The organism is Sphingopyxis sp. CCNWLW2 (assembly GCF_037095755.1).
GTDB lineage: Bacteria > Pseudomonadota > Alphaproteobacteria > Sphingomonadales > Sphingomonadaceae > Sphingopyxis.
In genome coordinates this window covers 1531332-1586457 of the sequence record NZ_JBAWKJ010000001.1, presented here as the reverse complement: position 1 = coordinate 1586457, position 55126 = coordinate 1531332, and the positions used below count along the sequence as shown (strand labels likewise).

At 66.1% G+C, this 55126-nt stretch carries 59 protein-coding genes and 1 tRNA gene (2 of these 60 only partly in view); 32 read left to right on the top strand and 28 right to left on the bottom strand.

Annotation, left to right across the window (positions count from 1 at the left end; translation table 11 throughout):
• The 3 genes in view from V8J55_RS07490 to V8J55_RS07480 are tightly spaced (at most 34 nt apart) and all read left to right on the top strand, a layout consistent with a single transcriptional unit that may run on beyond the window.
• A protein-coding gene (locus V8J55_RS07490; protein WP_336445028.1) for a phosphonate ABC transporter ATP-binding protein crosses the window boundary here: on the top strand, nt 1-703 show its 3' portion. 23 nt of this gene lie to the left of the window's left edge; 703 of the gene's 726 nt are visible here — the last part of the coding sequence; its start codon lies beyond the left edge, outside the window; it ends in the stop codon at nt 701-703.
• Nucleotides 700-1695 (top strand): phosphonate ABC transporter, permease protein PhnE, encoded by a 996-nt coding sequence (phnE, locus tag V8J55_RS07485; RefSeq protein ID WP_336445027.1) that lies wholly within the window; start codon nt 700-702, stop codon nt 1693-1695. Before V8J55_RS07490 ends, phnE begins: the two co-directional genes overlap by 4 nt.
• A gap of 34 nt (nt 1696-1729) precedes the next feature.
• Nucleotides 1730-3838 (top strand): phosphocholine-specific phospholipase C, encoded by a 2109-nt coding sequence (locus V8J55_RS07480; RefSeq protein WP_336445026.1) that lies wholly within the window; start codon nt 1730-1732, stop codon nt 3836-3838.
• A gap of 79 nt (nt 3839-3917) precedes the next feature.
• On the opposite strand, the gene V8J55_RS07475 is transcribed toward V8J55_RS07480, so the two are convergent.
• Nucleotides 3918-3991, bottom strand: a tRNA-Gln gene (locus V8J55_RS07475).
• A gap of 156 nt (nt 3992-4147) precedes the next feature.
• On the opposite strand from V8J55_RS07475, the gene V8J55_RS07470 reads away from it, so the two are divergent.
• Nucleotides 4148-5440, top strand: a complete 1293-nt coding sequence (locus tag V8J55_RS07470; protein ID WP_336445025.1) for an FAD-dependent oxidoreductase — start codon at nt 4148-4150, stop codon at nt 5438-5440.
• Nucleotides 5441-5448: 8 nt separating this feature from the next.
• On the opposite strand, the gene V8J55_RS07465 is transcribed toward V8J55_RS07470, so the two are convergent.
• Nucleotides 5449-5928 (bottom strand): TlpA family protein disulfide reductase, encoded by a 480-nt coding sequence (locus V8J55_RS07465; RefSeq protein WP_336445024.1) that lies wholly within the window; start codon nt 5926-5928, stop codon nt 5449-5451.
• Nucleotides 5929-5980: 52 nt separating this feature from the next.
• On the opposite strand from V8J55_RS07465, the gene V8J55_RS07460 reads away from it, so the two are divergent.
• Nucleotides 5981-6400, top strand: coding sequence for a DoxX family protein (locus V8J55_RS07460; protein ID WP_336445023.1), 420 nt, complete (start codon nt 5981-5983; stop codon nt 6398-6400).
• Between the two features lie 4 nt (nt 6401-6404).
• Here the strand turns inward: V8J55_RS07460 and V8J55_RS07455 are convergent, their stop codons facing one another.
• On the bottom strand, nt 6405-7676 hold the full coding sequence (locus V8J55_RS07455) for a dipeptidase (RefSeq protein WP_336445022.1): 1272 nt from the start codon (nt 7674-7676) through the stop codon (nt 6405-6407).
• A gap of 78 nt (nt 7677-7754) precedes the next feature.
• Between V8J55_RS07455 and V8J55_RS07450 the strand changes: the two genes are divergently transcribed.
• Nucleotides 7755-8930, top strand: a complete 1176-nt coding sequence (locus V8J55_RS07450) for an acyl-CoA dehydrogenase family protein (RefSeq protein WP_336445021.1) — start codon at nt 7755-7757, stop codon at nt 8928-8930.
• Here the strand turns inward: V8J55_RS07450 and V8J55_RS07445 are convergent.
• Nucleotides 8927-9271, bottom strand: a complete 345-nt coding sequence (locus V8J55_RS07445; protein WP_336445020.1) for a metalloregulator ArsR/SmtB family transcription factor — start codon at nt 9269-9271, stop codon at nt 8927-8929. The two genes, V8J55_RS07450 and V8J55_RS07445, sit on opposite strands and share 4 nt — an antisense overlap.
• A 72-nt stretch (nt 9272-9343) precedes the next feature.
• Between V8J55_RS07445 and V8J55_RS07440 the strand changes: the two genes are divergently transcribed.
• The 3 genes from V8J55_RS07440 to V8J55_RS07430 are packed head-to-tail and all read left to right on the top strand — an operon-like array spanning nt 9344 to nt 11731.
• Nucleotides 9344-10303, top strand: a complete 960-nt coding sequence (locus tag V8J55_RS07440) for an acyl-CoA desaturase (RefSeq protein ID WP_336445019.1) — start codon at nt 9344-9346, stop codon at nt 10301-10303.
• The gene (locus V8J55_RS07435; protein WP_336445018.1) at nt 10284-11489 is read left to right on the top strand and encodes a M20 metallopeptidase family protein; all 1206 of its coding nucleotides are present in this window, start codon (nt 10284-10286) and stop codon (nt 11487-11489) included. Before V8J55_RS07440 ends, V8J55_RS07435 begins: the two co-directional genes overlap by 20 nt.
• Complete coding sequence (locus V8J55_RS07430) at nt 11486-11731, top strand: GlsB/YeaQ/YmgE family stress response membrane protein (RefSeq protein WP_336445017.1); 246 nt, start codon at nt 11486-11488, stop codon at nt 11729-11731. The genes V8J55_RS07435 and V8J55_RS07430 overlap by 4 nt, the downstream gene beginning before the upstream one ends.
• Before the next feature lie 3 nt (nt 11732-11734).
• On the opposite strand, the gene V8J55_RS07425 is transcribed toward V8J55_RS07430, so the two are convergent.
• Both V8J55_RS07425 and nadB read right to left on the bottom strand, forming a co-directional pair.
• Entirely contained in the window at nt 11735-12517 is a 783-nt protein-coding gene (locus V8J55_RS07425) for an AAA family ATPase (RefSeq protein ID WP_336445016.1), read from the bottom strand.
• 3 nt (nt 12518-12520) lie between these two features.
• Entirely contained in the window at nt 12521-14098 is a 1578-nt protein-coding gene (gene nadB / locus V8J55_RS07420; RefSeq protein ID WP_336445015.1) for an L-aspartate oxidase, read from the bottom strand.
• A gap of 72 nt (nt 14099-14170) precedes the next feature.
• On the opposite strand from nadB, the gene V8J55_RS07415 reads away from it, so the two are divergent.
• Nucleotides 14171-14995 (top strand): endonuclease/exonuclease/phosphatase family protein, encoded by an 825-nt coding sequence (locus tag V8J55_RS07415; RefSeq protein WP_336445014.1) that lies wholly within the window; start codon nt 14171-14173, stop codon nt 14993-14995.
• 3 nt (nt 14996-14998) lie between these two features.
• On the opposite strand, the gene V8J55_RS07410 is transcribed toward V8J55_RS07415, so the two are convergent.
• Complete coding sequence (locus tag V8J55_RS07410) at nt 14999-15919, bottom strand: ABC transporter ATP-binding protein (RefSeq protein WP_336445013.1); 921 nt, start codon at nt 15917-15919, stop codon at nt 14999-15001.
• Nucleotides 15920-16021: 102 nt separating this feature from the next.
• On the opposite strand from V8J55_RS07410, the gene V8J55_RS07405 reads away from it, so the two are divergent.
• The 13 genes from V8J55_RS07405 (at nt 16022) to V8J55_RS07345 (ending at nt 28428) form a co-directional block, all read left to right on the top strand.
• On the top strand, nt 16022-16585 hold the full coding sequence (locus tag V8J55_RS07405; RefSeq protein ID WP_336445012.1) for a DUF4402 domain-containing protein: 564 nt from the start codon (nt 16022-16024) through the stop codon (nt 16583-16585).
• A 135-nt stretch (nt 16586-16720) separates the two neighbouring features.
• On the top strand, nt 16721-16918 hold the full coding sequence (locus V8J55_RS07400; RefSeq protein ID WP_336445011.1) for a zinc-finger domain-containing protein: 198 nt from the start codon (nt 16721-16723) through the stop codon (nt 16916-16918).
• Between the two features lie 96 nt (nt 16919-17014).
• Nucleotides 17015-17569, top strand: a complete 555-nt coding sequence (locus V8J55_RS07395) for a DUF4402 domain-containing protein (RefSeq protein WP_336445010.1) — start codon at nt 17015-17017, stop codon at nt 17567-17569.
• A gap of 481 nt (nt 17570-18050) precedes the next feature.
• On the top strand, nt 18051-19493 hold the full coding sequence (tldD, locus tag V8J55_RS07390; protein WP_336445009.1) for a metalloprotease TldD: 1443 nt from the start codon (nt 18051-18053) through the stop codon (nt 19491-19493).
• Nucleotides 19494-19710: 217 nt separating this feature from the next.
• Nucleotides 19711-20931 carry a hypothetical protein gene (locus V8J55_RS07385; protein WP_336445008.1) on the top strand — a complete coding sequence of 407 codons (1221 nt, stop codon included), beginning with the start codon at nt 19711-19713 and terminating at the stop codon, nt 20929-20931.
• Between the two features lie 83 nt (nt 20932-21014).
• Nucleotides 21015-21410 carry a hypothetical protein gene (locus V8J55_RS07380; protein WP_336445007.1) on the top strand — a complete coding sequence of 132 codons (396 nt, stop codon included), beginning with the start codon at nt 21015-21017 and terminating at the stop codon, nt 21408-21410.
• 72 nt (nt 21411-21482) lie between these two features.
• Nucleotides 21483-22067: a DUF924 family protein gene (locus V8J55_RS07375; protein ID WP_336445006.1), complete on the top strand. Its 585-nt coding sequence runs from the start codon at nt 21483-21485 to the stop codon at nt 22065-22067.
• 34 nt (nt 22068-22101) lie between these two features.
• A complete protein-coding gene (locus V8J55_RS07370; RefSeq protein WP_336445005.1) occupies nt 22102-22665 on the top strand; it encodes a pyridoxamine 5'-phosphate oxidase family protein in 564 nt (187 codons plus the stop codon).
• The gene (locus V8J55_RS07365) at nt 22665-22895 is read left to right on the top strand and encodes a putative signal transducing protein (protein ID WP_336445004.1); all 231 of its coding nucleotides are present in this window, start codon (nt 22665-22667) and stop codon (nt 22893-22895) included. The genes V8J55_RS07370 and V8J55_RS07365 overlap by 1 nt, the downstream gene beginning before the upstream one ends.
• 15 nt (nt 22896-22910) lie before the next feature.
• The gene (locus V8J55_RS07360; protein ID WP_336445003.1) at nt 22911-23609 is read left to right on the top strand and encodes an endonuclease/exonuclease/phosphatase family protein; all 699 of its coding nucleotides are present in this window, start codon (nt 22911-22913) and stop codon (nt 23607-23609) included.
• Nucleotides 23610-23805: 196 nt separating this feature from the next.
• A complete protein-coding gene (locus V8J55_RS07355) occupies nt 23806-24144 on the top strand; it encodes a P-II family nitrogen regulator (protein ID WP_037513494.1) in 339 nt (112 codons plus the stop codon).
• A 17-nt stretch (nt 24145-24161) separates the two neighbouring features.
• Entirely contained in the window at nt 24162-25631 is a 1470-nt protein-coding gene (locus tag V8J55_RS07350) for an ammonium transporter (protein WP_336445002.1), read from the top strand.
• Between the two features lie 376 nt (nt 25632-26007).
• Nucleotides 26008-28428, top strand: coding sequence for a TonB-dependent receptor (locus tag V8J55_RS07345; RefSeq protein ID WP_336445719.1), 2421 nt, complete (start codon nt 26008-26010; stop codon nt 28426-28428).
• Between the two features lie 232 nt (nt 28429-28660).
• On the opposite strand, the gene V8J55_RS07340 is transcribed toward V8J55_RS07345, so the two are convergent.
• Nucleotides 28661-29140: a hypothetical protein gene (locus tag V8J55_RS07340; protein WP_336445001.1), complete on the bottom strand. Its 480-nt coding sequence runs from the start codon at nt 29138-29140 to the stop codon at nt 28661-28663.
• Nucleotides 29137-29511, bottom strand: a complete 375-nt coding sequence (locus tag V8J55_RS07335) for a VOC family protein (RefSeq protein WP_336445000.1) — start codon at nt 29509-29511, stop codon at nt 29137-29139. Before V8J55_RS07335 ends, V8J55_RS07340 begins: the two co-directional genes overlap by 4 nt.
• Before the next feature lie 119 nt (nt 29512-29630).
• Here V8J55_RS07335 and V8J55_RS07330 point away from each other — a divergent pair, with 119 nt between their 5' ends.
• Nucleotides 29631-30146, top strand: a complete 516-nt coding sequence (locus tag V8J55_RS07330) for a winged helix-turn-helix transcriptional regulator (RefSeq protein WP_336444999.1) — start codon at nt 29631-29633, stop codon at nt 30144-30146.
• 78 nt (nt 30147-30224) lie between these two features.
• Here V8J55_RS07330 and V8J55_RS07325 read toward each other — a convergent pair whose 3' ends face one another.
• The 4 genes from V8J55_RS07325 to V8J55_RS07310 form a co-directional block, all read right to left on the bottom strand.
• Complete coding sequence (locus V8J55_RS07325) at nt 30225-31811, bottom strand: GMC family oxidoreductase (protein WP_336444998.1); 1587 nt, start codon at nt 31809-31811, stop codon at nt 30225-30227.
• 367 nt (nt 31812-32178) lie between these two features.
• Nucleotides 32179-33078, bottom strand: coding sequence for a sterol desaturase family protein (locus tag V8J55_RS07320; RefSeq protein ID WP_336444997.1), 900 nt, complete (start codon nt 33076-33078; stop codon nt 32179-32181).
• Nucleotides 33071-33478 carry a hypothetical protein gene (locus tag V8J55_RS07315; RefSeq protein WP_336444996.1) on the bottom strand — a complete coding sequence of 136 codons (408 nt, stop codon included), beginning with the start codon at nt 33476-33478 and terminating at the stop codon, nt 33071-33073. The genes V8J55_RS07320 and V8J55_RS07315 overlap by 8 nt, the downstream gene beginning before the upstream one ends.
• Nucleotides 33475-33909 carry a TIGR01244 family sulfur transferase gene (locus V8J55_RS07310; RefSeq protein WP_336444995.1) on the bottom strand — a complete coding sequence of 145 codons (435 nt, stop codon included), beginning with the start codon at nt 33907-33909 and terminating at the stop codon, nt 33475-33477. Before V8J55_RS07310 ends, V8J55_RS07315 begins: the two co-directional genes overlap by 4 nt.
• 104 nt (nt 33910-34013) lie before the next feature.
• Here V8J55_RS07310 and V8J55_RS07305 point away from each other — a divergent pair, with 104 nt between their 5' ends.
• Entirely contained in the window at nt 34014-34643 is a 630-nt protein-coding gene (locus tag V8J55_RS07305) for a GNAT family N-acetyltransferase (protein WP_336444994.1), read from the top strand.
• Here V8J55_RS07305 and V8J55_RS07300 read toward each other — a convergent pair.
• The 11 genes from V8J55_RS07300 to V8J55_RS07250 form a co-directional block, all read right to left on the bottom strand.
• Entirely contained in the window at nt 34580-35452 is an 873-nt protein-coding gene (locus V8J55_RS07300) for a sterol desaturase family protein (protein ID WP_336444993.1), read from the bottom strand. The genes V8J55_RS07305 and V8J55_RS07300 overlap by 64 nt on opposite strands.
• A gap of 74 nt (nt 35453-35526) precedes the next feature.
• Nucleotides 35527-36585, bottom strand: coding sequence for an AraC family transcriptional regulator (locus V8J55_RS07295; RefSeq protein ID WP_336444992.1), 1059 nt, complete (start codon nt 36583-36585; stop codon nt 35527-35529).
• A gap of 59 nt (nt 36586-36644) precedes the next feature.
• On the bottom strand, nt 36645-36950 hold the full coding sequence (locus V8J55_RS07290; protein ID WP_336444990.1) for a UrcA family protein: 306 nt from the start codon (nt 36948-36950) through the stop codon (nt 36645-36647).
• A 148-nt stretch (nt 36951-37098) separates the two neighbouring features.
• Nucleotides 37099-38877 (bottom strand): DNA helicase RecQ, encoded by a 1779-nt coding sequence (recQ, locus tag V8J55_RS07285; protein WP_336444989.1) that lies wholly within the window; start codon nt 38875-38877, stop codon nt 37099-37101.
• 122 nt (nt 38878-38999) lie between these two features.
• Nucleotides 39000-40643: a YbaL family putative K(+) efflux transporter gene (ybaL, locus tag V8J55_RS07280; protein WP_336444988.1), complete on the bottom strand. Its 1644-nt coding sequence runs from the start codon at nt 40641-40643 to the stop codon at nt 39000-39002.
• Between the two features lie 68 nt (nt 40644-40711).
• Nucleotides 40712-42754, bottom strand: coding sequence for a putative bifunctional diguanylate cyclase/phosphodiesterase (locus tag V8J55_RS07275; RefSeq protein ID WP_336444987.1), 2043 nt, complete (start codon nt 42752-42754; stop codon nt 40712-40714).
• 103 nt (nt 42755-42857) lie between these two features.
• A complete protein-coding gene (locus V8J55_RS07270) occupies nt 42858-44678 on the bottom strand; it encodes an ABCB family ABC transporter ATP-binding protein/permease (RefSeq protein WP_336444986.1) in 1821 nt (606 codons plus the stop codon).
• 67 nt (nt 44679-44745) lie between these two features.
• A complete protein-coding gene (locus V8J55_RS07265) occupies nt 44746-44895 on the bottom strand; it encodes a hypothetical protein (RefSeq protein ID WP_156419591.1) in 150 nt (49 codons plus the stop codon).
• Between the two features lie 104 nt (nt 44896-44999).
• A complete protein-coding gene (locus tag V8J55_RS07260; protein WP_443030814.1) occupies nt 45000-45560 on the bottom strand; it encodes an LptA/OstA family protein in 561 nt (186 codons plus the stop codon).
• A 14-nt stretch (nt 45561-45574) separates the two neighbouring features.
• Nucleotides 45575-46213, bottom strand: a complete 639-nt coding sequence (gene lptC, locus V8J55_RS07255) for an LPS export ABC transporter periplasmic protein LptC (protein ID WP_336444984.1) — start codon at nt 46211-46213, stop codon at nt 45575-45577.
• An 18-nt stretch (nt 46214-46231) separates the two neighbouring features.
• Nucleotides 46232-46849, bottom strand: a complete 618-nt coding sequence (locus V8J55_RS07250) for a ribonuclease D (RefSeq protein WP_336444983.1) — start codon at nt 46847-46849, stop codon at nt 46232-46234.
• 263 nt (nt 46850-47112) lie between these two features.
• On the opposite strand from V8J55_RS07250, the gene V8J55_RS07245 reads away from it, so the two are divergent.
• On the top strand, nt 47113-47901 hold the full coding sequence (locus V8J55_RS07245) for a cold-shock protein (protein ID WP_336444982.1): 789 nt from the start codon (nt 47113-47115) through the stop codon (nt 47899-47901).
• Between the two features lie 97 nt (nt 47902-47998).
• Here V8J55_RS07245 and V8J55_RS07240 read toward each other — a convergent pair whose 3' ends face one another.
• The 4 genes from V8J55_RS07240 to V8J55_RS07225 form a co-directional block, all read right to left on the bottom strand.
• Entirely contained in the window at nt 47999-48460 is a 462-nt protein-coding gene (locus V8J55_RS07240; RefSeq protein ID WP_336444981.1) for a Dps family protein, read from the bottom strand.
• Nucleotides 48461-48574: 114 nt separating this feature from the next.
• Entirely contained in the window at nt 48575-49129 is a 555-nt protein-coding gene (locus V8J55_RS07235; RefSeq protein ID WP_336444980.1) for a hypothetical protein, read from the bottom strand.
• A gap of 44 nt (nt 49130-49173) precedes the next feature.
• Entirely contained in the window at nt 49174-49503 is a 330-nt protein-coding gene (locus V8J55_RS07230) for a hypothetical protein (protein ID WP_336444979.1), read from the bottom strand.
• A 51-nt stretch (nt 49504-49554) separates the two neighbouring features.
• The gene (locus tag V8J55_RS07225; protein WP_336444978.1) at nt 49555-50199 is read right to left on the bottom strand and encodes a GGDEF domain-containing protein; all 645 of its coding nucleotides are present in this window, start codon (nt 50197-50199) and stop codon (nt 49555-49557) included.
• Between the two features lie 194 nt (nt 50200-50393).
• Here V8J55_RS07225 and purE point away from each other — a divergent pair, with 194 nt between their 5' ends.
• The 6 genes in view from purE to V8J55_RS07195 are tightly spaced (at most 40 nt apart) and all read left to right on the top strand, a layout consistent with a single transcriptional unit that may run on beyond the window.
• Entirely contained in the window at nt 50394-50891 is a 498-nt protein-coding gene (purE, locus tag V8J55_RS07220; RefSeq protein ID WP_336444977.1) for a 5-(carboxyamino)imidazole ribonucleotide mutase, read from the top strand.
• 6 nt (nt 50892-50897) lie between these two features.
• Entirely contained in the window at nt 50898-51971 is a 1074-nt protein-coding gene (locus tag V8J55_RS07215; RefSeq protein ID WP_336444976.1) for a 5-(carboxyamino)imidazole ribonucleotide synthase, read from the top strand.
• Nucleotides 51968-52459 (top strand): dihydrofolate reductase, encoded by a 492-nt coding sequence (locus V8J55_RS07210; RefSeq protein ID WP_336444975.1) that lies wholly within the window; start codon nt 51968-51970, stop codon nt 52457-52459. Before V8J55_RS07215 ends, V8J55_RS07210 begins: the two co-directional genes overlap by 4 nt.
• 4 nt (nt 52460-52463) lie before the next feature.
• Nucleotides 52464-53696: a dipeptidase gene (locus V8J55_RS07205; protein WP_336444974.1), complete on the top strand. Its 1233-nt coding sequence runs from the start codon at nt 52464-52466 to the stop codon at nt 53694-53696.
• A complete protein-coding gene (locus tag V8J55_RS07200; RefSeq protein WP_336444973.1) occupies nt 53693-54622 on the top strand; it encodes a bifunctional riboflavin kinase/FAD synthetase in 930 nt (309 codons plus the stop codon). The genes V8J55_RS07205 and V8J55_RS07200 overlap by 4 nt, the downstream gene beginning before the upstream one ends.
• A 40-nt stretch (nt 54623-54662) precedes the next feature.
• Nucleotides 54663-55126: the start of a glycerophosphodiester phosphodiesterase family protein gene (locus tag V8J55_RS07195; protein WP_336444972.1), read on the top strand. Its footprint extends 577 nt past the window's final position; 464 of the gene's 1041 nt are visible here — the first part of the coding sequence; it begins with the start codon at nt 54663-54665; its stop codon lies off the right edge, out of view.

Sequence of the window (55126 nt, the reverse complement as noted above, 5' to 3'; positions counted from 1 at the left end):
CCTGTGCGTCCGCCACGCGGGCGGCGCCGACGCGCTCGCGGACGTCACACTCTTCATTCCCGCAGGCCAGGTCTGCGCCGTGCTGGGCGCATCGGGCGCGGGCAAATCGACGCTGCTCCGCGCGATCGCCGGACTGGTGGCAACGAGTGACGGGCGCATCCTCTACGACGGCGCGCCCGCCAGCCGCGCGAAGCGCCGCCGCATCGGCCTGATCCCGCAGGATTTCGCGCTGAGCGGCCGCGCCAGCGTCGCGCGCAATGTGATGGCGGTCGCCGATATCGGCATCGCGCGGTCGCTCGCCGGCCTTTACCCACCCGCCGACCGCGCGCGCGCCGCCCATTTGCTCGCCGGCCTTGGACTCGACGAAACCCAGCTCGCGCGCCGCGCCGACAGTCTTTCGGGCGGACAGCAACAGCGCGTCGCGATTGCGCGCGCGCTGCTCCATCGTCCCGCGATCATTGTCGCCGACGAGCCGATTGCCAGCCTCGACCCGGCGACGGGCGAGGCAACATTGGCGCTGCTCCGCGACGAAGCCCGCAACCTCGGCGCCACTTTGCTCTGCAGCCTGCATCAGCCCGCCCTCGCGCGCCGTTTCGCCGATCGCATCATCATGCTCGACGCCGGGCGCGTGATCTTCGACGGCCCGCCCGCGATGCTCGACGGCGAGCGCACCGCGCCGCGAATCCGGGCGGTGGCACGGTGAGCACGGCCGTGCCCTGGCGCTTTCCGTCGTTGCTCAACGCGCGCGCCGTCGCGCTGCTCGCCGCGACGCTGCTGTTGCTCTGGTACACCGGGCAGCGCGTCGAGATCGGCCGGATGCTTACGCTCAGCGGCGAGGCGGTGCTGGCACAGGCAGGGATGGCCGAGCGGTCGCAGGTTGCCGACGGGCTCGGCTCGACGCTGGCGCAATTGGTGCCGATCCAATTGTCGTCGCGGCGCGAGGTCAGCCGTATCGAAGGGTTCGACCCCGATCGCCTGCCGCCCTTTGCGCGCGTCGAAACCGTCGAAACTCGCGTGACTGAACTCAATCCCGAAACGCTGCGCCGCGAAGAGCGGACCGTGCGTACCGCGTGGCTGGTCGAACCGTTCGGCTATGCCGTTCATGTCGCGGCCAAGATGCTCGAAACGCTCGAGATCGCGCTGTGGGGTAGCGTGATCGCGGTGCTGATCGGGCTGCCGCTCGCGATGCTCGGCGCGCGCAATATCACCCCGCACCCCGCGTTGCGCGCGGGTTCGCGCGCCGTCTCGGCTTTTCTTCGCGCCATCCCCGAACTGATCGCGGCGCTCTTCCTCGTCATCGCCTTCGGCTTCGGACCGATCGCCGGGGTGCTCGCGCTTGGTCTGCATTCGGCGGGTTTTCTCGGCAAATTCTATGCCGACGATATCGAGGATGCCGACGCGCGGCCGCAGCAAGCGCTCGCCGCAATGGGCGCCGGGCGCCTGACGATCTGGGGCAATGCGATCCTGCCGCAAGTGCTGCCGCAGCATATCGCCTGCACGCTTTACACTTTCGACCGCAACGTCCGCATGGGGTCGGTGATCGGCCTCGTCGGCGCGGGCGGCATCGGGCAGGAGCTCAAGGGCCGCTTCGACATGTACGAATATGGCCATGTCGGCACGATCCTGATCGCCATCTTCCTCGTCATCCTGACGCTCGACCTCGTCGCCTCGCGCGCGCGGCGCGCATGGCGATGACACCCCTTTTCCCCTTGAACCCGGAGTAGTTTGGATGAGCAATTCGAGACGCGATTTCCTGAAGGCCGCAGGCGTTGCAGGCTCCGCCGCCGCCTTTCACGCCAGCATCGGCCGCGCGCTCGCGATCCCGGCAAAGCGCACGACGGGCACGATCAAGGATGTGCGCCACATCGTCATCCTGATGCAGGAAAACCGCTCGTTCGACCATTATTTCGGCACGATGAAGGGGGTTCGCGGGTTCGGCGACCGCCATCCAATCCCGCTCGCCGGCGACAAGAATGTCTGGTTCCAGAGCAATGGCGCGCGCGACCTGCCGCCCTTCCACCTCGACACCGCGCGCACCAACGGCCTGAAAGTGCCCGGCACCCCGCACAGCTTCTCCGACGCGCAGGCTGCGTGGAACCAGGGCAAGTTCGGCCTGTGGCCCAAGTATAAGACCGATTATTCGATGGGCTATTACAAGCGCGAGGACATCCCCTTCCAGTTCGCGCTCGCCGAGGCTTTCACGATCTGCGACGCCTATCATTGCTCGATCACCACCGGCACCGACCCCAACCGCATCGTCTTCTGGTCAGGGTCCAACTTCGACCCCGATGTCGCCGCGACGGGCACCAATTGCCGCGACGACAAGTCCGAGCCCAACAACCTCCGCTGCTGGATCAAGGGCGCGCTGCCCGAACCCGGCTATACCTATGCCGGCAATGCGCTCGAATGGGCGACGATCCCCGAAGTGCTCGAAGCCGCCGGCATCGACTGGCGCATCTATCAGGACCCCAACGACAACTGGACCGGCGCGATGCACGGCGGCCTCGCGTTCAAGGGTTTTCGCGACGCCAAGCCGGGCTCGCCGATCTACGAACGCGGCATGTCGCATCATTCGCTCGAAAAGCTCGCCGAAGATGCGAAGAACGGCACGCTGCCCGCGGTGTCGTGGGTGTTGCCGCCCAAGCAATGGTCCGAACATCCCTCGGCCTCGACGCCGATCGAGGGCGCCGAATTCACCGCGTCGGTGCTCGACGCGCTGACCGCCAATCCCGACACATGGGCGGGCACGGTCTTCTTCCAGACCTTCGACGAGAATGACGGGCTGTTCGATCATTTCCCGCCCGCCGCGCCGCCGTCGTACAATTCCGACGGCACGCTCGCGGGCAAGGCGACGCTCGCGCTGCCCGGCCATTATTTCGACGACCATGAGGATAAATATCTCTCGCGCGACGACAATATCTCGGGAACGACGCGCCCATTCGGCCTCGGCCCGCGCGTGCCGATGTATGTCGTCTCGCCGTGGAGCAAGGGCGGCTGGGTCAGCAGCGAGGTCTTCGACCACACCTCGGTCGGCCAGTTCCTCGAACAGCGCTTCGGCGTCACCATCCCCGCGATCAGCCCCTGGCATCGCTCGGTCTGCGGCGACCTGACCTCTTGCTTCGATTTCGCGAAGGGCGCCGACGCGGCGTTCCCCGCGCTGCCCGACGTCAGCGGCTCGGCGACGATTCTCGGTGCGCATCTCCAGCGCCCCAAGGCACTGCCGCCGCGCGTGCCGCAGGATCTGTTCCAGGAAAAGGGCATCCGCCGCTCGCGCGCGCTGCCCTATGTGCTCCACGTCGACGCGCGAATCGATGCCGGCGGCAAGGCGGTCGTGCTCGACTTCATCAACGAGGGCGCGGCGGGTGCGGTGTTCCACGTCTATGACAAGCGCGACCTCGACCGCATCCCGCGCCGCTATACGGTCGAGGCGGGCAAACGAATCGACGATCGCTGGACGGTCAGCGCCGATGGGACATTCGACCTGTGGATTATAGGCCCCAACGGCTTCCACCGCGCCTTCAGCGGCACGCTCGCCGACGCCGCGCGCGCGCCGACAATGACCGCGCGCTACAACGTCAAACAGCGCGCCCTCACCCTCGCCTTCGTCAACGACGGCAGCGATACGCAGGAAGCGAAAATCCTCCGCGACGCCTATGTCGCGGCGGCCGGAAAGACGGTCACGGTCGCTAGCCGCGGCAAAGCGGTCGAGGCATGGCCGACGTCGAAGGAGCATGACTGGTATGACGTCACCGTAGCGCTGCCGGGCATCGAAGTCCGCCTCGCGGGGCGCATCGAACGCGGCGCGCATGGAATCAGCGACCCGCTGACCGCAGCTTAAGGAGAGCATATGCCGGGCGCGCAATCGGGCCGCCCGGCGCTCCGCGGACGTTTCGACTTCAGCGATTTGAGGAAAGCTCTGGATGCCCCGCGAGGATTCGAACCTCGATAGGCGGTATCAGAAACCGCAGTCTTACCATTAGACGACAGGGCAGCAGAGGCGGGCCAAATATGACTGCACGGGCTCGCTGTCAAGGCCGGTTCGCCCACCCGAACAAGTCCGCTTGCCCTGACGCATTTCGCCGCTAGCATCGCCCGCATAACAAGATAGGGGCCGCGCGCCCGCGCGGACACCCGAAGGAGTGGGTTGATGCGTCATGTCGCGATCGTCGGGTCGGGCCCTGCGGGTTATTATACAGCCGAAACATTGCAGAAAGCGGACGATATCGCGGTCGACGTCATCGACCGGCTGCCCGTCCCCTATGGCCTGATCCGCACCGGAGTCGCGCCCGACCATCAGTCGATCAAGGCGGTATCGCGCCGTTACGAGGGCACCGCGCTGACCGACAATGTCCGCTTCGTCGGCCATGTGTCGGTCGGCACCGATGTCACGATCGACGAGCTCGCCGCCCTCTACGACGCCGTCATCCTCGCGACGGGCGCCCCCAACGACCGTCCGCTCGACATCCCCGGCGCCGACTTGGGTGGCGTGATCGGCAGCGCCGCCTTCGTTGGCTGGTACAACGGCCATCCCGATTTCGCCGACCTGAACCCGCCGCTCGACGCCCCGGGGGTCGTGGTGATCGGCAACGGCAATGTCGCACTCGACGTCGCGCGCATCCTCGCCAAGACGCCGGGCGAATTCGCGGGCAGCGACATCGTCGCGCACGCCCGCGATGCGCTGGCCGGGAGCGCGGTGCGCCATATCCAGATCCTCGGCCGCCGCGGCCCGCACCAGATCGCGATGACGCCGAAGGAGCTTGGCGAACTCGGCCATCTCGAACGCGCCAGCCCGCGCGTCGACCCCGCCGACCTCCCGCCCGAGGGCGACGACGCCATGCTAGAACCCGGGATGCGCAAGTCGGTGACGCATTTGCGCAGCTTCACCGCCAACCCGGTCGCGAAACCGGTGACGATCGATTTCGATTTCTTCGCCATGCCCGTCGCAATCGAGGGCGATGGCCGGGTGCAGCGCGTGATTGTCGAGCGCACGACGCTCGACGCCGACCTCACCAGCCACGGCACGGGTGAGACCTATGCACTCGATGCCGGGCTGGTGATAAGCTGCATCGGTTACCAGACCCCGCCGATTCCCGGCGTCCCTTATGAGCATGGCCGCGGCCGCTTCGCGAGCGACGAGGGGCGCATCCTGCCGGGCCTCTACGCCGTCGGCTGGGCGCGGCGCGGGCCGTCGGGAACGATCGGCACGAACAAGCCCGACGGCGCGCGCATCGGCGAAATGGTGATCGAGGATATCGGACGCGGTGCGGGCAAGGCGGGGCGCCCCGGGCTCGATGCGCTGCTCGCCAGCCGCGATGTCACCCCTGTCACCTTCCGCGACTGGCGCCGGATCGAGGAGGCCGAGGTTGCCGCCGCGCTCGACGGCCGCCCGCGCGAAAAATTCACGAGCATCGAGGCGATGCTGACCGCGCTCGGGCGCTAAATGGGGGTCTAGGGCGCTTCGGCAAGCAGTGGGTCGAGCGTCGCCTTGAAGCTGGCGGCGGTGAAGACGCCGGCCTTTGCCACGCGCACCACGCCCTTGCGGTCGATGATATAGGTCGACGGCACCGCGTTTCCGATCGCGCCATAGCCGCCGTTGATCTTCGCCGCGAGCGGATAGGACAGCGCCGCGGACAGCTTCTTCAGTTGAAAGGGAGGAACGCTGTCCTCGGTCGTCACCCCGAACATCTCCAGCCCGCGCGCCTCATTCTTACGGAAATAATCGTGCATCATCGGCATCTCCGCCTTGCACGGCGCGCACCAGGTCGCCCAATAATTGACCACCACCACCTTGCCGCGCAGTTCGGACAATCGCACCTTGCGCTTGGCGAAAGTCGTGAGCGTGAATTCGGGCGCCGCGACGCCGATTTTCGGCGCCGGTTTGCTTGCTCCGACAAGAAAAGGCGCCATCAAGGCGAGTGCGAATGCCATCCCCCGATGGCGGAATATTTGCCCCTGCATGCCCGGGTTGTAAGAGAGAAAAATGAAACGAGGCAAGGCGAAACAACATCGGGCCCGCATCCTGTTTCGCTGGCTGCTCGCGCTCGCCTATGCCTATGCGGGCTGGGCGCATCTGACGCGGCCCGCGCCCTTCCTCGCGATCATGCCGCCGTGGGTGCCGCAGCCCCAGCTGGTCGTCACCGCGACCGGCATCGCAGAGATCGTGGGTGCGGCCGGCCTCATGGTTCCGGCGACGCGCAAGGCGGCCGGCTGGGGCCTCGCGCTCTATGCGCTCTGCGTCTGGCCCGCCAATTTTCACCACGCGCTCGCCAATATCGCGATCGGCGGCGAGACGCTGGGCTGGTGGTATCACGGCCCGCGCCTTGCCGCGCAGCCGCTCATCATCTGGTGGGCGCTGTGGGCGGGCGGCGCGACCGACTGGCCGTTTCGCCGCCGCCCCTAGCCCCCTATTTCGCGACCGGCGTCTCGATCGGCGGCTGGCCCTTCTGGCTCGCCGCGTAGGCTTCGACTGCCTTCAGCACGCGCAGCATATTGCCGCTCGCGATCTTCTCCAGATCGGCCTGGCTGTAACCGCGCTTCGCCAGCTCGGTGAACAGCGCCGGATAGCCCGAGACATCCTCCATGCCGACCGGCGCCGAATCCATCCCGTCATAATCGCCGCCGAGCCCAATATGATCGACCCCGATCGTCTTTTTGAGATGATCGATATGCTCGGCGACCTTCGCGATATTGGTTGTCCGCGCGGGGTTCGCCGCGTCCCACGCTTTCAGCGCCGCCTTCTCCGCCGCCGGATCGCCCGGATACATCGCCTTCAGCCGCGCCTGCTCGGCGGTGCGCGCGAGACCCTGCGCGCGGACGTCGGCGTCGAGGAAGCCCGGCAGCAGCACGATCATCACGATCCCGCCATTGGCCTTCACCGCGGGCAGTACGCTGTCGGGAACGTTGCGCGGATGCGGATTGATCGCGCGGACGCCCGAGTGGCTGAACATCACCGGCGCCTTCGACGTTTCGAGCGCATCCTTCATCGTCGCTTCGCTGACGTGGCTCAAATCGACGATCATCCCGATGCGGTTCATTTCGCGGACGACCTGGCGGCCGAAATCGGTCAGCCCGTCGTGCGCGGGCGCGTCGGTCGCGGCGTCGGCCCAGCTCAAATTCTTCGAATGCGTCAGCGTCATGTAGCGCGCGCCGAGGTCGTACATCTGGCGCAGCACCGCGAGCGACGAACCGATCGACTGGCCGCCCTCCATCCCGAGCATCCCGGCGATCTTGCCCGCCTTCATCGCCTTTTCGAGCTCGGCCGAGGTCGAGGCGAGCGCGAGGTCGCTGGGATAGCGCGCAACCAAGCGCTTCATCACGTCGATCTGCTCGATCGTCTGCTGCACCGCCAGCTGCTCGTTCGGGTTGCTCGGCACATAGACCGACCAGAATTGCGCGCCGACATGCCCCTTGCGCAGCCGCATCAGGTCGGTGTGCATCGCGATCTCGGGCGGGGTCGCCTCGGGCTTCGCGGTGTCGGTCGTGTCCTGAAAATCGAAGCCGTTGATGACATTGCCCTCGCGCAGCCGCAGCGCCCACGGCACGTCATTGTGCCCGTCGAACACCGGCGCCTTTTTGAGCGCGGCTTCGGCGGTCGCCTCGGGCGACTTTTGCGCCATGGCGGGGGTGGAAATGAGGGCGAGAGCGGCGAGGCCGGCGAGCAGGTGCGATTTGTTCATGGCGCGCGACCTTAAGTGCTTGTTGCCACAGCGCAAGCCCGACTTGACGGGAACGTCAACGCCGCGCAGCATCGCGCCATGACAGCCTTCGACGACTGGCGCGCAAGATCGCCCTATTATGACGAAACCCATGAAGCGCTGGCGCAGAGCGTCCGCCGCTTCGTCGCGCGAGAGATCGCGCCGCACATCGACCGCTGGGAGGCCGAGGGCGAGCTGCCGCGCGCACTCCACAAGAAAGCCGCCGATGCGGGCATCCTCGGCCTCCGCTACCCCGAACGCTATGGCGGGCACAGCGAAGGCTTCGACAATTTCCACGGCCTCGTCCTCACCGAGGAACTCGCCGCGGTCGGCGCCGGCGGCCTCGGCGCCTCGCTGATGACGCACGGCATCGGCCTGCCCCCGATCCTCGCCTTGGGTTCCGAAGAGTTGAAGCAGCGCGTCGCGCCGCCCGTGCTCGCGGGCGAAAAGATCATCGCGCTCGGCATCACCGAGGCGGGCGGCGGCAGCGACGTCGCGAACCTCAAGACCACCGCGGTGAAGGACGGCGACAGCTACATCGTCAACGGCGGCAAGATGTTCATCACCAGCGGCATGCGCGCCGACTGGCTGACCTGCGCGGTGCGCACCGGCGGGCCGGGCGCCGCGGGCATCTCGCTGCTGCTCATCGACATGGACAGCCCCGGCGTCGAGCGCACAAGGCTCGACAAGATGGGCTGGCGCTGCAGCGACACCGCCGCGATCCACTTCGACGGCGTCCGTGTCCCGGCCGAAAATCTGATCGGCCAGGAGAACGCCGGCTTCATCGGCATCATGCGCAATTTCAATTCGGAACGGCTCGGCATGGCGATGGGCTGCTGCGCCTACGCGCGCGTCGCGATGGCCGAGGCGGCCGAATGGGCGCAGAACCGCGAGACCTTCGGCAAGCCGCTCATCGGCCACCAGTCGATTCGTATCAAGCTTGCCGACATGGAGCGCCAGATCGAGGCGACGCAGGCATGGGTCGACCTCTGCGCCTGGCAGGTCAAAAACGGCAAGGACCGCCCCGCCGACTTCGCAATGCTCAAGGTACAGGCGACGCGGATGCTGGAGGCCGTCGCGCGCGAGGCGGCGCAGGTGCTCGGCGGCGCGAGCTATATCACCGGCAGCAAGGTCGAACGCATCTACCGAGAAGTCCGCGTCAACGCGATCGGCGGCGGCAGCGAGGAGATCATGCTCGACCTTGCTGGACGGCAGCTGTTCGGAGGCAAGCGCTAGGTCTCGCCGCCCTCCTCGCGCCGCTTGTCCGCCAGCGCGCGCGATTCGGCCTTCAACGGCCGTGACACCGGGCAGACTTCCTGCACATAGCCGTTGAGTACATTGGTCAGCGCGTCGGGCAACAGGCGATAGAAAACGAACTGGCCGCGCTTCTCGCTTATGATTAGCCCGGCATTTTCCAGCACCGACAGATGCTGCGATACCGCCGGCTTGCTCATCTCGAAACGCGCCGCAATGTCGCCCGCGCTCAGTTCCGCATGCGCCAGATAGGCGAGAATCTTGCGTCGCGGCGTCGACGCCAGTGCCTGAAAAACCCGTTCCATATACCCCAAAATGGGCATGGCCCGCGCTCTTGACAAGCAATAATTTATTTAAGTAATTACTTATATTCTTTTTGATTGAGGAGTCGGGTGATGCGTAGCGATGATGACCCCCATGCCGTCAATTTCCTGATCGACGAGCCCGGCCCCGATCCGCGCGCGGGGCGCGTTCGCCCCGATGCGCCCAGCATCCTGTGGAATGGCGGCATGGCAATCGTCGCCCTGATCGGGTGTCCTTTCCTCATCACGCCGTCCGCCATCATCCTCTTCTTTGTCACAACAGGCGCCGCGCTGCTGCTTGGTCACAGCGTCGGCTATCACCGGATGATGATCCACGGCAGCTTCAAGGCGCCCCGCTGGCTCACCCGCACGCTCGTCTGGTTCGGCGCCTTCGTCGGCATGGCGGGGCCCTACAGCATCATCCGCGCGCACGACACGCGCGACTGGGCGCAGCGGCAGGCCGATTGCCACCCCTTCCTCGCGCATAAAACCCACATCCTGCGCGACGCCTGGTGGCAGATTTATTGCCGGCTCGACCTCGACCAGCCGCCGCGTTTTGACTTCGCCGAACTCGACCGCGACCCCTTCTACCGCTGGCTCGAGACGACATGGCGCTGGCAGCAACTTCCCGTCGCGCTGCTCTTTTTCGCGATCGGCGGCTGGGGCTGGGTCGTCTGGGGCGTCGCGGCGCGCGTTGCCGTGGCGAACCACGGACACTGGCTCGTCGGCCACCTCGCGCACAATCGCGGGCCGCAGCACTGGACGGTCGACGCGCACGGCGTACAGGCGTTCGACGTCCGCTGGGCCGCGATCCCGACGATGGGCGAGGCCTGGCATAACAATCACCACGCCTATCCCGGCTCGGCGCGCATCGGCCTGCATCCGGGACAGAGCGATTGGGGTTATGATTTCATCCGCTTGTGCGAATGGCTCGGACTGATGTGGAATGTTCGCACGCCCGACACGATGGGCCGGCGCAAAGGGCTCTCCGAGGTCCCTCGACACGAGCCCGGCTTCGCGGCACAGTCGCCGCATGGACACGCCATCACATAGCTGGCCCACCGAGGCCGAAACCCTCCTCCCCGACCTTGTCGACCTCCGCCGCGCCATCCATCGCGAACCCGAACTCGGCCTGCAGAACCCGAAGACGCTTGCGAAGATCAAGGATGCGCTCGCGGGCCTGCCGCTCGAATTTCGCGAGGGGCCGTCGACAACGGGCCTGATCGCGATCCTGCGCGGCCCCGCGAACGGGCGCACCGTGCTGCTGCGTGGCGACATGGATGCGCTGCCGCTGCTCGAGGACACCGGGCTCGATTTCTCTTCCGAGATCGCCGGCGCAATGCATGCGTGCGGGCACGACACGCATGTCGCGATGCTCGTCGGCGCGGCGAAGCTGCTCTGCGCCGCACGCGACCGCCTGCCCGGCACCGTGATGTTCATGTTCCAGCCGGGCGAGGAAGGCCATCATGGCGCGCGCTTCATGCTGGGTGACGGGATCATCGACCCGCTGCCCGACGCGGCGTTCGCGCTCCACATCATGCCCAACGCGCCGCACGGCATCTTTGCAGGGCGTGCGGGGCCGCTGCTCGCCTCGTCAGACGTGCTCTCGATCACCGTCAAGGGCGCCGGAGGACACGCGTCCATGCCGCACGACAGCATCGACCCGATCCCCGTTGCCTGCGCGATCGTCACCGCGATCCAGACGATGGTCACGCGCCGTATCTCGGTCTTCGACCCCGCGGTCGTCACCATCGCGAAGATTTCTGCGGGAACGACGAACAATATCATCCCCGAAAGCGCCGAGATGCTCGGCACGATCCGCACCCTGTCGCCCGAACGCCGCGCGATGGTCGCGCGCGAGCTCAAGCGCCTCGCCCCCGCGATCGCCGAGGCGCATGGCTGCACCGCCGAGGTGACGATCGAGGAGGGCTTCCCCGTCACGATCTGCGACAGTCGCGCGGTCAGCTTCGGCCAGTCGGTCGTCGAGGAGGCCTTCGGCGAGCAAGCGTGGCTGACGATGGACAATCCGGTGATGGGCGCCGAGGATTTCTCCTACGTCCTCGAAAAAGTCCCCGGCGCGATGTTCTGGCTCGGCGCGAGCGAGGCGGGCAGCGACTGGCGCCAGTGCTGCGGGCTCCACTCGAACCATATGGTGCTCGACGAAAGCGTGATGGCGCGCGGCGCCGCGCTGCACGCTGCGCTCGCCGAACGCTTTCTGAACGAAGGATTCAACACATGATCAACATCATCGGCGCAATCATCTCGGGCCTGATCATCGGCGCGCTCGCGCGATTTTTCTATCCCGGTGCGGTCCATATGGGGTGGATCGCGACGATCCTGCTCGGCATCGGCGGTTCGCTGCTGGCGGGCCTCGCGACCTCGCGCGGCCGCGGCGATTTCCACCGCGCGGGCTGCCTCGCCTCGGTGATCGGCGCGATCGTGCTGATTCTCGTCGGACGGCTGCTCGGCGTCGGTGGCTGACGCCTATTCGATCATCGCCTCGACCGTCTCGTGCGGATAGAGCATGAATTCGCGATAGAGCCTGTAATGCGCCGTGTCTTCAAGCCGTGCCGGTTCGATGCCGAGCGGGCTGATCTGCCACAAATCCGCGTCGGGCAACGCCATCAGGATCGGCGAGTGCGTCGCCATGATGACCTGACTGTTATTCGCGCGCTGAATACGGCGAAGCAGCTTGAGGAATTCGAACTGGCGTGAGGGCGACAGCGCCGATTCGGGTTCGTCGAAAATATAGATGCCCTGCTGATCGGCGCGCTCCTCGAAAAAACCCAGAAACCCTTCGCCGTGCGACCAGGACAGATAATCGGGTCGCCCTGCACCAACGTCATAGGCGGCCTGATCGACGTAGCGCGCCAGCGTGAAGAAGGTTTCGGCACGAAAAAAGAAGCCTTTGCCGATCTTGGGCAACCACGCCGCGCGCAGGGCATCGACCAATAGGCCGCCGTCGCTGCCCGAGATGTCCGACCGCTCGACCGCCATATGGCCATAGCCGCCCCCGCCCTCGCTGAATCCGGCGAGCACCGCGATCGCCTCGAGCAAAGTCGATTTGCCCGATCCGTTTTCGCCGACGAGGATCGTGACGGGTTTCTCGAACCGGATTTCAAACCCCGGGTCGCCGAACAGCGGGATATTGAAGGGATATTGATCTCGATCGACCGCGGCCCTGTCCGCATCCCCGGCGGGTTCCCGCCTCCACACCCGCCGCAGATAGGGCGGCGGAAGCGTCGTCCGCGGCGTCTTTCTAGCCAATGCTCACGGCACCAGCACCGTATCGACCGCCTGCGGCAGCATGTCCGGATAATCGAGCGTATAGTGCAGCCCGCGGCTTTCCTTGCGATGCAGCGCGCTCTTCACGATCAGTTCGGCGCATTGCAGCAGGTTGCGCAGCTCGATCAGGTCGGTGGTGACGCGGAAGTGGCCGTAATAATCCTCGACCTCGCCGGTCATCATCTTGATCCGGTGCTGCGCGCGTTCGAGGCGCTTGGTGGTGCGGACGATGCCGACATAATTCCACATGAAGCGTCGGATCTCGGTCCAGTTCTGCTTGATAACCACCTCCTCGTCGGAGTCGGTCACGCGGCTCGCGTCCCACGGCCGGATCGCCGGCGGCGGCTCGAGCTGGTCCCAGCGCGCGACGATGTCCTTCGCCGCCGCCTCGCCGAAGACGAAGCATTCGAGCAGCGAGTTCGACGCCAGACGATTGGCGCCGTGCAGCCCGCTCTCGGTGCACTCGCCCGCGGCATACAACCCCGGCAGGTCGGTGCGCCCGTCGAGGTCGATCAGCACGCCGCCGCACGTATAATGCTGCGCGGGCACCACCGGAATCGGCTGCTTCGTCATGTCGATGCCGAGCGTCAGCAGCTTTTCATAGATGTTCGGAAAATGGCCGGCGACGAAATCGGGGTCCTGATGGCTGATGTCGAGGTGGACATAGTCGAGCCCCGACCGCTTGATCTGGTCGTCGTTGGCGCGCGCCACGATGTCGCGCGGCGCGAGTTCGGCGCGCGCGTCATAATCGGGCATATAGCGGTGCCCCGTGACGGGGTGCTTCAATATCCCGCCCTCGCCGCGCACCGCCTCGGTGATCAGGAAATTCTTGACGTCGAGATTGTAGAGGCAGGTCGGGTGGAACTGCATCATCTCCATGTTCGAGACGCGGCAGCCCGCGCGCCACGCCATCGCGATGCCGTCGCCGGTCGCGCCTCTGGGAGCGGTCGAGAATTGATACACGCGCCCCGCGCCGCCGCTCGCAAGGATCGTCGCGCGGCCGACATGCGCGCGCACCTTGCCGCTCTTCTCGTCGAGCGCATAGACGCCCCACACGCGCCCCGACCCCGAATAGCGCTCCTCGTGCCGCCCGGTGATCAGGTCGATGCACGCCTGCCCGGGGAGCAGCGTGATGTCCGGATGCGCCTCTGCCGTCTTGAGCAGCGCCGCCTGCACCGCCCATCCCGTCGCATCGTCGACATGGACGATCCGGCGGTGCGAATGCCCGCCCTCGCGCGTCAGGTGGAGCGCCTCGGCGTCCTTGTTGAACGGCACACCCATCTCGACGAGCCGCTCGATCGCGTGCGGCGCATTCTCGACGACGAACTCGACCGTCTCGCGCCGGTTCAATCCGCCGCCCGCGATCATCGTGTCCTCGATATGATTTTCGAACGTGTCACCCGCGTCGAGCACCGCGGCGATGCCGCCCTGCGCCCACGCGGTCGACCCGCCGGTCAGTTCGCCCTTGGCGAGTACCAGCACCCGGCAATGATCGGCAAGCGCGATGGCGGCGGTCAGCCCGGCCGCGCCCGATCCCACGATGATGACGTCGTATTCACTCATGGCGCCTCTGTTGCACAGCAAGGCGCCGCATGACAGGGGGATCGAAGACGCGAGCCAGGGGAATTTGTCGACATGTTCAAAGCGGAACTTGACCGGCGCGCGCTGCTGGCCGGAATCGCGGGGCTGCCGCTTGCGGCGTGCGCGCATCGCGTCGGGGGAAGATCGGCGGGCGAACTCGGCGTTGCGACCTTCAACATCTGGCACGACGCGGGCGGCCAGTGGCCGAAACGGCTGCCGCTGCTGACCGCAGCTCTCCGGGCGGCCGACGCCGATGTCATCGCACTCGAGGAGGTGCTCGAGGATGCGGGCAAGGGTCTGCCCAATCAGGCGGTCACGATCGCGCGCGACCTCGGCTACACGCAAGTCCATTTCGTCGCCCCCGAACCCGACGGCGCGCCCAAACGCTATGGCAATGCGATCCTGACCCGGCTTCCCGTGATCGACGTCGCCCGCCGCAAGCTCGAACCCTTGTCCGATTATCGCACCGCGATCCGCGTGCGCGTGCGGACCGGCGACGGCCCGGTCGATGTCGTCGCGACGCATCTTGCGTGGCAGCCCGAGGCCGCGGCGGTGCGCACCGAACAGGTCGCCGACCTGCTCGCCTGGTTACCGTCCGACGGCACGCCGCTCATCGTGATGGGCGATTTCAACGCGCCGCTCGACGACCCCGGCCTCGCCGCGCTGGGACCGCCGCGCTTCATTTCGGCCCTCGCAGCAGGCGCGGCACCGACCACGCTCAATCCCGCGCGCGGCCACGCCCCGCGCGTGATCGATCATATTTTTGCCGAATCGGCGCACTTCGCCGTTGCCGCCACGCGGATCATCGGCAGCGAGGCAGTGGACGGCGAATATCCGTCCGACCATTTCGGGGTCGCCGCGCGCCTGACGCGGCGCTGACGCTCAGGCGGCGCTGCGCGTCAGGTTGAGGAACACATCCTCGAGATCGGCCTCGCGCGTCGAGACATCGACGATGCCATGGCCCATCGCATTGACCGCGGCGAGCACCTCGCCCGCGTTCATGCGGTCCTTGTTGTAGCTGATCGCGAGCCCGCGCTCGCCCTCGCGCTCGACCTTCTCGAACGCAGGGTGCGTCGGCAACACCGTGACATCGGCGTCGAGCGTCACGACGACGATCTTCTCGCGCGCCATGTCGACCAGCTCGCGCGTCGGCTTGTTGGCGATCAGCTTGCCATGGTTGATGATCGCGATCCGGTCGCACAGCTCCTCGGCTTCTTCGAGATAATGCGTCGTCAGCACCACGGTCACGCCGCGATCGTTGAGGCCCTGCACATATTCCCAGAGCTGCTGGCGAAGTTCGATGTCGACCCCCGCGGTCGGTTCGTCGAGCACGATGATCGGCGGCGAATGCACCATTGCCTTTGCCACGAGCAGACGGCGCTTCATGCCCCCCGAAAGCGTACGCGCATAGGCGTCGCGCTTGTCCGAGAGATGCACCGCGGCGAGCAGCGCGTCCGAGATGCGCCCGTCCTTGGGCACGCCGTACAGCCCCGCCTGATTCTCGAGCGTCTCATATGGCGTGAAGAAGGGATCGAAGACGATCTCCTGCGGCACGATGCCGATCGAATATTTGGCGTTCCGCGGGTCGGCGTCGATGTCGAACCCCCAGATGCTCGCATGCCCGCTCGTCTTGTTGACGAGGCCGGCGAGGATGTTGATCAGCGTCGACTTGCCCGCGCCGTTCGGGCCGAGGAGGCCGAAGATCTGGCCGCGCGGCACGTCGAAACTGACATTGTCGAGCGCCTGCTTGCCGCCGGCATAGAGTTTGGAGACGGCGTCGATGCGGATGGCGGCTTCACTCATGGCCGCCTCCATAGCCGCGCACCAGCGCTCGCGAAAGCCCGCTAATTTTTCGTCAGCGCGGCATTAACCCCAAATTGAAAACCCGCCGCTAGGTCGGGGCTCGTGAGGACCAGCCACATCATTTGCCCGTTGCCGATGCAGCGCGGCCCAGCCGCCTTTGCGCTCCTGATCGCGTCCGTCGCCGCTTCTTCGCCGGCGATGGCACAGACCGGCGCGGGGGCGCAGGCCGAAGCGATCGTGCTTCGCCCGCTTTCCTTCTTCAAGGTCAACGACCTCGATTTCGGCGACATCATTCCGTCGGCGAGCGCGGGGACGGTAACGATCGAACCCGACGGGTCGCGCAGCCGCACCGGCGGCGTCACGCTCGCGGGGGGTGGCGGCGAACCCGCGCGCTTCGCGGGGCTCGGTACCGTCAACCGCCAGGTCAACATCTCGCTCGGGTCGAACAATATCTGGATCACCGGGCCGGGCACGCGGATGCGCGTGCGCGATTTCGCAATCGGCAGCACGCCGACCGCGCTCCTCGCGACGACACCGACGCGCTTCCGCATCACCTCAACGCTCGGAAACTATAATTTTCCCGTCGGCGGCACGCTCGAAGTCGGCGCCAGCCAGGCACCCGGCGACTACAGCGGCACGTTCACGATCACATTGAACTATCTTTAGACCTTCCGTGGGGGGAAGACGGCACCGGGGGACCACTTGCGCCCGAAAGGTGCCTGCGCCGGTGCCGTCAACGCCCCACACGGATTGCTCAGACCCGATTGCGGGCGCCCGTCCCGCTTGCTATGGGCGCGGTCGATGACCCAGCCCGCACCCGAAACCATCCGCACGCCCAAGACCCGCATCGCCTGCGACGGCACCGGCGACGGCCTCGCCGATGCGGCGCTCGGCCATCCGCGCGTGTGGCTCGAAATCGACACCGACGAGGGCTTCGCCGATTGCGGCTATTGCGACCGGCGCTTCGTTCTGATCGGCGGCGTTGCCGACAAGGCATAAGCCCCGCCGCGGCAAGTAAACGGCCGATTCACCAACCCCATGCATCGATGATGAAGGTCCGGCTGGCACAAGATGTGCCAGACAGGAGCAGAATCTGTGGGGATTCAAGGGACCGGAAACTGTCGGGGGGCTGCTCGCGCCCTGATCATCGCGGCGCTGGCGGCGAGCGCTGCGCTGTGCGGACCGGCCCGTGCCGCCGACACCAATGTCATCGTCAATGCGACGGTCGTCCGGCCGAACACGCTGATCAAGACCGACGACCTCGATTTCGGGACGCTGATCAGCGGCCCCACCGCCGGCACCGTGACAATCAACCCCGTCACCAACGCGCGGACGACGGGCGGCGGCGCGACCGCCATCGCGAACGACGGCCAGCGCGCGATTTTCCAGGGCACCGGCGGCATCCTGCTGATCACCGTGTCGGGCAGCACCTCCGCCACGCTCGCGCGCGTCGGCGGCGCCGCGCCGGCGATGACCGCCAGCCTTGTGCGCGCCGCGAGCACCGGTGGCGGCGGCGTCGCACTGCTCGGCGGCACGCTGTTGCCGAGCGGAGTGCAGACCTATTATATCGGCGGCACGCTCACCGTCCCGGCGAACCAGCCCGCGGGCGACTACAGCGGGACGTTTACGCTGACGGTCAATTACCTCTAGCTCGATGACCGCTTTCGACCGATTGCGGACCCAAGTGGTATCTGTCAGACAGTTCAAATGAGAGTATTTTTGCTCCCAATTTTAATGCTCGTCGCGGCTTGTTCAACTGTCGACAACACGTTTGTAGTGATGGATGAGCAAAAGGCCGTTTCGGGTGCCAAACTTGTGCTGTGTGGATCGGAAGTGCCACTCCGGCGGAATGGTGATCGCTTGTCTGTCAGCAAGGCGATCGATTGCGAAGGAAGCGGGCATATCACACTTCGCTACACCTCGGGCGACGAACGCGAATGCGTCGTTGGCTACGTGACCCCGGGCATGGCCCAGTCCTTCACGTTTCGAGCAACTCAAAAGGGATGCGTGTAACTCGAAGCAGCAATGTCCGCTTCCCACCCCCAAGCCGACATTCGGACGCATGTCACATGATCGCCGTTCACAACGAACGGGCCTTTGCCTCGCTGGCCCACCTCCCTATATCGGTCCAATGACAAGCCCGACCGATCCCCGCCGCTTCCTCTACCGCGCCGACGCGCTCGACCCCGACCTTGCGCAGAAGCTCGCGCGCGAAGCGCTCGCCAAGGCTGACGACGGCGAGCTCTATTTGCAATATCGCGCGACCGAGAGCTTCGGCTTCGACGACGGACGCCTCAAGACCGCCGACTATTCGACCGACGCAGGTTTTGGCCTGCGCGCCGTGTCGGGCGAGATGACGGGCTTTGCGCATGCCAGCGATATCAGCGCCGGCGCGATCCGCCGCGCCGCCGAAACGCTCGCGCTGCTCGACCCGTCGAATCAGGCGCACGCCGCGCCGCCGCCGCGCACCAACCGCCATCTTTACGACGAAGCGAACCCGCTCGACCTCATCCCCTTCGCGAAGAAGGTCGCGCTCTGCCAGGAAATCGACGCCGCCGCGCGCGCGCGCGATCCGCGCATCGTCCAGGTATCGGTCGCGCTCGCGGGCAGCTGGTCGGTGGTCGAGATCGTCCGCGCCGACGGCTTCCTCGCGACCGACATCCGTCCGCTAGTCCGCCTCAACGTCTCGATCGTGGTCGAGGAAAACGGCCGTCGCGAAACCGGCTATTTCGGCCTCGGCGGCCGTTACATGTACGATCATCTGTTCGAACCCGCGCAATGGAACCGCGCGATCGACGAGGCGCTGAGCCAGGCGCTCGTCAACCTGCGCGCCGTCGACGCCCCCGCGGGCGAGTTCACCGTGCTGCTCGGCCCCGGCTGGCCCGGCGTGCTGCTCCACGAAGCGGTCGGTCACGGGCTCGAAGGCGATTTCAACCGCAAGGGCACCAGTGCCTTTTCGGGCCGCATCGGCGAGCGCGTTGCGGCGCCCGGCGTCACCGTCGTCGACGACGGCGCGATGGACAGCCCCGTCGGCGGCGGCCGCCGCGGCTCGCTCAGCATCGACGACGAAGGCACGCCGACGGGCGAAACGGTGCTGATCGAGGATGGCATCCTCAAAGGCTATATGCAGGACCGGCTCAACGCCCGCCTGATGGGCGTCGAGCCCACCGGCAACGGGCGCCGCGAAAGCTTCGCGCACGCCCCGATGCCGCGGATGACCAACACTTTCATGCGCGGCGGCAACGACGATCCCACCGAGCTGCTTAGCCGCGTCAAGAACGGCATTTTCGCCAAAAGCTTCGGCGGCGGACAGGTCGACATCGTGTCGGGCAAATTCGTCTTCAGCTGCACCGAGGCCTACAAGATCGAGAATGGCAAATTGGGCGACTCGATCAAGGGCGCGACCCTGATCGGCGACGGCCCGAGCGTGCTGACGAAAGTCACGGGTATCGGCAACGACATGGCGATCGACGAAGGCATCGGCATCTGTGGCAAGGCGGGGCAAAGCGTCCCCGCGGGCGTCGGCCAGCCCACCTTGCTGGTGAACGGACTGACCGTGGGCGGCACGGCCTGATCCATTTCGTCATGCCGGGCTTGACCCGGCACCCGCCTTCTTTTCGCGAAGAAAGGCAGGCCCCGGATCAAGTCCGGGGTGACGAAGATTTGCGTCGCATGCCGCCTGTGACCGCCCTCACTTGGCGTTCGCCGCTCCCGCGCATATAGCTTACGCAAACAGAAGAAGAATCGGTCGCATCATCCGCGGGGGCATCCTCCGCAACAGGGAGGGTAATATGCGTTCGAATCTGCGTTTTATTTCCGTGGCGGCCGTCGCCGCGGTCCTCGCCGCCGTTCCCGGCTCGGCGCAAAAAACGACCGGCCCCAAAGAGCGTTACGAAATGGACGTCGCGACGATGTCGGGCTTCGCCGCGATGGCGGGCGGCGGCAGGGGCGGCCTCGGCGGCGCGATGGGGATGATGTTCGGCGGCGATCCGTCGAGCAAGGTCGCGCACCAACTCCTCCTCCGCCTCGGATCGAACGACGCCGCCACCGCGCCGCCGCCGAAGGGCGATCATTTCTTCCTGCCGCAGGCCAAGATGGGCAAATCGGTCCCGCTGACCTGGGAGGCGAGCAAGGAAGAGACCGGAACCACGCCATTCGAGCGCCCGAAAGGCCGTTTGCTCCTCTATTGGGGCTGCGGCGCGAAGGCGGGCCCCGGCCAGCCGGTGGTGATCGATTTCGCCAAGGTCGCCGCGGGGCAGATGCCGCCCAATCTCTTCTCCAGCGCGGTCCCGGTGATCCGCGAGGTGAGCAAGGCGAACAGCCGTTCCTATGTCGACTGGCCGAATAGCAAGGGCGGCAAGCAGCCCGGATCGGGCTCGTCGCTGCTCGGCGCGCACCGCGTCGCGAGCAATATCGGCCCCGACATCAACTTCACGCTGGCGCAGGATTATATGCAGGGGCTTTCGGCCTCGACCGCGATCCAGGGCGACCAGTCGGTGATGGTCCGCTGGAATTCGGTGCCGAGCGCGACGGGCTATGTCGCATGGACGATCGGCGGCATGGGCAATGGCGGCGGCAAGAACGACATGGGCGACATCGTCTGGTGGACGAGCAGCGCATCGAAGGAATTCGGCGGCGGCCTCTGGGACTGGCTGCCCCCGTCGGTGGTAGCGAATCTTGTCACCAAGAAGATCGTGATGCCGCCGAGCCAAACGAGCTGCCAGATCCCCGCCGAGGTCAAGAAGGCGTCGGGCGAGATGCTGATCGGCAACCTCAACGCTTTCGGGCCCGAGGCCAATTTCTCCTATCCGCCCAAGCCCGCGGGCAATGCCGCGTGGAATATCGACTGGACCGCGAAGGTGCGCTTCCGCTCGCACACGATGCTGATGGTCGGCGCCGATTTCGGCGGGATGAGCGGATCGAATACGGGCGGCAGCACCCCGGCCGAACCCGCGAAGAAGAAGAAATGCAAAGGCCCGCTGGGCATCCCGCTTCCCGACGGGGCGTGCTGAAACAACGGCGAGTCAGCGTCTGTTCACGCGGGCAGGCGTAAGAAGGCGCCGGGTAGGGTCTGATGAAGATAGGAGTTGAACCCATGCGTCACCTCATCCCGGCGCTTCTCGCCGCCGCCGCCATCGCGGCCGCCCCCGCCGCCACCGCGCGCGAAAAGCTTGCGCCCGAAGACCAGCTCGCCAAGCTGCTCGAAGGCCGTGTTGCGGGCGAACCGCAGGATTGCATCTCGCTCTCGACCGCGCGCAGCTCGCAGATCATCGAAAAGACGGCGATCGTCTACAAGGTCGGCAGCACCTATTGGGTCAACCGGCCCAAGGGCGGCGCCGAATCGCTCGACGATGACGATATTCTCGTGACGAAAACGATCGGCAGCCAGCTGTGCAGCATCGACGCCGTCGAACTGCGCGACCGCAGCAGCCATATGTACGCCGGCTTCGTGTCGCTCGGCGAATTCGTCCCCTATCGCCGCGCCAAGTGAGCTCGGGCGCGGTTGCGCGCGCCCTAATCCCCATTAAAGTCGTCATCCCGGCCTCCGCCGGGATGACGCTTGATGGGAACAAAGACCTTGGCCGAGAACGAAAATGCCCCGCCCCCCGCCGACTGGGCCCGGCAACTCCTCTCCTTCTGGTTTGACGACCACGGCATGGACGACTGGTACGGCGGCGGCGCCGACTTCGACGCCGAGGTCCGCAATCTCGCCGAAGGGTGGCACGAAGCACTACGTTCGCAGCCCGTCGAAACCTTCCTGACCGACCCTGACACCGCGCTCGCCGCGACGATCCTGTTCGACCAGGTGCCGCGCAACATCTATCGCGGCCACGCAGACGCCTTTGCGACCGACGATCTCGCCCGCGCGATTGCGCGCGGCATTGTCGAGCACGGCTGGCACGAGAACTGGCCCGATGCGCGGCGTCAATTCGCCTGCCTGCCGTTTCAGCATAGCGAGAATATGGACGACCAGCGCGAATCGCTGCGCCTGTTCGCGCGGTTCGACGCCCCGATGTTCCAGGACTATGCGCAGAAACATTTCGACATCGTCGACCGCTTCGGCCGCTTTCCGCATCGCAACGAGGCCCTCGGCCGCGCCACCCGCGCCGACGAGGAAGCCGCGATAGAAGAGGGCAAGAATTGGTGATAGGGCGAACCGACCAATCCAGCGGAGCCCGAGCATGGCCGAATTTACCGAAACGCTGACCGACAAGCATATCGCCTTCATCGAAAAGCAGCCGGTCTATTTCACCGCGACCGCCGCCGCCGATGCACGCATCAACCTGTCGCCCAAAGGCTATGCGGACAGCTTCCGTATCCTGTCGGACCGGCAGGTCGCCTATCTTGACCTCGGCGGATCGGGGAACGAGACGCACGCGCACCTGGCCGCCGACGGGCGGATCACGATCATGTTCTGCGCCTTCGACCGCAGCGCGCTGATCCTGCGTATCTATGGCCGCGGGCGCCCCGTGCTGCCGCAGGATGCCGAATGGGACGCGCTCGCGGCGCATTTCACGCTGCTTCCCGGCACACGCCAGATCTTCGTGATCGACGTCGACAGCGTACAGACGAGCTGCGGCTGGGGCGTGCCGATGATGGAATTGCAGCACGAGCGCGACACGCTGCAGAAATATCACCGCCAGGCCGACCGCACGCTGTGGGTCGAAAAGTTCAAGGAACGCGACCGCAGCATCGACGGGCTGCCGACGCGCCCGACCGACCGCTTCATCGCGGGCGACGCCTGATGCCATTGGTCGAGTTGGTGCGTCTGCCCAACGGCGCCGAGGCCGAGCTGCTGCGCGGCCGGCTCGAAAGCGCGGGCGTCCACGCGGTGTGCTTCGACGCGGGCATGAATATCGCCGAAAGCGTCGGCTTGCTTATCCCGGTGCGCATCATGGTGCTCGACGAGGATCTGGGCGAAGCGCAGGCGCTGATCGCCGAATTCGGGTCCGGCGGGAACGGAAACCTGGCCTGAGCGCTTGAAAAACACATGATCAAGGTCGCCAGTTACAATATGCGCAAGGGCATCGGGCTCGACCGGCGCCGCGACCCGGGCCGGGTGCTGTCGGTGCTCGGCGAGCTCGACGCCGATATCGTCGCGCTACAGGAGGCCGACCGCCGTTTCGGCGCGCGCACGAGTGCGATCCCGCCGCACATGTTCGAGGACCATAGCGACTATGTCCCGGTCGACCTGCTCAGCGGACGCCCCTATGCGATCGGCTGGCACGGCAACGCGCTGCTCGTACGCAAGGGCGCCGTGGTCGAGGAAAGCCACGCGCTGCACCTGCCGACGCTCGAGCCACGCGGCGCCGTCGCCGCGACCGTGCGCATCGGCGACACGCGACTCCGCGTCGTCGGCATGCACCTCGACATTTCGGGGCTGCGCCGCCGCCAGCAGGCGCGCGCGATCCTCAATCACGTCGCCGAGGGCGAGGAACTGCCGACGATCCTGATGGGCGACTGCAACGAATGGCGCCCGCGTGGCGGCTGCCTCGCCGATTTCGGCGAGCGCCACCGGCTGGTCGACACCGGCCACAGCTTCCACAGCCGCCGCCCCGTCGCGAAGCTCGACCGCATTTTCGCGACCCCCGATCTCGAAGCCGTCGAGGCGGGCGTGCACCAGAGCGCACTCGCGGCACGCGCGTCGGACCATCTGCCGATCTGGGCGCGGTTCAGGGCGGCGGAGTAGACGGAACCTCCCGCAAGCGGGAAGGGAACAGATCTGCCCAAAATTTAGGCAATCCCTTGCCTCGACTGCACAGCGAACGAACGATTGTTCGCACGTTGCCCCTAAAACCGTCACAAAATGTTAACTTTCGCGCGCGCCGCGTAATCTGGCACGCCCGTTGCAGTGCAACATGGTGCCATTTGCAAAAGGGGGCGTCATGAAGCTGATCTTGGCCATCATCAAACCATTCAAGCTCGACGAGGTGCGCGAGGCGCTCACCGGTCTGGGCATCGCCGGCATGACCGTGACCGAGGTCAAGGGCTTCGGCCGGCAAAAGGGACAGACCGAAATCTACCGCGGCGCCGAATATGCCACCAACATGGTGCCGAAGGTAAAGATCGAGCTCGTCTGCGACGATGCGCTTGCACCGCGGGTCGTTGAAACGCTGCAACAGACCGCCGGAACCGGCTCGATCGGCGACGGCAAGATTTTCGTCCTCGACGTGGGTCAGGCGGTGCGCATCCGCACCGGCGAGACCGGCGAGGCGGCACTGTAATGACGAAGGGGGAAAATATGACGTTCGCAAATAAATTTGCGGCGGGCGCCGGGGCTATCGGCCTCTCGCTGTTCGCCGCGCTGCCCACCTGGGCGCAGGAAGCCGCGACCGCGGTTGCCGCACCGGCCGAAGCCGCCGCACCCGCCGCCGACGGCCCGATCAAGGCCCCGACGGTCGAGCAGATGGCCGGCATGGTCGACAAGGGCGACACTGCGTGGATGCTCGTCTCGGCGGCGCTCGTGCTGCTGATGTCGATCCCGGCGCTCGCGCTCTTCTACGGCGGCCTCGTCCGTACCAAGAACATGCTGAGCCTGCTCATGCAGGTCTTCATGATCGTCAGCGTCGCGGCGCTCGTCTGGGTCAGCTGGGGCTACAGCCTCGCCTTCACCAGCGGCAACAGCTTCATCGGCGGCTTCGACAAGATCTTCCTGCAAGGGGTCACCGCCGGCACTTACGCCGCGACCTTCAGCAACAATGTCTATATCCCCGAATATGCGTTCGTCGCCTTCCAGATGACCTTTGCCTGCATCACGCCGGCGCTGATCGTCGGGGCGTTCGCCGAGCGTATCAAATTCACCCCGCTGATCATCTTCACGGTGCTGTGGCTGACCTTCGCCTATTTCCCGATCGCGCACATGGTCTGGTACTGGGCGGGCCCGGACTTCCTTGTCGATGCACCGACCGACATGGGCCTGCTCTGGGGCTGGGGCGCGCTCGACTTCGCCGGCGGCACCGTCGTCCACATCAACGCGGGCATCGCCGGCCTGATCGGCTGCCTGATCGTCGGCCCGCGCCTCGGCTTCGGCAAGGAAGCGACGCCGCCGCACAGCATGACGATGACGATGATCGGCGCCGCGCTGCTCTGGGTGGGCTGGTTCGGCTTCAACGCCGGGTCGAATCTCGAAGCGAACGGCCTCGCCGCGCTCGCCTTCGTCAACACCTTCGTCGCCACCGCCGCCGCCGCCGTCTCGTGGGCGTTCATCGAGCAGGTCAAGCACGGCAAGCCGTCGCTGCTCGGCGCGGTCACGGGAGCCGTCGCGGGCCTCGTCGCGATCACCCCGGCCAGCGGCTTTGCCGGCCCGATGACCGCGATCCTGCTCGGCCTTGTCGTGTCGCCGATCTGCTTCTTCTTCGTCTCCTATCTCAAGGGTAAGCTGAAGTATGACGACACGCTCGATGTCTTCGGCGTCCATGGCATCGGCGGCATCGTCGGCGCGCTCGGCACCGCCATCGTCGCCGACCCGTCGCTCGGCGGCCAGGGCTGGATCGACTACACCGTCTTCCCGGCGGTCCCCGGCGAATATGACATGGCTGGCCAGTTCATGACCCAGCTGTGGGCGGTGGGCACCACCATCCTGTGGACGGGGATCGTGTCGGCCGTGCTCTTCTACGGTCTGAAACTTACCACCGGTCTGCGCCCCACCGAGGACGCCGAGCGCGAAGGGCTCGACCTCGCCGAACATGGGGAGCGCGCCTACAACTACTGACGAGACAGGATACCCGTCGCCGTCCGCTCTCTCTCCTTTCAAACGGCGGCGACGGGATCCTACCGGGGTTCCTCCTGCGAACCACTGGCCGGGACACAAGTCCCGGCCTTTTTTTTATTGGCCAGAACGGCCACGGGCCGGGGCTTGACCCGGTCCTTTTTCAAATTTGTGGCCGGAACGGCCACGGGCCGGCGATGCATTGGCCGACCTCTTTTTTGTCATTTTCTTACTGTGGCTGGCGCGCAACATGTCCCCGCCTTTATTTCGCGCAATATTCATGCGCCATTGCGTAATGGAAACAAGAAGCGCACCCTCCCGCCTGGACCAGCGTAGATTGGCCATCAGGAGGAGGATTACCATGAATGCACGAGCATCTATGCTCGCGGGCTTGTCGTGCCTTGCGCTTGCAAGCACCCCGGCAGTGGCACAGAACGCACCTGCGAACAGCTATGACGGCAACGAGATTATCGTCACCGCGACGAAGCGCGACGCAAGCCTGCAGGACGTTCCCTTTTCGATCAACGCGCAGACCGAACAGGCGATCGAGCGCGCGAACGCGAGCACGGTCGAGGATCTGTCGCGCAACGTCGCGGGCCTGACCGTCCAGAATCTCGGGCCCGGCCAGAGCCAGGTGTCGGTGCGCGGCGTTTCGGCGGGGCAGATCGCGCGCGACCAGCCCGGCGTAAAGGAACAGGTCGGCGTCTATCTCGACGAATCGGTCGTCTCGCTGTCGCTCTTCACCCCCGACCTCGACCTGTTCGACCTCAACCGCGTCGAGACGCTGCGCGGGCCACAGGGCACGCTCTTCGGCTCGGGTTCGGTCGGCGGCACCCTCCGCTACATCACCAACCAGCCCAATCTCGACCGGATCGAGGGCAAGGTCGAAGGCAATGTGAACCTCGTCGATGGCGACGATTTCGGCGGCCATTTGAAGGGCGCAATCAACCTGCCCTTGAGCTCCAATCTCGCGATGCGCGCGGTCGGCTATTACACGCGCTACGCGGGCTTCATTAATGCGCTGCGCGAAGGCGGCGGCGAGAGCGAGGACGTCAACAGCGGCGAACGCTATGGCGGGCGCTTCTCGCTGCTCTGGAAACCCGCCGAGAATCTGTCGATCACCCCCCGCTTCGTCTATCAGAAGGTCAAGACCGACGGCTTCAACCGGCAGGAGGTCTATAACCTCTACGCCAACCAGTTCACGACGACGCGGCCGCGGGTGACCTTCGAGGAACGCCAGCAATATCTGCTGCTCGACGAGGCGTTCGAGGATGAGGTCAAGCTCTTCGACCTCACGATGAGCTATGATGGCGACGTGATCGGCGTGACGTCGGTGACGACCTATACCGACCGCGACATCCTCGTCAGCCGCGACGCGAGTGCACTGACGGGCAGCGTGTCGGCCGACCTCGGCTTCGTCGATGCGGGCATATTGCTCCCGGCGAACCTCGTTGACACCACCGGCGTCAAGCAATTCACACAGGAAGTTCGATTGAATTCGGCCGGAACCGGGCCATTCCAATGGCTCGTCGGCGGCTATTACGCCAACGTCAAACGCGACTATACGCAGCGTCTGCCGACGCCCGGCTATGACCAATTCGACGACGGCTTCCTCGCGGGCCTCTGTTCGCGGCCCGTCAATCCGGTGTGCCGCTCGCCCGGGGTGCCGCTCGAATCGTCCGACCTCGCCAATGGTTTCGGGCCCGATTCGCCGTATAACGCCGACATTCCCTATGATCTGTCGCAAATCGCGATCTTCGGCGAGGTCAGCTATGACTTCACCGACCGCCTCACCGCGACGGTCGGCGGGCGTTATTATGCCTTCGACGAAAGCCGCCGTTTCGTGTCGGGCGGCCTGTTCCCCAACGGCGACAACGCCCGCGACAAAACCTCGTCGACCGGCTTCTCGCCGCGCCTGCTGCTCAGCTACGACGTCGCCGACGGCATCACGCTCAATGCACAGGCGTCGAAAGGCTTCCGCCTCGGCGGCGTCAACGACCCGCTCAACCTGCCGCTGTGCGACGGCGGCAACCCGGGCGGCCCCGATGCCGAGACCTTCGGCGGCCGGCCGCGCTATGACGACGAAACGCTGTGGAACTATGAGGGCGGGGTGAAGGCGCAGTTCGGCGGCATCACCTTCAACGCGGCGGGCTTCTATACCAAGATCAACAATCTGCAGGTCACCGCCGATGCCGGCAGCTGCTCGTCGCGTATCGTCTTCAACGCCGATGCGCACACGATGGGGCTCGAGGTCGAGCTGTCGGCCAGCCCCTTCACCGGGCTCGATCTCGGATTGTCGGGCAGTTATGTCGAGGCCGAATTCGATTCGACACTCACCCGCCCGAACGGGACGGTGATCGAGGGGATCCGCGAGGGTAACCGCCTGCCCTCGGTGCCCAAGTTCCAGATGGCGGCGAACGCGACCTACAGCTTCCCGATCGATGCGTCGTCGGACACCAACGCCTTCGTCACCGCATCCTTCCAGCATGTCGGCAGCCGCTATACGCAGCCTGGCGATCAGGAAAACAATCCGCGGACCTTCGTCCACGGCTTTACCTTTGGCGGCGCACCGATCGGTTCAGCGACGACGCTCGACCTCAAGCTGCCCGATTATCAGCTGGTGAACCTCGGCGCGGGGATCGAGTTTCCGAACGAGCTCGAAATCTCGGTCTATGTGAACAATCTGCTCGACGAGAATGCGCTGCTCGCCTTCGATCGCGAACGCGGCGGGCGGGCGCGCCTCGGCTTTGCGACGAACCAGCCGCGCACCTTCGGCGTCACGGTTCGCAAGGGCTTCTGAGGGGGAGAAATGGGCCGGGCGCCGACGCGTTCCGGCCCATTTTTAGGTTCTGAAATGTTGCACAAAATTAGCGCAGCATTGCCGCAATTTTAGCCTTTCCAACATGACATTAATATGGCATTCATTGCGTCAACAGTTTCAGGAGGGGAGAGCCTGAAAGGCTGGGCCGGGACGCAAGTCCCGGCCCTCTTTTTTTGTGCGCAGCACAGATGCCGGTCAAAATCGGCAGTTTTCAGGGGTTTGTGCGCGCGTAGCGCAGCATGGCGAAGACGCGCCAGCTGCCGTCATCCTGCAAAATCGAATCGCTGACGACGAGTCTTCCGCTCGCTTCAAGGACATAGGTCGACCGGCCGATCTCGACATCGGCGCTGCCCCAATGTGTCCACCATTTCGCCGCATTCGCCCCGCCGACGACGGCACGTGTACGGCCAGTGCTGTCGGTCCATTTTCCGCGCACGCGCCCCTTCGCATCGAACGCGTACGTCGCCTCAGCCGAATAGGCGACCGGCGGCGTCCCCGCGATGCTCAGGCGATAGGCGAGCGTCGTCGCCCCGCCCTCACCCGGCGCGATGTCGAGCGTCGCGGTCGCGGGCTTGCCGAACGCCTCGCCCTCCCCCACCCAGCTGCCGTGCCACGCGGCGAGCGACGGGGCTTCGGCGGCGGGCGCAGCCGGCGCCACTAGTGCCGCCGCCACCCACCCGAGCGATATCATGCCGCGATCTCGGACTGCGAGAACATGAAGGCATTGCCGTCGGGATCGTAGAAAGTGAGCAATTTCACCAGCCCCGGAATATGCTGGATATCGCCGTCCTGCCGCACGCCCTCGGCATCGAGATGCGTCTTCGCTTCGACGATATCGGCGACTTCGAACACATTGGTCGCGCCGCCGCCCTGAACGACCGCCTCGACTTGGCTGAGCCCGATGTTCACCCCCGCCATCGGGGTCTTGAGCTCGCACCAGCCGAGCTCGTCGGCGCGGTAGAGCAGTTCGCAATGCATCACGCGCTCGTACCAGGCGATCGACGCGGTCATGTCCTTGACCCCCATCGAACAGGTAAGCTCGGATCCGATCTGAAGTGCCATGCATTCCTCCCTTTTCGCGAAGCGCCGAGCCGCGCGGAGAATCGCATGGCCCATATCGCTTGCCTCAATGGTCTGGTTTGTATAGTTAGTTGCAAATGCCGTCAACCGCGTCCGACCCCATGCTGATTCAGCTCGGCAGCCATCGCTGGCTGGTGCCGCTGCTCGCCGATCTGGCGGCACACAGGGGCGCGCGCTTCGTCGAACTGATCCACCGCCTCGGGCTTTCGCGCGACAGCCTCACGCGCACGCTGGAGGCAGCGGCGACGATCGGATGGGTGGCGCGCAACCCCGGCCACGGCCACCCGCTACGCCCCGAATATATATTGACCGAAGCCGGCGCCGCCGCCGCCGCACGCGCCGCAACGATCGCCGAAGCGCAGCAGAAAATCGACCTGCCGCCCGGCGCCGCGACGCGCTGGGGATTTCCACTGGTGGTCGGGATCGGCGCGGGCCACGACCGCTTCAACGCGCTGTCGCGCCTGCTCGCCCCCGCCACTCCGCGTGCGCTGTCGCAGGGCCTGACCGCGCTCGGCAAGCACGGGCTGGTGACGCGCGAAGTGCTCGACATGCGCCCTCCCGCCAGTCGCTATGATTTGACCCAAAGCGGCGCGCTGCTCGCTGCAGCGTGCGCTTAATGTACCCCGGCGAAAGCCAGGGCCCAGACTGCTGACGCGGCGCTCTCAACATGGGCCCCGGCTTTCGCCGGGGTACATTCAACCGAGAGCCGCTTTCACGAAATCGGCCGCGCGTTCACCGATCATAATGCTCGGCGCATTGGTGTTGCCCGAAACGAGCCGCGGCATGATGCTCGCGTCGGCGACCCACAGCCCGTCGATGCCCTTCAGCTTCAGCGTCGGATCGACCACCGCATCGGCGTCATTCCCCATCCGGCACGTGCCGACGGGGTGATAAACGGTGTCGGCACGACTGCGGATCAGCGCATCGAGCGCGGCATCATCCTCCAGATCCACCGGATGGCGGTTAGAACCCGCATAATCCGACAGCGGCGGTGCCGCGGCGATCCGGTGCATCATCCGCACGCCCGCACGGAGCGTCGCCATATCGCGCGCGTCGGCCAGAAAGCCCGGGTCGATCGCGGGCGCCGCCGCCGCGTCGGACGACGCGAGCCGCACCGACCCGCGGCTTTCGGGCCTGAGCACGCAGGCGTGGCACGAAAAGCCATGCCCCTTCACCTTGGTGCGCCCATGATCCTCGAGCATCGCGGGCACGAAATGATATTGAATGTCGGGCGCGGGCAGGTCGGGGCGCGATTTCCAGAATCCGCCCGCCTCGGCGAAGCAGGTCGTCATAATCCCGCTGCGCTGCGTACGGTGCTCGAAGATCGCCTTCACCATCCGCCAGGTGCCGCCCAGGCTGTCGCCGAACGGTTCGGTCGAGCGCGTCTCCCAGCTCGACACATAGTCGATATGATCCTGCAGATTGTCGCCGACCCCCGCCCGGTCGAGCGTCACCTCGATCCCCTTATCCTTCAGATGCGCGCCGGGGCCGATCCCCGACAGCATCAGGATCTGCGGGCTGCCAAACGCCCCCGCCGACAAGATCACTCCGCCGCGCGCGCGCAGCGTCTCGCGGCTGCCGCCGCGGCGGATCACGACGCCCGTCGCGCGCCCATCCTCGACGAGTATCTTCTCGACCAGCGCGCCGGTCCGCACTGCGAAATTGCCATGCTCGCGCAAGGGCTCGACATAGGCGCGCGCCGCGGACCAGCGTTCGCCCGCCTTCTGCGTCACCTGATAAAGGCCAAAGCCTTCGTTGCTCGGGCCGTTGAAATCGGCGGTGCGCGGCAATTGCAGCGACGCCGCGCTCTCGACGAAGCGCCGGCTCGTCACATTGGGCCAGCGCTGGTCCATCACATTGAGCGGCCCGCCGCTCCCGTGAAATTCGTCGCCGCCGCGCTCATTGCCCTCGCTGCGCTTGAAGTAGGGCAGCACGTCGGCATAGCTCCAGCCGGTCGCGCCCAAGGACGCCCACTGATCGTAATCGAACTGGTGTCCGCGGATATAGACCATCGCGTTGATCGCGCTCGACCCGCCGAGCCCGCGCCCGCGCGGCTGGTATCCGGTACGCCCGTTCAGCCCCGCCTGCGGCACCGTCTCATATTTATAGTTCGACGCATTCCGGATGAAGGGCATGAACCCCGGCGTCTTGATCAGCATATTGTCGTTGCGCCCGCCCGCCTCGACGAGGCAGACCGTGCGCTTGCCATCCTCGGCGAGCCGTCCCGCCGCCGCGCTCCCCGCGCTGCCCCCGCCGATGACGATGATGTCGAACTGATCCATGCTTGCGACTCTCCCTCACGCCGCCTGCTGGCGGTCGTCCGCGTGCTTACATGAATGTCATTAGGGGACGAGGCAAGCGCAAGATATGCTCTCCGCTCAGAGGCAGCTTCCCGTTGAGCAGGCCCAGATGAATCCCGTCAAAGGAAGCCAGCTGGCTACCGCACAAAGCAATCCGGTGAGAATTGTCGCCTTGTTTCCTAACCGCCACCCTCGGGTCGCAGCCGCTATCGATATAACGGTCGAAACGGCCTGAACCAGCATGAGAGCGGCGAGCAGCTCGATAGCGAGCCATCCGATTCCAAGGCACAATAGGGCACCGACGCCCGATCCGAATGCGAGCCAATCGAATTGCGGTTCGCGCGCGACTTTATTCATCGCGCCCCGCCGCCCAGCGTTGCTTGATCATCGCGCTCGTCGCGCGGCTGCCGTCGTGGCTCCAGCCGGGCTCGCGCCACATATAGTCCAGCTTGTGCTTCCACGGCGCGTGCCAGACATCCTTCGCGATCCCGACCCATTCGTGCACCGCGGCCCAGAGGATGTTGAAGCTGCCGAGCTGCTTGACGATGCCGTAACGCACCGGCTCGTCGTCGCGTTCGGGAACGAAGCTGCCGAACATCTTGTCCCAGATGATGAACACGCCCGCATAATTGGCGTCGAGGTAGCGCGGGTTCACGCCATGATGGACGCGGTGGTGCGACGGGGTGTTCATCACCGCCTCGAACCATCGGGGCAGCCGCTTGATCGCCTCGGTATGGATCCAGAACTGGTAGATCAGGTTGAGCCCCGCGCAGAAGAAGACCATCGCGGGCGGAAAACCGATGAGAAAGAGCGGCAGGCGAAACAGGAAGGTCAGGCTGAAAAAGCCCGTCCACGTCTGCCGCAGCGCGGTCGAAAGATTATAATGCTGCGAGCTGTGGTGGATGACATGGCTCGCCCAGAACCAGCGCACGCGGTGCGCGCTGCGGTGGAAGGCATAATAAGCGAGATCGTCGAGGAAGAAGCAGAGGATCCACGCCCACCACCATGTCTTGAACGCGATCCCGATGTCGAACAGGCGAAACTGGTACACCCACACCGACATGCCGATCACCGCCGCACCGACGAGCGCGCCCGCGATCTGGCTCACCGTCCCAAGCATCAGCGAGGTCAGCGTGTCGCGCGCCTCGTACCGGCTCTTGTCGGCGCGCAGCGAGATGAGCATCTCGACGATCAGCAGCAGGATGAAGGCAGGGACTGCGTAGACGACGGGATCGGGGAGCTTATCCACGGTTGAACTCGCGCATCCGGCTGGCCCACATCCCCGCATCCTTCCCCAATTGCAGCGTCACCGCGCCGAATGTCCGCTCCGGCGTCGTCAGTGTCAGGAAATCCTTGTCGAGCCGCCCGATCACGCTGGCGTCGACCGGCCGCGCGGCAAAGAAATTGCCATGCGCGCGCACCAGCATCATCCGCCCCTCGGCATTTTGCACAATCGCGGCAAAGCCCGCCCGATCGCGCGCGACCTCGACGCCCTTGAAACCGGCCTCGGCCTCTTCGGCCAACCGGATCGCATGCTCGGCATCTGCGATCCGGGGATCGCCGCCGAGCCCGATCTTCCCAACCAGCCAGGCTACGAAAAACACCGCGACCAGCGATGCGCCCAGCTGGATCAACGCAGCTTGCGTCATTTTTCCCCCGCGAGCGCGTCCAGCATCGGCCGCAGCCCCGTCAGGTCATATCCCGCCTTCGCGGCCGCCTCGACGATGCCATCGACATCGTCACCCGCGCGCGCGCGCGTCAGCGCCCAGAGGTGCGTCGAGCGGGTGCCCGACCGGCAATAGGCGAGGATCGGCCCCGTCGCATCGCGCAGCAATTTGTCGAGCGCGTCGATCTGCGCATGGCTGAAACCCGCATGGCCGATCGGGATCGCGGCATAGGCCAGTCCCTCGGCCGCCGCAGCGTGCGCGATATCGTCGCCCTGCGGCGCCGAAGGCTCCTCGCCATCGGGACGATTGTTGACGAGCATCGCAAAGCCCGCGGCCTTCGCCTCGGCCACATCCTCGATGCTGATCTGCGGGGCGACGCTATAGTCGGCGGACAGGGTTCGAAAATCGCTCATGCCAGCGATCTACTCCTCGCGCCCGCTTGCTGACAAGCATGAAGGTGGAGCACGAAGGCGCGTTGCCACTTTCCTTGCCGCGCGCGGCGCTTATGATCGATGCCATGAACGATCATTTCAAATGGGCCTTCGGCTATTGCGCAGCGCGCGGATATGGCCAGCCGGTTGCCGCGACCACTCCCTCCGCGCTGTGGTTCGATGCCGGCAAGCCCGACCAGACCGGCCGATTTATTCTGGAAAATGCGTCGGGCAAGGCGGCCGCAGCCGCATTCGCGGCGGTCGATGCACCGCATATCTATGTCGACATCGCCGCCCCGCGCGAAACTATCCTCCCACATATCCCGCCGCACTGGCAGCCGCGCGATCCGATGTGGCTGATGGCGGCCGGGACCGACATGCCCCCGGCGCGGCCCACGCCCGATTTCACGATCGAGCTCGATGAAGGCGCCGACCGTTTCGAGGCGATCGCAAGGCACGCCGACGGCTCGCTCGCCGCGCGCGGCGTTCTCGGCATCCACGGGACCACCGCGGTCTACGACCAGATCGTCACCGAACCACAGTTCGGCCGCCGCGGGCTGGGCTCGGCGATCATGGCCGAACTCGGCCGCTGCGCCCTCCGCCGCGGCGCCGCCGAATGCCTGCTCGTTGCCACCAGTGACGGCAAGGCGCTTTACGAACGGCTCGGCTGGACGCTGCGCAGCGACATTGTTTCGGTCATTTCGCCGTCGACCTGACCGATATTCGTCCCGCTAACGCTCGCGCGCACCGGCGGGCGCGACACGACCGCGTGGAACCGTTCGGCATAATGCGGATGCTCGGTCCCCATCCATTTGTCCCACCAGGTGAAATAGAGGCCGTAGTTGCGGTTGAACCCGCCGCTGTGATGCAAATCATGGTGCGTCGTCGTGTTGAGCCAGCGCGTCAGCGGGGTCGACAACCACCAGCGCGGGTGCAATTCGAACCCGGCATGCCCCATCGCGTTGCGGACGATCTGGAAATTGATCCACAGGAACGTCACCCACACCGGGGTGGCGACGAAGAACAGCCAGATCGGCACAAAGGCGATCATCACGAACGCCTCGGGGATCGCAAAGCTGTACGCCGCCCACGGCGTCGGCGTTACCGACCGATGGTGCGCGCGGTGGAACGCCTTGAACAGCCGGGGATGGTGCATCGCGCGATGCACCCAATAAAAATAGGCATCGTGCGCGACGATGATCGCGGCGAGCAGCGCCAGGTCGCCGAGCAGACCATAGCTGCCCTCAAAACGATGGAGCACGCCGGTGTCGACGCCCCAGACGATGAACAGCGACACGAACAGATAGACGCCCGCCGTCTGCAGCGATTGCAGGACTTCGCGGCGCTGGTCGGCGGCCGTCGCTTCGCGCGCCTGTATCTTGCGCGCGGCAAGGTTAGAGCGGCGCAGCCCCCAGACGATCGCGCTCGTCACCCCCGCCGCGACAAGATAGCGGCCGAAATCGAAGGCGAAGATCGCCGGGCCTTTTTCGAGCAAGATGGCGAGCGGAGGCAGGTCTTGAATCATGCGGGCATCCTTCGAACCGATGCCCGCTGTTCAGCAGCTTTCCCATGCCGCCGCGCCGCGATGTCGAAAATCGGCTAGCCGATTCCGGAATCGGCCAGCCGTCCCGCGCGATAGGCGCTCGGCGTCATCCCCTCGGCATCGCGGAACGCGCGGTTGAACGGCCCCAGCGAGCCGAAGCCCGCATCGATCGCGATCGTCAGGATCGGCACCTCGCGCTGCGCCGGATCGGCGAGCGCGGCGCGGATTTCATCGAGGCGGAAGCTGTTGAGGAACGCGGTGAAGTTGCGAAAGCCCATCTCGCCATTGATCGCGCGCCGCACGCGATATTCGGGCTCGCCGAGCTGCGCTGCGAGGATCGTGATCGAAAAGCCCTCGGCGCGATAGGCGCGCGCCTCCGCCATCACCGCGTGCAGCCGCTGCGCCAGCGCCGAGGGTGTGGCCGGCGGCTCCGCCTGCTTCGCCGGCCGCCCCGGCGCCGCGAACAGTTCGGCCAACCGAAAGCGATACAGGCCAACCGATACGATGAAGGTGGCAATCAGGATCGCGACGAGCGTCACCGATCGCCCCGGATCGGACGCCGCACCATGGCCGTCGAACATCTCGATAAAGGTCACGAGCAGGATGAAGCCGCCGATCGCGCAAACGAGCGCAGCGCGAAATCCGCGCCGCGCCTCGATCAGGTCGTTGGCGCGTCCGCGCCACGCGATCCACATTCCCGCCACCGCAAAGGCGAACATGCCGATGCGCACCAGCACCCAAATCTCGAAGCTGAACGTCCCCATCATGGCGAGCAGGATGATCTGAACCAGCGGCAGCACGCCGAACGCGGCGACGAGCAGCCAGCTGCGCCAGCCGATGCGCTGCTGGTCATCGAACCACAGTCGCACGAACAACCAGAAGAACGCCGGCACCATCACCGACAGCGCATCGAACAGCTCAAAGGGAAGGCGCGCAGGCCCCGCGGGCTTGAGCAGGTCCGAGACCAGATAGGCGACGATCGCCAGGTTCATCGCGATCGCGACGCGCGCGGACAGCACGTCGCGGTGGTCGCGCCACAAGATCGCGATCCACAGCAGGAACAGCGCGATGGCGCCGCCACGAATCATCGGATCGAGGATGAGGAGCGACGCCATCGCATTCTGCTACTGCAAGCGATGGCGCGGCGCCACCATCGCCGTCGCGCCGCAAAGCGTCATTGCGCCGCCAGTTGCTGAAACTGTCGGCCCTGCAGTTTCTGTATCGCCAGCGCGCCGATTGCCTCGCGGCACTGGCGCGCTGCGCGGCGTGCATCGAGGGTCAGATGCTCGACATCGTTGCGGCACGCAGCCTTTGCAGCACGCGCGATCCGGCGCTGCGCGGTCTTCACATCCTCGGGCGCCCGCAGGTCGAGCGCGCGCATATCGACGCGGACGGTTGCGGTCGTGTCCGACGCCTGCGCCGCCATCGGCGCCCAGGCGAGGCATCCCGCGACCAGCGCGGGGATCAGTCGGTGTTTCATCGTCGAAATCCTTTCATCGATCGGCGCCGCAAAGGGAGAGCGGCCGCGATGAAAGCGCGGGTGGCAACGATCGGCGCATCGGTCGCGCCGCGTTCGGAATATGGCTAGCCGTTTGTGAAATCGGCGAGCCGGGCGGCCCGATATCGGCTCAAAACTGCCGGATCACATTCAGGAACGCATCTCCCCACGCCTCGAGCTTTTTGCCCCCGACGCCGGGGATGTCCGCCAGCGCGCTCCGCGTCGCGGGCCGGCCGCTCGCCATCGCGCGCAGCACCGCGTCGTGGAAGATGACATAGGGCGGCACCCCGGCCTCGGCCGCGAGTTCGCGTCGCATCGCGCGGAGCGCATCGAACAGCGGATCGCCGACCGGGTTCGGCGTCGCACTGGCACCGCCGCGCGAGGCGCGCTGCGTCCGCTTCACCGGCGGTTCGGTCATCAGCACCGCGGTCTCGCCCTTCATCATCGCGCGCGCCGCGGGGCCGAGCATCAGCCCGCCATGCTCGGTCGTATCGAGCGCCTCGCGCGCCATCAGGCTGCGCACCAGCGGCTTGATCAGCCGCGCTTCCTCGCCCGCGACGATCCCGAACACCGACAATTTATCGTGCCCGCGGCTCGCGATCCGCTCGTCGCTGCGCCCAGTCAGCACCGCCTCGATATGCCCCGCGCCAAAGCTTTGCCCGGTGCGATACACCGCCGAGAGCAGCTTCTGCGCGAGCACCGTCGCATCGACCTGGCGTCCGGGCTCGAGGCAATTGTCGCAATTGCCGCAGCGTTCGGGCGGGCTCTCGCCGAAATGCCGCAGCAGCAGCGCGCGCCGGCATTCGACCGTCTCGACCAACGCCGCCAAGGCGTTGAGCCGCACCCGCTCGCCCGCGACGCGCACCTCGGGCAGTTCGGAGAGCCGCATCCGCGCGCGCGCAAAATCGTCGGCGCCCCACAGCATCATCGCCTCGGCCGGATCGCCGTCGCGCCCCGCGCGCCCCGTTTCCTGATAATAGCTTTCGATCGATTTCGGCAGCCCGGCATGCGCGACGAAGCGCACGTCGGGCTTGTCGATCCCCATGCCGAACGCGACCGTCGCGGTGACGATCCCGTCCTCCGACGCGACGAAATCATGCTGGACGCGCGCGCGCCGCTCGGGGTCGAGCCCCGCGTGATAGGCGGCGACGCTGCGCCCCGTCGCCGCCGCGATCTGCTCGGCGAGCCGCTCGGTGCCATTGCGCGTCGGCGCATAGACGATCCCCGGCCCCGGATTGGCGGCGATGAAATCGACAAGCTGCTTCGCCGGGCTCACGCGCGGGCGGACCGCGTAACGGATATTCGGCCGGTCGAAGCCCGCGAGGATCAAGCCATCGGCCGGAATCCCAAGCTGGACAAGGATATCCTCGCGCGTGTGCTTGTCGGCCGTGGCCGTCAGCGCGAGCCGCGGCACCGCCGGAAACGCATCGAGCAGCGGGCGCAGCAGGCGGTAATCGGGGCGAAAATCATGTCCCCATTCACTGACGCAATGCGCCTCGTCGATCGCGAACAGCGCGGGCATCTGTGCTTCGAGCAAGGTGCGGAACCCCTCGCCCGTCGCGCGCTCGGGCGCCACGTACAAGAGGTCGAGCTGGCCGTCGCGATACGCCTGCCGCGTCTCGGCCCAGTCGGCATCGACGCTGGTAAGGCTCGCGGCGCGAATCCCCGCCGCGCGCGCGCCGCGCAGCTGGTCGTGCATCAATGCGATCAGCGGCGACACGACGACGACGCAGCCGTTCAGCGCAACCGCGGGCAGCTGGTACGTCAGCGACTTGCCCGCCCCCGTCGGCATCACCGCGAGCGTGCGCCCGCCCGCCATCACGCGATCGACGACCTCACCCTGACGGCCACGGAAATGGTCGAAACCGAAGGTGGATTTCAGGAGCGGAAGGAGAGCGTCGGCGGGCATTGTCGAAGGCGATAGGGCGGATGATGGGGCGAGGGAAGCCCTGACGGCCTCCAAACAGGCCACAACACCAACCTCGTCATTCCCGCGAAAGCGGGAACCCAGCGAGAATTGGGGTAGCGGATCTACGCCAAAGTCAGCATCGCGCGCTCGGCCATCCGCGACGCGGTCTCGCGCTCGGCCATCACGACATGGTCGGCGCCGCGGCGCACCAGATCGTCGACCTCCTCGTCCGAATGCGCGCGCGCGACGATCACCAGTTTCGGGTTGATAGCGCGCGCGCGCCGCACGATCGCCCCCGCCTCGACCCCCTCGGGGATCGCGATCAGCAAGGTCGACGCGGTGTCGAGCCCGGCCTGCCGCAAGATGCTTTCCTTCGTCGCGTCGCCGACGATCACCGTCGCCCCCGCCTCGGTCGCGGCGGCGGCCATATCCTTCTGGTCCTCGATCACCGTCAACCCCTCGCCGCGCCCGCAGATCAGGCTGCCGATATGGCTACCGACACGGCCATAGCCGATCAGCACGACCCCGGCGTTGCACGGCGCCGGCGCATCCTCGCCCTCCGCCTCCGCTTTTTCCTCGTCGGCCTCGGCGTCGCGCACATATTTTACCGCGAGCGAGAAGAGGATCGGGTTGAACAGGATCGACAGCAGCGACCCCGCGAGGATCAGGTCGCGCCCCGTTTCGGGCAGGACTTTCAGGCCCACCCCCAGCCCCGCGAGGATGAACGAAAATTCGCCGATCTGCGCGAGGCTGACCGAGACCGTCAGCGCGGTCCCCGAATGATGACCGAAGGCACGGACGAGCGCATAGGCGGCGACCGACTTGCCGATCACGATGATCGCCACCGTCGCGAGCACCGGCCCCGGCTGCTCGACGAGCACCTTGGGGTCGAAGAGCATGCCGACCGACACGAAAAACAGCACCGCGAAGGCGTCGCGCAGCGGCAGCGTCTCTTCGGCGGCGCGCCGCGACAGCTGCGTTTCGCCGAGGATCATGCCCGCAAAGAAGGCGCCGAGCGCGAAGCTCACATCGAAAATCACTGCCGCGCCGAACGCGACCCCCAGCGCGATCGCGAGCACCGCGAGGCGAAACAGCTCGCGCGACCCCGAATGCGCAACCCAGTGGAGCACCCACGGCAGCACCCGCCGCGCGATCACGAACATGAAGGCGACGAAGCCAACGACCTTGACGAGCACGATCCCCGCCGACTGGATCAGCCCCGCGCTGCCGCCTTCATCGCCGCGCGACCCGAACATCGCGGGCAGCAGCACAAGCGCCAGCACCATCACGAGATCCTCGACGATCAGCCAGCCGACCGCGATCCGTCCCTTCTCGGTCTCGACCATGTCGCGCGCCTGCAGCGCGCGGAGCAGCACGACGGTCGACGCAACCGATAGCGCCAGCCCGAAGACGATGCTCCCCTCGACCGACCAGCCGAGCCACAGCCCGAGCATCATGCCGAGCGCAGTCGCGACCGCGATTTGCGCGATGGCCCCCGGCACCGCGATCTTGCGCACCGACAGCAGATCTTTCAGCGAAAAATGCAGGCCCACCCCGAACATCAGCAGGATCACGCCGATCTCGGCAAGCTGGAGCGCGAGCCCGGTGTCGGCAACGATCCCCGGGGTAAAGGGCCCGACGAGCACCCCCGCGAGCAAATAACCCGCGATCGGCGAAATGCGGAGACGATGCGCCAGCGCCCCCGTCAGGAACGCCACGCCCAGACCGGCGACGATGGTTCCGATCAGGCTGGTGTCATGCGGCATGGCCCTTGGGTAAAGGGCGCGGGCGCGGAGGGTCAACCCAAGGCAAGCAATTTAGTGAAATAGAACAGTCAGGCAGCGCGAATCCGTTCCGCGTCGTCGGCATCATCGCCCCGCGCAACCGAGCGGCCGGGCCGCCCGATCAGGAAGCCCTGCGCCTCGTCGCAGCCTTCGCGGCGGAGCACGTCGAGCTGTTCGCTCGTCTCGATCCCCTCGGCGAGGATCGGGATCGACAGGCTTTTGCCGAGCGCGAGCACCGCGCGCAGGATCGCGGTCGACTGGATATTGCCCTCGAGCTCGGCGGCGAAGAAACGGTCGAGCTTGATCTTGTCGAACGGAAATGCGCGCAGGGTTTCAAGCGACGAATAGCCGGTGCCGAAATCGTCGAGCGCCACCCCGATACCCAATGCCTTGATCTGGCGCAGCACGTGCAACGCACGTTCGCGGTCGGCGATGATCGCGGTTTCGGTCAGCTCGATCTCCAGCCGCCGCGGCGGCAAACCGGTGTCGAGCAATATCTGATGGAACAGGCGCGGCAGGTCGACATGCGCAAGCTGGAGCGGCGACACATTGACCGCGACCTTCGACGCGTGCGGCCACGCCGCCGCATCGGTGCAAGCCCGCCGCATCACCCATTCGCCCAGCGACAGGATAAAGCCGTTCGCCTCGGCGAGCGGGATGAATATCGTTGGCGGAATCGCGCCGCGAACCGGGTGCGTCCAGCGCAGCAGCGCCTCATATCCGGTGACATCGCCCGTCGTGACCGAGGTCTGGACCTGATAATGGACGTCAAGTTCGTCGCGGTCGATTGCGCCCCGCAGGTCGGCGGCGAGTTCGCGCTGGTCGCGGATCGCCTCGTCGAGCTGCCAGTCATAATAGCAGGGCGCGGTCGCGGCGTCGGCCTTGGCGCGATACATGGCAAGGTCGGCGTTGTTCGACAGCATCTCGGCCGTCGCCGCATCGTCGGGGAACACCGCGACGCCGATGCTCGCGCCGAGCCGCGCCTCGAAATCGGGGAAGGCGAGCGGCGCCTTCAGTTCGGCATCGAGCCGCGCCGCGAACGCAGCCAGCTGCGTGCGATCGGTAAAGCGCGTCAGCGCGACAAACTCGTCGCCGCCGAGCCGCGCGACGAATTCATTATGCCCGAGCGTATCGCGCATCCGCCCCGCGAGCCGCGCGAGGACCTCGTCGCCCGCCTTGTGACCGTGGACGTCGTTGATTTCCTTGAAGCGATCGAGATCGATCGCGCACAGCCCGACGCGCTCGCCCTTCACGATAGCGCCGCCGATCTGCCGCGCCAGTTCGGCGCGAAAGGCGGTGCGATTGGGAAGGCCGGTCAGCGCATCGTTCATCGCCATATGCGTCAGCTCGCGCATCGCCTCCGAGCGCGTCTGGCGATCGAGCATCGCCGCGAACACCCCCGCCGCGATCACGATCCCGCCGACGAGCACCGTCGCGAGCGCCAGCGCGTTGAATTCGGCCGGACGCAGCGGCGTTTCGTCGAGCGCCATCGGCGTGATTCGCATCGCGGTCATCGCGAGGAAATGGAGCGAGGCAATCGCAAGCACGATCAGCCCCGTCGCCAGCGGCACACGGCCGCGCACCGCCCGGCTCGTGCGGAGCACCGTCAGCGCGGCTGCGGCAAAAACCATGCCGCAAATCACCGCCGCGGCGACATAGGCGTCATCCCAGGCGACGATTCCGTCGACGCGATAGGCGGTCATGCCGGTGAAATGCATCGCCGCAATGGCGCCGCCGAACAGCGCCCCGCCGATCGCACCAAAAACTTCATCCTTGCCCCACGCGGCGACCGCGAAGCCGATGAACGAGCCGACCATCGCGGCCATCAGCGAAGCGATGGTCAGCACGGGATCGAGCGTCACCGGCGCCTTCGCCTCAAAGGCGAGCATGGCGACGAAATGGGTGCACCAGATCGTCGCGCTGGCGGCGACCGCGACAAGGAATGCCCAGGCGATCCCCTGCTTTCGCTGCGCTTCGCGCGCGCGCTCGAACATTTGCACGATCGCAAAGGCGCCGATGCCGCAAATCGCGACCGCCAGCGCAACGAGCCACGGATCGTGGTCGATCGCGATACACATCGCCAGCCTGATCAAAATCCCACCTTTCGCCTCGACATCCGTCCACGGGACGGACTGGTCCCCGGGGCTCAATTGGCGGAAATCACTTACAAAATTGTAAATGCCGCGGCCGACGCGCTCATGCGTCGACGGTGCCCTCGTCGCGCTCGGCCTGCTGCCGCGCCCACATGTCGGCGTAAAGCCCGCGCATGCCGAGCAGTTGGTCGTGCGTGCCGGTTTCGGCGACACGCCCCTTGTCGAGCACGATGATCCGGTCGGCGCCGGTCACCGTCGACAGCCGGTGCGCGATAACCAAGGTCGTGCGCCGCGCCGCAATCCGTTCGAGCGTGTCCTGGATCGCCGCCTCGGTGCGGCTGTCGAGCGCGCTCGTCGCCTCGTCGAGGATCAGCACCGGCGGGTTTTTGAGCAATGTCCGCGCGATCGCGACGCGCTGTTTCTCACCGCCCGACAGCTTCAGCCCGCGCTCGCCGACCTCGGTGTCATAACCGTGCGGCAGGATCGCGATAAACCCGTCGATCGCCGCGCCCTCGGCCGCCGCGGCAATTTCATCCGCGCTCGCGCCCTCGCGGCCATAGGCGATATTGTACCCGATGCTGTCGTTGAACAGCACCGTGTCTTGCGGGACGATGCCGATCTCGGCGCGCAGGCTTTTCTGCGTGACCTTGGCGATATCCTGATCGTCGATCAGCACGCGCCCGCCCTGCGGATCATAGAAGCGGAAGAGCAGCCGCGCGATCGTCGACTTGCCCACCCCCGACGGCCCGACGATCGCCAGCGTCTCGCCCGCGCCGACCGCGAAGCTCACGCCATTGAGGATCGTCCGGTCGGGTTCGTAGCCGAAGACGACATCCTCGAACGCCACCGCGCCGCCGTTCACGATCAGCGGCCACGCGTCCGGCGCATCGCTGATCTCGGGCGGCGTGTCGATCAGGCGGAACATCGCCTCCATGTCGATCACCCCCTGGCGAATGGTGCGATAGACCATGCCAAGCAGATCGAGCGGGCGGAACAATTGCATCAGCAACGTGTTCACCAGCACGACGTCGCCGACCTGGAACTGCCCCTTCGACCAGCCCCATGCCGTATAGGCCATCGCCCCCGCCAGCGCGGCGTTGGTGATGAAGCTCTGTCCGATGTTGAGCCAGGCCAGGCTGTTCTCGCTCTTGACCGCGGCGCGCGCATATTGGTCGGCGACGTCGCGATAACGTGCCTCTTCGCGCGCTTCGGCGCCGAAATATTTGACCGTTTCGTAATTGAGCAGGCTGTCGACGCTGCGCCCGATCGTCAACGTGTCGAGGTCGTTCATCCGGGCACGAAGCGCGTTGCGCCAGTCGGTCACCTTGCGCGTGAAGATGATATAGACAATGACCATCAGCGCGGTGGCGCCCGCAAGGCCAAAGCTGAACTTCGTCCAGAAAATCACCAGCACCGCGGTCAGCTCGATGATCGTCGGTGCGATATTGAACAGCAGGAAATAAAGCATCGTATCGATGCTTTTGGTGCCGCGCTCGATCACCTTGGTCACCTCACCCGTCCGCCGCGCGAGATGGAAGCGCAGGCTCAGCGCGTGAAGGTGGCGAAAGGTCGCGATCGCGAGCTCGCGCGTCGCGTCCTGCCCGACGCGTTCGAACACGACGTTGCGGAGATTATCGAACAAGGTCCCGGCAAAGCGCGCGCCGGCATAAGCGAGCAGGAATCCGATCGCGATCGCGACACCCGGCTCCATCCCCGGCGCCATCCGGTCGATCGCGTCGCCATAGAGGAAGCCCATCGACAGCTGCACCCCCTTCGACGCGAGCACGATCAGCGCCGCGAGGACAATGCGGACCTTGGCCTCGGTCTGCCCCGCCGGCCACAGATAGGGCAGGAAACGCCGCAGCGTCGCAAGGACGGGCGGCTCGCGCGAGGCGTCGGCGGAAGTGGAGGTGTCAGGCGGCATGCGCGCCCCATGTAGGGGCGCATGCACAGAACGCCAAGCCGTTCACCGCAACGAGCGGATCACACCGCTAGCGCGACTCGCGATAGCCCGCGTGACGGATGATGCGGTCGATCAGCCGCCGTTCTTCGGATGTCGGGGTCGGCACGATCACCACAGGGGGTTCCTGGCGGCGGCCGAACAAGGGACGCCGGGGCGGGACGATCGGGGAAAAGCGCATGGGGGCTGCTTTCGACTATGCGGCGTCGCCCCCCGGCTCCGCGGATGATCTGGTCCCGCACCCTTGGTGAAGGCGCGTGGTTGCAGCCCGGTTAAAGGCGTTGGTTACTGCTTTCTTTCCGGTACGGTGAAGGTGCCGGTGACGCGCCCGCCGGTGCCGCCTTGGATCGGTTTGCCGTCGGGGCCGCGCGCCGCGCCGCGCCCGTCGACCGTCGCGCGCCCGGTGCTGAGGTCGATCACCATGCGCCCGCCGTTCAGCCGGTTGCCGCGCTGCGTCAGCTGGACATTGCCGACCATCGTGATCAGCCGCCGGTCGAGGTCATAGATCGCGACATTGCCCGATGCGCGCTCGTCGCCCTTGGTCACCACGACGCCGCCGGTCGCGTCGAGCCGGTTGACTTCGGTGCCGCCCTGGCGGCTGTAGGCGACGGTCATCCGCGCCGCGGTCAGCGTCATCCCCGCCTGCGTCACGCGGACATTGCCCGCGAGCACGACGCGGTCGGCGCGGTCCTGCACCTCGATGCTGCCGGCGTCGAAATCGACGGGGGCGGCGCTGTTGTGGTTGGCGAGCGCCTGCGCCCCTGCGGTGTCGCCGCCGGTGCCGGCCGACAGCAGCGCGAGGCTGGTCAGCGCAAAGCCCGCGCCGGCGAGCAGCACGCTTTTCATCGGCGATACGCGGTTCATTTGATCACTCCCTGATTGATCCGCAGCCGCGCATTGCCCTGCAGGCGCACGATCCGTTTGTCGAGGTCGGCGGCCAGCTGGTTGGCCGAAAAAGTGCCAATGTTCAACGTGCCATTGACGCCGCCCTGCCCGAAAAGGCTGCGTGTCTTGAGGTCGACCGCGACATTGGTCGCGTTGATACTATAGCCGCCCGCGCTCTTGACCTGCACCAGCCCGGGCACCGCGACCTTTTCGGTCTCCATATTATAGGCGCTGTCCTTCGCGACGATCGTCGCCGGGCCGTCGGTGAGCTTGATCGCCCCCGACAGGTCGGTCATCCGCACGATCGGCTCGGCCGAACTTTTCTGGACCGCGCTGCCCGCGAGCAGCGCGAACGGCTGCCCCTTCGCATCCTGGCCGCGATATTCGGCGCGCGTCACCTTCATTCGCTCCTTGGCCATCTCGACCTTGTCCTTGGACAAGAGGAAGCTGATCTCGGCACGCTGAGTGAAGGGCGAAAAGACAAGAACCGCCGCGACGACGCCGATGACGAGCGGCAGCCCGTAACGCAGGATGCGCACGACACGGTCGTGACTCGACCCGCTCGCCGCCCACATGCGGCGCATCGTACGGTCAAGATCGGCGCGTTCGGACATAGTCTTCGCGAATCACTCTCACGTATGGGCGAAAATATCGACCTCGGGCCAACCCGCGAGGTCGAGCGCGGCGCGCGTCGGCAGGAAATCGAAACAGGCCTGCGCCAAGTCGGTGCGTCCCTCGCGCGCCAGCCGCACATCGAGAATCGTTTTCATTGCGTGCAGGAAGCGCACGTCGCTCGCGGCATAGTCGCGCTGCGCGTCGCTGAGCTCGGCGGCGCCCCAGTCGCTCGACTGCTGCTGCTTCGACACTTCCTGGCCCAGGAGTTCGCGCACCAGTTCCTTCAGGCCATGCCGGTCGGTGTAGGTGCGGATCAGCTTCGAGGCGATCTTGGTGCAATAGACAGGCGCGGTGACGACGCCGAGCGCCTGCTGCAGCGCCGCGATGTCGAAGCGCGCAAAATGAAACAATTTCAACCTATTAGGATCAGTCAATATCGCCTTCAGCACCGGCGCGTCATAGCTGCTGCCGGGCTTGAAGCGGACGAGATGCTCGTCGCCCGACCCGTCGCTGATCTGGACAAGGCACAATCGGTCGCGCTGCGGGTTCAACCCCATGGTCTCGGTATCGATCGCAACCGCGCCCGAGCCCAGCACGCCCTCGGGCAAATCTTCTTCGTGGAAATAGACAGTCATAGAGGCCGCCTTAGGCCAAGCGGCCGTGCCGCTCAATGACTGGTTTTCGTGCGCACAGGCCGCCCGCCGCGGGGCTGCGGCAAAGCGCGCTTTCCGCCAGGGTCGGGACTCGAATTTTCCGTTCGCAGATGGCGTTCATTTAGGCTATATATTGCGCCGTTAGAGGCACGGGGCGAGTCTGTGCCCATGGTGAACTGCGTCCCCGTCCGACGCAAGGCGCTGATCGAATGGGGTATGGACGAACCGAAAGCGACTATTAGACAATGAGTTTCAACAAGGATCGCCGCGGCCAGCGGGGGCGCGGCAAGCGCGATGATTTCGGCAATTTCGACAGCTTCGAACCTGCACCCTATGGCGGCGACAGCTATGGCGGCGGCAACCGCGGTGGCGGCTTCGGCGACCGCGGCGGCTTCGGCGGCGGTGATCGTGGCGGCTTCGGCGGCGGCGACCGCGGCGGCTTCGGCGGCGGCGATCGTGGCGGCGGCGGCTTCGGCGGCGGACGTGGCGGCGGCATGCCCGCGCAGGTCGTCGGCGAAGGCAATGGCACGGTGAAATTCTTCAACGCATCGAAGGGCTTCGGTTTCGTCGCCCGCGACGATGGCGGCGAGGACGTGTTCGTCCACATCAGCGCGGTCGAACAGGCCGGGCTTCAGGGTCTCGCTTCGGGCCAGCCGCTCGGCTTCACGCTCGTCGAACGCAACGGCAAGGTTTCGGCCATCGATCTCAAGATCGAAGGCGAGCCGATGCCGGTCGAGGAATTCGCTCCGCGCCAGCGTGACGATCGCGGCCCCGGCGGCGCCCCGGGCGGCGCCCGCGGCCGTCGGCAGCTGACCGGTGAACGCACCTCGGGCACCGTCAAATTCTTCAACACGACGAAGGGCTTCGGCTTTATCGCGCGCGACGATGGGCAGGCCGATGCCTTTGTCCACATCAGCGCGGTGCAGCGCGCCGGCATGGCGGGCCTCGACGAAGGCGACCGCGTCGCGTTCGACATCGAGGTCGACGACCGCGGCAAGTTCGCCGCGGTGAACATCCAGCCGCATCAGGACTGATCGGCGGGATAACCGGAGAAACGAAAAGGGCGGCTCTCGGGCCGCCCTTTTTTGTTTGGGCTCCGTCTCCTCCCGCAAGCGGGAAGGGAGCTCAGGATCAATAGCCCAGCGTCGCCTCGAGGAACCAGATCCGCTGCTGCGTCTCGTCGGCCCAGCCGTCGACCAGTCCGCTCGTCGCAATGTCGCCGCCGGCCTCGGCCGCGGCCTTCACCTCCTTGAGCTGGCCGAGCAGGATCTTGTTATCGCCCGCCAGCGTGCGGATCATCGCCTCGGCATCGACGCCTGCGCTGTCATCGTCGCGGATCGAGGCGCGGCGACTGACGTCGCCGATCGAGCGCAAGGTCGACGCGCCATTTTTGCGCACACGCTCGGCGATCAGGTCGGTCGTCGCGAAAATCTGCGCCGCCTGCTCGTCGAACAGCAGGTGCAGCTCGCGAAAATGCGGGCCCTGGACGTGCCAGTGATAGTTTTTCGTTTTCAGATAAAGCGCGAAACTGTCGGCGAGCAGCGCATTCAGCGCGTCGGCGACGGCGGGAGCATTGTCATTTTTCTCGGACATGGGAGCATCCTTTCTGTTGCCTCACCTATATAGCGAAGCGGCGCGCGGCTTTCCCATTGAAGCTTTGGGTGAGCTTGATCGACAAAAACGATGAAACCGAATCAATCGAACGTATCAGCCGATCAATCCGAACGCTCCGAGCGCGGTCCGCAGGCCCCAGAGGATCAGGATCGCGGCCGCCGCCCAGCGCAGGTTTCGCGCCGCGCGCAGCTCGGCGAGCGCCGGGCCAAAGGCGAGGAAGGGCAGCATCGCCAGCGTCCAGCCGACCAGCCCGCCGGCGGCCGCCCATTGCCCCGCACCGCTCGTCGCGGCGAGCGCGCCGATCAGGAAATGGCTGCGGTCGCCGAACTGGTTCGCGAGCATCCGGCCTGCAAGCAGGACCGGCGACGCATCGTCGGCGCCCGCATCGGACGCCGGCTTCATCCGCCACAGCAGCGCGGCCGCCGCCGACAGCATCGCAAGCGCGACGAGCAGCGCCGCCACCCCCTGCCCGATCATCCCGTTGGCGATCGCGCCGGCAACCGCGGCGATGACCGCGTTGATGATGAAAGCCGCAAAAGCGATGACGACCGTGACGCGCCGGTCACTGCGCGCGCTCACCAGCCGCGACAGCGCGATCCCGCTGCGCCCATCGGCATTGGCGAGCAGCACCGCCACCAGCGCAAGCATGATTGCATCCATGACGTCAGATCTGAAGTGTCAGACGGGAGCGGTCAATGACCCAGCCGCACCGCGACCGAGGCGAGCCACGCTTCCTGCGCGGCCGACGGCAGCGGCCCCTGCGGCATGGCCGCCGCGTCGCTCATCGCATCGAGATAGGTCAGGATCGCGGCACGATAACCGCCTCCCGCAACCGCCGATTCAAGCCGGCTCGCCAGCGTCTCGACCGCGGCAAAGCCGTTGTCGCGCGCGAGGCAGCGGATGTCGTCGATCCCCTGCACGATCTGCGCGAGCGCGCAGTGCGGCAGCGCTTCGGCGAGCGCCCCGATCTGCCCGGTAATCCGGTTCTGGATGTCGAGATATGGGTCGGTCTGGTTCCGCATCTTACCCCCCTGTCGTCATGGGGACGATGCGCTTTTTTGGTTAACGCGCGGTTAGCGGTGGCCGGGCAGCCCGCCCAGCCCCTGCTTGCTGCGATACATATCGCGGTCGGCGGCGGCCAAAATGTCCGATTCGGTCATCCCCGTCTGCAGCATCGCGACGCCGAAGCACGCCGACAGCGCAATTTCGTGCCCGTCATATTCGGCAGGCGCCGCGGTCAGCACGGCGCACAGCCGATCGACCTGCACGCGCGCGCCGTCCTCACTCGACTGGTCGAGGATCAGCCCGAATTCGTCGCCGCCGATGCGCGCCGCAACGTCGGTCGCGCGGATCGAACCCGCGAGCCGCTTGGCAATTTCCAGCAGCGCGAAATCGCCCGCGGCATGGCCGAAATTGTCGTTGATATATTTGAGCTGGTTGACGTCGATAAAGACGACCGCGGCGCGTTCGGCGTGCCGCTCGAACCGCGCCATGCGGTGGTGGATCGCGGTCAGGAAATAGCGGCGGTTGAACAAAGGCGTCAGCGTATCGCGCTCGGACACGCGTTCGAGCTCGGCGACGGCGATCTTCAACACGCGGTTCTCGCGGCGCAATGCGTCGCGTTCCCGGCGTATTTCCCGCAGCTGGTCCTCAATGGAGTCTACGGCGACGGTGCCGAACTGGTCGACCGCGATCCGTGCCCCCCCTACGCTATCCATTCAACGTCCCCGAACCCAACCCACGATCCCCGGCCGAATGCCGCGAGATATTGAGCGGCAACCCTAGTCCCGACTTGATACCAATCGGTAAACGCCGCGACATCAATCGCGCGGCGTTGCCCGCACGCAAAGCAGTCGCTAGGGGGGATCGGCGGCGATTCACACGCGATGACGCCGGGGCAGGAGGGATTGAAATGGGCGAAACCGCCCCGCAAGTCGGCGTCGTCATGGGCAGCCAGTCGGACTGGCCGACGATGGCGCACGCGGTCCAGATCCTCGAAGAGTTCGGCATCGCGCACGAAGTGCAGATCGTCTCGGCGCACCGCACCCCCGACCGCCTTGTAAACTATGCCAAAAGCGCGGCAGACCGCGGGCTGAAGGCGATCATCGCCGGCGCCGGCGGCGCCGCGCACCTGCCCGGCATGGTCGCATCGATGACGCGCGTTCCGGTGCTCGGCGTCCCCGTCCAGTCGGCGGCACTCAGCGGCGTCGACAGCCTCTATTCGATCGTCCAGATGCCCGGCGGCATCCCCGTCGCGACCTTTGCGATCGGCAAGGCGGGCGCGACCAACGCCGGCCTGTTCGCCGCCGCGCTGCTCGCGAATAATGATGCCAATCTGGCACAAAAACTCGACGCCTGGCGCGAGGCGCAGACGAACAGCGTCGCCCCCACCCCCGTGCGCGAGGGCTGATCCCCGGTGCTTTCCCCCGGTTCGACGATCGGCATCCTCGGCGGCGGCCAGCTCGGCCGCATGCTCGCGGTCGCGGCGGCGCAGCTCGGCTACCGCGTCCACATCTATGCCCCTGACGCGACAAGCGTCGCGGCCGAAGTCACCGCGCACCACAGCCAGGCCGCGTGGGATGACGAGCCGCGCCTCGCCGCCTTTGCCGCGACGTGCGATGTCGTCACCTATGAATTCGAAAATGTGCCCGTCGACACGGTGCGTTTCCTTTCGGGGCATGTCGCGGTACGCCCCGGCGCCGCCGGGCTCGAAATCGCGCAGGACCGGCTGACCGAAAAGAATTTCGTCGCCGGGCTCGGCGGCCGCCCCGCGCCTTTCGCGGCGGTGCCCGACCGCGCGGCGCTCGACACCGCGCTCGAACAGATCGGCGCACCCGCGATCCTCAAGACCGTCCGCATGGGCTATGACGGCAAGGGACAGGCGCGCATCATGGCCGCGGCCGACGCCGATGCGGCATGGGACGGTATCGGCCGTCACGCCGCGGTGCTCGAAGGCTTCGTCGACTTCGCGCATGAATTTTCGGTCATCCTGGTGCGCGGCATCGACGGCGAAACGCGCTTCTGGGACTCGCCTGTCAACGTCCACGAAGGCGGCATCCTCGCGACGTCGACGCTGCCGCCGCCGCAAGCCGTGCTCGACCAGCAGGACGGAGCGCGCGCGCTGATGGCAAAGATCGCCGAAGAGCTTGATTATGTCGGCGTCCTCACCGGCGAGTTTTTCGCGTGCAACGACGGCCCCGTCTTCAACGAGATGGCGCCGCGCGTCCACAACAGCGGGCATTGGACGATCGAGGGCGCGGTGGTCAGCCAGTTCGAAAATCACATCCGCGCCGTCGCCGGCCTGCCGCTCGGCAGCACCGCCACCGCGGCGCTGCCCGTCGTCATGCACAATCTGATCGGCGGCGGGATCGAGACGGTCCCCGACCTGCTCGCCGACCCCGCGTGTCACGTCCATCATTATGGCAAGGCCGAGGTCCGCGACGGCCGAAAGCTTGGCCATGCAACCTGGGTTGGAACTTCTCCCGCATGAATCATCCCGAAATCACGCTGATCCTCGCGCGCGCATCGAACGGCGTGATCGGCGCCAATGGCAAGATGCCCTGGCACCTGCCCGCCGACCTTCGCCGCTTCAAGCAGGTCACGATGGGCCGTCCGATGATCATGGGGCGCAAGACCTTCGACAGCCTGCCCGCGATCCTCGAAGGCCGCCGCCACATCGTCCTCACCCGCGATGCCGAATGGCAGGACGAAGGCGCCGAGCCCGTGGCGACGATCGAGGAGGCGCTACGCCTCGCCAACGCGCCGCATGTGATGGTGATCGGCGGCGCCGAAATCTATCGCCTGTTCCTGCCGCTCGCCGACCGCATCGAGCTCACAGAAGTCGCGCTTGAGCCCAAGGGCGATGCGGCGATCGACTATCCCGCCGCCGCCGACTGGAAAGAAGCCGCTCGCGAGGACCATCCTGCCGACGACGCCGGCCGTCCGGCGTACAGCTTCGTCACGCTGACAAGGAAATAGGCCGATGCGTCGCTGGCTGATCGGCATATTGCTCACTGTCGCGGTCGCCGCGCTCGCCTTTTTCGCGCTCGCCCCGGGCATGCTCGAACGCAGCACCAACAAGATCGACGGCAAACCGCTCCTGACGGTCAGCGAGCGCGCGAAGGCGCTGCACGGGACGCTGACGATCGTCGACCTCCACAGCGACACCCTGCTCTGGAAACGGAACATCCTCGATCGCGCCGAGCGCGGCCATATGGACCTGCCGCGGCTCGAGGACGGCAATGTCGCGCTGCAGGTGCTCGCGAGTACGACCAAGTCGCCCAAGGGCCAGAATTACGACGCGAACGGCGCGGACACCGACAATATCACCGGCCTCGTGATCGCGCAGCTCCAGCCGGTGCGAACGTGGAACTCGCTGCTCGAACGCTCGCTTTGGCACGCCGAAAAGCTCCACCGCGCTGTAGCCAACTCGGATAGGGGCCTACGGACGGTCGAGACGACGGACGATATCGATATCTTGCTTCTGATACGCGCGAACGGCGCGAAGGCATGGAAGGGAAGCTCTGGCGCTTTTCGTCCGCCCGTCGGCGCGATGCTCAGCATCGAGGGGCTGCACGGCCTCGAAGGCAAGCTCGCGAACCTCGACAAGCTCTACGCAGCCGGGTTTCGAATGGCAGGCCTCACCCATTTTTTCGACAATGATCTCGCGGGATCGATGCACGGCCTCAAGAAGGGCGGCCTCACCCCCATCGGGCGGCAGGTCGTCGAAACGATGGAGGCGAAGGGCATGATCGTCGACATCGCGCATTGCTCGAACGCCTGCGTCGCGGACATTTTGAAGATCGCGCGCCGCCCCGTCGTCTCCAGCCACGGCGGCGTGCAGGCGACGTGCAAGGTCAACCGCAACCTTTCCGACGAGCAGATCAAGGGCGTCGCTGCGACCGGCGGCCTCATCGGCATCGGCTATTGGGATGCCGCCGTCTGCGACACCTCGCCCGCGAGCATCGCGAAGGCGATGAAACATGTCCGCGACCTTGTCGGTATCCAGTATGTTGCGCTCGGCAGCGATTATGACGGCGCCACCACCGTGCGTTTCGATACGTCGAAGCTCGCCCAGGTCACGCAGGCGCTGATCGACGCGGGCTTCAGCGACGACGAAATCCGCGCCGCGATGGGCGGCAACGCGGTCCGCGTGCTCAAGGCGGGGCTCGTGCCGCTGACGCCGCCCCCCCCTGCCATTACAGCGGCGCCATGATCCGCCTCGACGGCCACAACCGCATCGAAGAGCCCTTGCGCGGCGGGGTGATCGCGCTCGGCAATTTCGACGGCTTCCACGCCGGGCATCAGGCGGTCGTCGGCCGCGCCGTCCGCCACGCGCAGGACGAAGGGCGCCCCGCGATCGTCGCGACCTTCGATCCGCATCCGGTGCGCTTCTTCAAACCCGACGTTCCGCCCTTCCGCCTCACGACGCTCGACCAGCGGGAGGAGTTGTTCGCCGCGGCGGGCGCCGACGCGATGCTCGTCCTGCCGTTCGACGCGGCGCTCGCCGCGACCACGGCCGAGGATTTCATTACCGAGCTGCTGCTCGATCGCTACGGCGCCGCGGGCGTCGTCACCGGCGCCGACTTCGTCTTCGGCAAGGGCCGCGGCGGCAACGTCGTGACGCTCGCCGACCACGCCCGCCGCCTCGGCTTCTTCACCGAAATGGTTGCCCCCGTCGACGACGCCGAGGAAGTCGTCTCGTCGAGCCGCATCCGCGAAGCGCTGCAGGCGGGCGACTGCGCCGCCGCGACGCGCCTGCTCACCCGCCCGTTCACCGTGCGCAATATCGTCCAGCACGGCGACAAGAACGGCCGCCTGCTCGGTTTCCCGACCGCGAACCTCGAAATGGGGCAGTATCTCCGCCCGCGTTACGGCATCTACGCCGTCACCGGCCGCCTTCCCGACGGCCGCATCCTCAAGGGCGCCGCGAACCTCGGCATCCGCCCCAGCTTCGACCCGCCGAAGGAGCTGCTCGAACCGCATTTCTTCGACTTCGCCGAAGATCTTTACGGGCAGGAAATCGACGTCGCCTTCCACGCCTTCATCCGGCCCGAGGCGAAGTTCGACGATATGGACGCGCTGATGGTGCAGATCGCGGCAGATTGCGACGAGGCCAGGCGGCTGCTGGCGCACATTTAATTCCCCTCTCCCCTTGCGGGAGAGGAAATTGGGGGGATCAATGACCGACAGCGAAGACTGGGCCGCCGGGCTCGAAGGCCCGCCAAAAAAGCCGATGAAGCGGCGCACCAAGATTTTCCTCTGGGCCTTCGCCGCGCTCGTCGCATGGTTCACCCTCAGCAACGCCAGCTTCCTCGCCCCCGACGCGCAAGGCAAGCGCGTGCTGATCGCGCATCGCGGCGTGTCGCAGCTGTTCGATCACACGGGCGTCACCGACGAGACGTGCACCGCGACGCGCATCGATGCGCCCGAGCATGACTATATCGAAAACAGCCTGCCCTCGATGAAGGCCGCGATCGGCCGCGACGCGAACATGGTCAAGTTCGACGTCGCGGGTACGAAGGACGGACAGGTCGCGGTCTTCCACGACTGGACTCTCGATTGCCGCACCGACGGCAAAGGCGAAATCCGCGACCACACGATGGCCGAACTGAAGGCGCTCGATATCGGCTATGGCTACACCGC

Excerpts from the sequence above, each read along its gene's own strand:
- V8J55_RS07200 (WP_336444973.1), top strand. The coding sequence starts at position 53,693 with ATGATCCGCCTCGACGGCCACAACCGCATCGAAGAGCCCTTGCGCGGC.
- V8J55_RS07385 (WP_336445008.1), top strand. The coding sequence starts at position 19,711 with ATGCGTTCGAATCTGCGTTTTATTTCCGTGGCGGCCGTCGCCGCGGTC.
- V8J55_RS07360 (WP_336445003.1), top strand. The coding sequence starts at position 22,911 with ATGATCAAGGTCGCCAGTTACAATATGCGCAAGGGCATCGGGCTCGAC.
- V8J55_RS07415 (WP_336445014.1), top strand. The coding sequence starts at position 14,171 with ATGTTCAAAGCGGAACTTGACCGGCGCGCGCTGCTGGCCGGAATCGCG.
- V8J55_RS07300 (WP_336444993.1), bottom strand. The coding sequence starts at position 35,452 with ATGATTCAAGACCTGCCTCCGCTCGCCATCTTGCTCGAAAAAGGCCCG.
- recQ (WP_336444989.1), bottom strand. The coding sequence starts at position 38,877 with ATGCCCGCCGACGCTCTCCTTCCGCTCCTGAAATCCACCTTCGGTTTC.
- V8J55_RS07210 (WP_336444975.1), top strand. The coding sequence starts at position 51,968 with ATGAATCATCCCGAAATCACGCTGATCCTCGCGCGCGCATCGAACGGC.
- V8J55_RS07235 (WP_336444980.1), bottom strand. The coding sequence starts at position 49,129 with ATGCTTGCGCTGGTGGCGGTGCTGCTCGCCAATGCCGATGGGCGCAGC.
- V8J55_RS07460 (WP_336445023.1), top strand. The coding sequence starts at position 5,981 with ATGAAACGAGGCAAGGCGAAACAACATCGGGCCCGCATCCTGTTTCGC.
- V8J55_RS07310 (WP_336444995.1), bottom strand. The coding sequence starts at position 33,909 with ATGAGCGATTTTCGAACCCTGTCCGCCGACTATAGCGTCGCCCCGCAG.
- V8J55_RS07465 (WP_336445024.1), bottom strand. The coding sequence starts at position 5,928 with ATGGCATTCGCACTCGCCTTGATGGCGCCTTTTCTTGTCGGAGCAAGC.
- tldD (WP_336445009.1), top strand. The coding sequence starts at position 18,051 with ATGACAAGCCCGACCGATCCCCGCCGCTTCCTCTACCGCGCCGACGCG.
- V8J55_RS07480 (WP_336445026.1), top strand. The coding sequence starts at position 1,730 with ATGAGCAATTCGAGACGCGATTTCCTGAAGGCCGCAGGCGTTGCAGGC.
- V8J55_RS07380 (WP_336445007.1), top strand. The coding sequence starts at position 21,015 with ATGCGTCACCTCATCCCGGCGCTTCTCGCCGCCGCCGCCATCGCGGCC.
- V8J55_RS07355 (WP_037513494.1), top strand. The coding sequence starts at position 23,806 with ATGAAGCTGATCTTGGCCATCATCAAACCATTCAAGCTCGACGAGGTG.
- V8J55_RS07230 (WP_336444979.1), bottom strand. The coding sequence starts at position 49,503 with ATGCGGAACCAGACCGACCCATATCTCGACATCCAGAACCGGATTACC.
- V8J55_RS07365 (WP_336445004.1), top strand. The coding sequence starts at position 22,665 with ATGCCATTGGTCGAGTTGGTGCGTCTGCCCAACGGCGCCGAGGCCGAG.
- V8J55_RS07205 (WP_336444974.1), top strand. The coding sequence starts at position 52,464 with ATGCGTCGCTGGCTGATCGGCATATTGCTCACTGTCGCGGTCGCCGCG.
- V8J55_RS07315 (WP_336444996.1), bottom strand. The coding sequence starts at position 33,478 with ATGACGCAAGCTGCGTTGATCCAGCTGGGCGCATCGCTGGTCGCGGTG.
- V8J55_RS07410 (WP_336445013.1), bottom strand. The coding sequence starts at position 15,919 with ATGAGTGAAGCCGCCATCCGCATCGACGCCGTCTCCAAACTCTATGCC.
- V8J55_RS07445 (WP_336445020.1), bottom strand. The coding sequence starts at position 9,271 with ATGCCCATTTTGGGGTATATGGAACGGGTTTTTCAGGCACTGGCGTCG.
- V8J55_RS07375 (WP_336445006.1), top strand. The coding sequence starts at position 21,483 with ATGGGAACAAAGACCTTGGCCGAGAACGAAAATGCCCCGCCCCCCGCC.
- V8J55_RS07345 (WP_336445719.1), top strand. The coding sequence starts at position 26,008 with ATGCTCGCGGGCTTGTCGTGCCTTGCGCTTGCAAGCACCCCGGCAGTG.
- V8J55_RS07265 (WP_156419591.1), bottom strand. The coding sequence starts at position 44,895 with ATGCGCTTTTCCCCGATCGTCCCGCCCCGGCGTCCCTTGTTCGGCCGC.
- lptC (WP_336444984.1), bottom strand. The coding sequence starts at position 46,213 with ATGTCCGAACGCGCCGATCTTGACCGTACGATGCGCCGCATGTGGGCG.
- V8J55_RS07340 (WP_336445001.1), bottom strand. The coding sequence starts at position 29,140 with ATGATATCGCTCGGGTGGGTGGCGGCGGCACTAGTGGCGCCGGCTGCG.
- V8J55_RS07305 (WP_336444994.1), top strand. The coding sequence starts at position 34,014 with ATGAACGATCATTTCAAATGGGCCTTCGGCTATTGCGCAGCGCGCGGA.
- V8J55_RS07370 (WP_336445005.1), top strand. The coding sequence starts at position 22,102 with ATGGCCGAATTTACCGAAACGCTGACCGACAAGCATATCGCCTTCATC.
- V8J55_RS07260 (WP_443030814.1), bottom strand. The coding sequence starts at position 45,560 with ATGAAAAGCGTGCTGCTCGCCGGCGCGGGCTTTGCGCTGACCAGCCTC.
- V8J55_RS07400 (WP_336445011.1), top strand. The coding sequence starts at position 16,721 with ATGACCCAGCCCGCACCCGAAACCATCCGCACGCCCAAGACCCGCATC.
- V8J55_RS07330 (WP_336444999.1), top strand. The coding sequence starts at position 29,631 with ATGCTGATTCAGCTCGGCAGCCATCGCTGGCTGGTGCCGCTGCTCGCC.
- V8J55_RS07290 (WP_336444990.1), bottom strand. The coding sequence starts at position 36,950 with ATGAAACACCGACTGATCCCCGCGCTGGTCGCGGGATGCCTCGCCTGG.
- purE (WP_336444977.1), top strand. The coding sequence starts at position 50,394 with ATGGGCGAAACCGCCCCGCAAGTCGGCGTCGTCATGGGCAGCCAGTCG.
- V8J55_RS07450 (WP_336445021.1), top strand. The coding sequence starts at position 7,755 with ATGACAGCCTTCGACGACTGGCGCGCAAGATCGCCCTATTATGACGAA.
- V8J55_RS07350 (WP_336445002.1), top strand. The coding sequence starts at position 24,162 with ATGACGTTCGCAAATAAATTTGCGGCGGGCGCCGGGGCTATCGGCCTC.
- V8J55_RS07430 (WP_336445017.1), top strand. The coding sequence starts at position 11,486 with ATGATCAACATCATCGGCGCAATCATCTCGGGCCTGATCATCGGCGCG.
- V8J55_RS07295 (WP_336444992.1), bottom strand. The coding sequence starts at position 36,585 with ATGGCGTCGCTCCTCATCCTCGATCCGATGATTCGTGGCGGCGCCATC.
- V8J55_RS07325 (WP_336444998.1), bottom strand. The coding sequence starts at position 31,811 with ATGGATCAGTTCGACATCATCGTCATCGGCGGGGGCAGCGCGGGGAGC.
- V8J55_RS07245 (WP_336444982.1), top strand. The coding sequence starts at position 47,113 with ATGAGTTTCAACAAGGATCGCCGCGGCCAGCGGGGGCGCGGCAAGCGC.
- V8J55_RS07270 (WP_336444986.1), bottom strand. The coding sequence starts at position 44,678 with ATGCCGCCTGACACCTCCACTTCCGCCGACGCCTCGCGCGAGCCGCCC.
- ybaL (WP_336444988.1), bottom strand. The coding sequence starts at position 40,643 with ATGCCGCATGACACCAGCCTGATCGGAACCATCGTCGCCGGTCTGGGC.
- V8J55_RS07250 (WP_336444983.1), bottom strand. The coding sequence starts at position 46,849 with ATGACTGTCTATTTCCACGAAGAAGATTTGCCCGAGGGCGTGCTGGGC.
- V8J55_RS07440 (WP_336445019.1), top strand. The coding sequence starts at position 9,344 with ATGCGTAGCGATGATGACCCCCATGCCGTCAATTTCCTGATCGACGAG.
- V8J55_RS07240 (WP_336444981.1), bottom strand. The coding sequence starts at position 48,460 with ATGTCCGAGAAAAATGACAATGCTCCCGCCGTCGCCGACGCGCTGAAT.
- V8J55_RS07225 (WP_336444978.1), bottom strand. The coding sequence starts at position 50,199 with ATGGATAGCGTAGGGGGGGCACGGATCGCGGTCGACCAGTTCGGCACC.
- nadB (WP_336445015.1), bottom strand. The coding sequence starts at position 14,098 with ATGAGTGAATACGACGTCATCATCGTGGGATCGGGCGCGGCCGGGCTG.
- V8J55_RS07335 (WP_336445000.1), bottom strand. The coding sequence starts at position 29,511 with ATGGCACTTCAGATCGGATCCGAGCTTACCTGTTCGATGGGGGTCAAG.
- V8J55_RS07455 (WP_336445022.1), bottom strand. The coding sequence starts at position 7,676 with ATGAACAAATCGCACCTGCTCGCCGGCCTCGCCGCTCTCGCCCTCATT.
- V8J55_RS07470 (WP_336445025.1), top strand. The coding sequence starts at position 4,148 with ATGCGTCATGTCGCGATCGTCGGGTCGGGCCCTGCGGGTTATTATACA.
- V8J55_RS07435 (WP_336445018.1), top strand. The coding sequence starts at position 10,284 with ATGGACACGCCATCACATAGCTGGCCCACCGAGGCCGAAACCCTCCTC.